Annotated in this window: 56 protein-coding genes, 1 other RNA gene, 1 pseudogene and 1 riboswitch (2 of these 59 running past the window's edge); of the genes and pseudogenes, 38 read left to right on the top strand and 20 right to left on the bottom strand. The window is 66.7% G+C overall.

The window, feature by feature from the left end; translation table 11 throughout:
* The 14 genes from prfB to G6N31_RS12800 form a co-directional block, all read left to right on the top strand.
* A protein-coding gene (gene prfB / locus G6N31_RS12855) for a peptide chain release factor 2 (protein WP_098002901.1) crosses the window boundary here: on the top strand, window positions 1-952 show its 3' portion. Its footprint begins 164 nt before the window's first position; 952 of the gene's 1,116 nt are visible here — the last part of the coding sequence; its start codon lies off the left edge, out of view; its stop codon occupies window positions 950-952.
* Window positions 942-1,913: a mechanosensitive ion channel family protein gene (locus G6N31_RS12850; RefSeq protein ID WP_098002900.1), complete on the top strand. Its 972-nt coding sequence runs from the start codon at window positions 942-944 to the stop codon at window positions 1,911-1,913. The genes prfB and G6N31_RS12850 overlap by 11 nt, the downstream gene beginning before the upstream one ends.
* A gap of 3 nt (window positions 1,914-1,916) precedes the next feature.
* A complete protein-coding gene (locus G6N31_RS12845; protein WP_098002899.1) occupies window positions 1,917-2,402 on the top strand; it encodes an Rv3103c family proline-rich protein in 486 nt (161 codons plus the stop codon).
* 44 nt (window positions 2,403-2,446) lie between these two features.
* The gene (ftsE, locus tag G6N31_RS12840) at window positions 2,447-3,136 is read left to right on the top strand and encodes a cell division ATP-binding protein FtsE (RefSeq protein ID WP_098002898.1); all 690 of its coding nucleotides are present in this window, start codon (window positions 2,447-2,449) and stop codon (window positions 3,134-3,136) included.
* Window positions 3,137-4,030: a permease-like cell division protein FtsX gene (gene ftsX / locus G6N31_RS12835; RefSeq protein WP_098002897.1), complete on the top strand. Its 894-nt coding sequence runs from the start codon at window positions 3,137-3,139 to the stop codon at window positions 4,028-4,030.
* 3 nt (window positions 4,031-4,033) lie between these two features.
* Window positions 4,034-4,531: an SsrA-binding protein SmpB gene (gene smpB / locus G6N31_RS12830; RefSeq protein WP_098002896.1), complete on the top strand. Its 498-nt coding sequence runs from the start codon at window positions 4,034-4,036 to the stop codon at window positions 4,529-4,531.
* Window positions 4,528-5,373, top strand: coding sequence for an EamA family transporter (locus G6N31_RS12825; protein WP_179964334.1), 846 nt, complete (start codon window positions 4,528-4,530; stop codon window positions 5,371-5,373). Before smpB ends, G6N31_RS12825 begins: the two co-directional genes overlap by 4 nt.
* Before the next feature lie 60 nt (window positions 5,374-5,433).
* Window positions 5,434-7,764, top strand: a complete 2,331-nt coding sequence (locus G6N31_RS12820; protein ID WP_098002895.1) for a putative bifunctional diguanylate cyclase/phosphodiesterase — start codon at window positions 5,434-5,436, stop codon at window positions 7,762-7,764.
* Between the two features lie 95 nt (window positions 7,765-7,859).
* Window positions 7,860-8,228, top strand: a transfer-messenger RNA (tmRNA) gene (gene ssrA / locus G6N31_RS12815).
* A gap of 86 nt (window positions 8,229-8,314) precedes the next feature.
* Complete coding sequence (locus G6N31_RS12810) at window positions 8,315-9,445, top strand: tyrosine-type recombinase/integrase (protein ID WP_098002894.1); 1,131 nt, start codon at window positions 8,315-8,317, stop codon at window positions 9,443-9,445.
* Between the two features lie 841 nt (window positions 9,446-10,286).
* Window positions 10,287-10,688: a hypothetical protein gene (locus G6N31_RS27880; protein ID WP_494337380.1), complete on the top strand. Its 402-nt coding sequence runs from the start codon at window positions 10,287-10,289 to the stop codon at window positions 10,686-10,688.
* On the top strand, window positions 10,685-10,816 hold the full coding sequence (locus G6N31_RS27655; RefSeq protein WP_264033399.1) for a hypothetical protein: 132 nt from the start codon (window positions 10,685-10,687) through the stop codon (window positions 10,814-10,816). The genes G6N31_RS27880 and G6N31_RS27655 overlap by 4 nt, the downstream gene beginning before the upstream one ends.
* Window positions 10,817-11,105: 289 nt before the next feature.
* Complete coding sequence (locus G6N31_RS12805; protein WP_133117675.1) at window positions 11,106-11,783, top strand: protein rep; 678 nt, start codon at window positions 11,106-11,108, stop codon at window positions 11,781-11,783.
* Between the two features lie 334 nt (window positions 11,784-12,117).
* Window positions 12,118-12,513 carry a hypothetical protein gene (locus G6N31_RS12800; protein ID WP_133117674.1) on the top strand — a complete coding sequence of 132 codons (396 nt, stop codon included), beginning with the start codon at window positions 12,118-12,120 and terminating at the stop codon, window positions 12,511-12,513.
* Between the two features lie 264 nt (window positions 12,514-12,777).
* On the opposite strand, the gene G6N31_RS12795 is transcribed toward G6N31_RS12800, so the two are convergent.
* Window positions 12,778-13,551, bottom strand: a complete 774-nt coding sequence (locus G6N31_RS12795; RefSeq protein WP_179964304.1) for a hypothetical protein — start codon at window positions 13,549-13,551, stop codon at window positions 12,778-12,780.
* Between the two features lie 125 nt (window positions 13,552-13,676).
* Window positions 13,677-13,958, bottom strand: a complete 282-nt coding sequence (locus G6N31_RS12790; RefSeq protein ID WP_098002890.1) for a hypothetical protein — start codon at window positions 13,956-13,958, stop codon at window positions 13,677-13,679.
* A gap of 339 nt (window positions 13,959-14,297) precedes the next feature.
* On the opposite strand from G6N31_RS12790, the gene G6N31_RS12785 reads away from it, so the two are divergent.
* From G6N31_RS12785 to istB (G6N31_RS12735), 11 genes and pseudogenes are all read left to right on the top strand, one after another.
* Window positions 14,298-14,642 (top strand): DUF732 domain-containing protein, encoded by a 345-nt coding sequence (locus G6N31_RS12785; protein WP_098002889.1) that lies wholly within the window; start codon window positions 14,298-14,300, stop codon window positions 14,640-14,642.
* Between the two features lie 56 nt (window positions 14,643-14,698).
* Window positions 14,699-14,980: a hypothetical protein gene (locus G6N31_RS12780; RefSeq protein WP_133117673.1), complete on the top strand. Its 282-nt coding sequence runs from the start codon at window positions 14,699-14,701 to the stop codon at window positions 14,978-14,980.
* A gap of 380 nt (window positions 14,981-15,360) precedes the next feature.
* Complete coding sequence (locus G6N31_RS12775; RefSeq protein WP_163722159.1) at window positions 15,361-16,473, top strand: LpqN/LpqT family lipoprotein; 1,113 nt, start codon at window positions 15,361-15,363, stop codon at window positions 16,471-16,473.
* Between the two features lie 318 nt (window positions 16,474-16,791).
* Complete coding sequence (locus G6N31_RS12770) at window positions 16,792-17,391, top strand: recombinase family protein (protein WP_098002970.1); 600 nt, start codon at window positions 16,792-16,794, stop codon at window positions 17,389-17,391.
* A 44-nt stretch (window positions 17,392-17,435) separates the two neighbouring features.
* Window positions 17,436-17,768, top strand: coding sequence for a hypothetical protein (locus G6N31_RS12765; protein ID WP_098002886.1), 333 nt, complete (start codon window positions 17,436-17,438; stop codon window positions 17,766-17,768).
* 44 nt (window positions 17,769-17,812) lie between these two features.
* Window positions 17,813-17,926: riboswitch (SAM riboswitch) on the top strand.
* 33 nt (window positions 17,927-17,959) lie between these two features.
* A pseudogene (locus G6N31_RS12760) lies at window positions 17,960-19,441 on the top strand (ADP-ribosylglycohydrolase family protein).
* A 444-nt stretch (window positions 19,442-19,885) separates the two neighbouring features.
* On the top strand, window positions 19,886-21,103 hold the full coding sequence (gene istA, locus G6N31_RS12755) for an IS21 family transposase (protein WP_098002885.1): 1,218 nt from the start codon (window positions 19,886-19,888) through the stop codon (window positions 21,101-21,103).
* Window positions 21,103-21,921, top strand: a complete 819-nt coding sequence (gene istB, locus G6N31_RS12750; protein ID WP_098002884.1) for an IS21-like element helper ATPase IstB — start codon at window positions 21,103-21,105, stop codon at window positions 21,919-21,921. Before istA (G6N31_RS12755) ends, istB (G6N31_RS12750) begins: the two co-directional genes overlap by 1 nt.
* 137 nt (window positions 21,922-22,058) lie before the next feature.
* Complete coding sequence (locus tag G6N31_RS12745; RefSeq protein ID WP_098002883.1) at window positions 22,059-23,465, top strand: Mu transposase domain-containing protein; 1,407 nt, start codon at window positions 22,059-22,061, stop codon at window positions 23,463-23,465.
* Between the two features lie 73 nt (window positions 23,466-23,538).
* Window positions 23,539-25,257, top strand: coding sequence for an IS21 family transposase (gene istA, locus G6N31_RS12740; RefSeq protein ID WP_008720624.1), 1,719 nt, complete (start codon window positions 23,539-23,541; stop codon window positions 25,255-25,257).
* A complete protein-coding gene (istB, locus tag G6N31_RS12735) occupies window positions 25,254-26,063 on the top strand; it encodes an IS21-like element helper ATPase IstB (RefSeq protein WP_006246577.1) in 810 nt (269 codons plus the stop codon). Before istA (G6N31_RS12740) ends, istB (G6N31_RS12735) begins: the two co-directional genes overlap by 4 nt.
* A gap of 48 nt (window positions 26,064-26,111) precedes the next feature.
* Here the strand turns inward: istB (G6N31_RS12735) and G6N31_RS12730 are convergent, their stop codons facing one another.
* From G6N31_RS12730 to merA, 5 genes are read right to left on the bottom strand one after another with little or no spacing between them, the layout of a single operon-like run.
* Window positions 26,112-26,990 carry a cytochrome c biogenesis CcdA family protein gene (locus tag G6N31_RS12730; RefSeq protein ID WP_048472691.1) on the bottom strand — a complete coding sequence of 293 codons (879 nt, stop codon included), beginning with the start codon at window positions 26,988-26,990 and terminating at the stop codon, window positions 26,112-26,114.
* A 3-nt stretch (window positions 26,991-26,993) separates the two neighbouring features.
* Complete coding sequence (locus G6N31_RS12725) at window positions 26,994-27,518, bottom strand: TlpA family protein disulfide reductase (RefSeq protein ID WP_006246580.1); 525 nt, start codon at window positions 27,516-27,518, stop codon at window positions 26,994-26,996.
* Window positions 27,515-27,808 carry a mercuric ion transporter MerT gene (gene merT / locus G6N31_RS12720; RefSeq protein ID WP_006246581.1) on the bottom strand — a complete coding sequence of 98 codons (294 nt, stop codon included), beginning with the start codon at window positions 27,806-27,808 and terminating at the stop codon, window positions 27,515-27,517. The genes G6N31_RS12725 and merT overlap by 4 nt, the downstream gene beginning before the upstream one ends.
* 31 nt (window positions 27,809-27,839) lie before the next feature.
* Window positions 27,840-28,499 carry an organomercurial lyase MerB gene (merB, locus tag G6N31_RS12715; RefSeq protein WP_006246582.1) on the bottom strand — a complete coding sequence of 220 codons (660 nt, stop codon included), beginning with the start codon at window positions 28,497-28,499 and terminating at the stop codon, window positions 27,840-27,842.
* Between the two features lie 37 nt (window positions 28,500-28,536).
* Window positions 28,537-29,961: a mercury(II) reductase gene (merA, locus tag G6N31_RS12710; protein ID WP_006246583.1), complete on the bottom strand. Its 1,425-nt coding sequence runs from the start codon at window positions 29,959-29,961 to the stop codon at window positions 28,537-28,539.
* 105 nt (window positions 29,962-30,066) lie between these two features.
* Between merA and G6N31_RS12705 the strand changes: the two genes are divergently transcribed.
* Both G6N31_RS12705 and istB (G6N31_RS12700) read left to right on the top strand, forming a co-directional pair.
* Window positions 30,067-30,456 (top strand): heavy metal-responsive transcriptional regulator, encoded by a 390-nt coding sequence (locus G6N31_RS12705; protein ID WP_006246584.1) that lies wholly within the window; start codon window positions 30,067-30,069, stop codon window positions 30,454-30,456.
* 150 nt (window positions 30,457-30,606) lie between these two features.
* Entirely contained in the window at window positions 30,607-31,452 is an 846-nt protein-coding gene (gene istB / locus G6N31_RS12700) for an IS21-like element helper ATPase IstB (RefSeq protein WP_098002882.1), read from the top strand.
* Window positions 31,453-32,034: 582 nt separating this feature from the next.
* Here istB (G6N31_RS12700) and G6N31_RS12695 read toward each other — a convergent pair.
* A complete protein-coding gene (locus tag G6N31_RS12695; protein WP_098002881.1) occupies window positions 32,035-32,511 on the bottom strand; it encodes a hypothetical protein in 477 nt (158 codons plus the stop codon).
* The gene (locus G6N31_RS12690; RefSeq protein WP_098002880.1) at window positions 32,511-33,818 is read right to left on the bottom strand and encodes an AAA family ATPase; all 1,308 of its coding nucleotides are present in this window, start codon (window positions 33,816-33,818) and stop codon (window positions 32,511-32,513) included. The genes G6N31_RS12695 and G6N31_RS12690 overlap by 1 nt, the downstream gene beginning before the upstream one ends.
* Window positions 33,819-34,054: 236 nt before the next feature.
* Between G6N31_RS12690 and G6N31_RS12685 the strand changes: the two genes are divergently transcribed.
* Window positions 34,055-34,636 (top strand): recombinase family protein, encoded by a 582-nt coding sequence (locus tag G6N31_RS12685; protein ID WP_098002879.1) that lies wholly within the window; start codon window positions 34,055-34,057, stop codon window positions 34,634-34,636.
* Window positions 34,637-34,904: 268 nt separating this feature from the next.
* Here G6N31_RS12685 and G6N31_RS12680 read toward each other — a convergent pair whose 3' ends face one another.
* The 3 genes from G6N31_RS12680 to G6N31_RS12670 form a co-directional block, all read right to left on the bottom strand.
* Window positions 34,905-35,123 carry a hypothetical protein gene (locus tag G6N31_RS12680; protein WP_098002878.1) on the bottom strand — a complete coding sequence of 73 codons (219 nt, stop codon included), beginning with the start codon at window positions 35,121-35,123 and terminating at the stop codon, window positions 34,905-34,907.
* Window position 35,124: 1 nt separating this feature from the next.
* Entirely contained in the window at window positions 35,125-35,997 is an 873-nt protein-coding gene (locus tag G6N31_RS12675; RefSeq protein WP_098002877.1) for a RelA/SpoT-related domain-containing protein, read from the bottom strand.
* 695 nt (window positions 35,998-36,692) lie between these two features.
* A complete protein-coding gene (locus G6N31_RS12670) occupies window positions 36,693-37,586 on the bottom strand; it encodes an NYN domain-containing protein (protein ID WP_098002876.1) in 894 nt (297 codons plus the stop codon).
* Window positions 37,587-37,695: 109 nt separating this feature from the next.
* On the opposite strand from G6N31_RS12670, the gene G6N31_RS12665 reads away from it, so the two are divergent.
* Both G6N31_RS12665 and treS read left to right on the top strand, forming a co-directional pair.
* On the top strand, window positions 37,696-38,391 hold the full coding sequence (locus tag G6N31_RS12665) for an Ntn hydrolase family protein (RefSeq protein ID WP_098002875.1): 696 nt from the start codon (window positions 37,696-37,698) through the stop codon (window positions 38,389-38,391).
* A gap of 120 nt (window positions 38,392-38,511) precedes the next feature.
* Window positions 38,512-40,740 (top strand): maltose alpha-D-glucosyltransferase, encoded by a 2,229-nt coding sequence (gene treS, locus G6N31_RS12660; protein WP_098002874.1) that lies wholly within the window; start codon window positions 38,512-38,514, stop codon window positions 40,738-40,740.
* Window positions 40,741-40,743: 3 nt separating this feature from the next.
* On the opposite strand, the gene G6N31_RS12655 is transcribed toward treS, so the two are convergent.
* A complete protein-coding gene (locus G6N31_RS12655) occupies window positions 40,744-41,901 on the bottom strand; it encodes an LLM class flavin-dependent oxidoreductase (RefSeq protein WP_098002873.1) in 1,158 nt (385 codons plus the stop codon).
* A gap of 171 nt (window positions 41,902-42,072) precedes the next feature.
* On the opposite strand from G6N31_RS12655, the gene G6N31_RS12650 reads away from it, so the two are divergent.
* The 5 genes from G6N31_RS12650 (at window position 42,073) to G6N31_RS12630 (ending at window position 49,101) form a co-directional block, all read left to right on the top strand.
* Window positions 42,073-43,419, top strand: a complete 1,347-nt coding sequence (locus G6N31_RS12650) for an APC family permease (protein ID WP_098002872.1) — start codon at window positions 42,073-42,075, stop codon at window positions 43,417-43,419.
* Window positions 43,420-43,492: 73 nt separating this feature from the next.
* On the top strand, window positions 43,493-44,173 hold the full coding sequence (locus G6N31_RS12645) for a PAS and ANTAR domain-containing protein (protein ID WP_098002871.1): 681 nt from the start codon (window positions 43,493-43,495) through the stop codon (window positions 44,171-44,173).
* Window positions 44,174-44,215: 42 nt separating this feature from the next.
* The gene (locus tag G6N31_RS12640; RefSeq protein ID WP_098002870.1) at window positions 44,216-44,581 is read left to right on the top strand and encodes an STAS domain-containing protein; all 366 of its coding nucleotides are present in this window, start codon (window positions 44,216-44,218) and stop codon (window positions 44,579-44,581) included.
* Between the two features lie 36 nt (window positions 44,582-44,617).
* Window positions 44,618-48,790: a SpoIIE family protein phosphatase gene (locus G6N31_RS12635; protein ID WP_179964303.1), complete on the top strand. Its 4,173-nt coding sequence runs from the start codon at window positions 44,618-44,620 to the stop codon at window positions 48,788-48,790.
* Window positions 48,790-49,101: an STAS domain-containing protein gene (locus G6N31_RS12630; protein WP_098002868.1), complete on the top strand. Its 312-nt coding sequence runs from the start codon at window positions 48,790-48,792 to the stop codon at window positions 49,099-49,101. Before G6N31_RS12635 ends, G6N31_RS12630 begins: the two co-directional genes overlap by 1 nt.
* Here G6N31_RS12630 and G6N31_RS12625 read toward each other — a convergent pair.
* A complete protein-coding gene (locus G6N31_RS12625; protein ID WP_098002867.1) occupies window positions 49,098-50,054 on the bottom strand; it encodes a DNA polymerase domain-containing protein in 957 nt (318 codons plus the stop codon). The two genes, G6N31_RS12630 and G6N31_RS12625, sit on opposite strands and share 4 nt — an antisense overlap.
* 37 nt (window positions 50,055-50,091) lie before the next feature.
* Window positions 50,092-50,784 carry an HAD family hydrolase gene (locus tag G6N31_RS12620; RefSeq protein ID WP_098002866.1) on the bottom strand — a complete coding sequence of 231 codons (693 nt, stop codon included), beginning with the start codon at window positions 50,782-50,784 and terminating at the stop codon, window positions 50,092-50,094.
* Between the two features lie 188 nt (window positions 50,785-50,972).
* Between G6N31_RS12620 and G6N31_RS12615 the strand changes: the two genes are divergently transcribed.
* A complete protein-coding gene (locus G6N31_RS12615; RefSeq protein ID WP_098002969.1) occupies window positions 50,973-51,914 on the top strand; it encodes a DUF808 domain-containing protein in 942 nt (313 codons plus the stop codon).
* A gap of 12 nt (window positions 51,915-51,926) precedes the next feature.
* On the opposite strand, the gene G6N31_RS12610 is transcribed toward G6N31_RS12615, so the two are convergent.
* Window positions 51,927-53,774 (bottom strand): hypothetical protein, encoded by a 1,848-nt coding sequence (locus tag G6N31_RS12610; protein ID WP_420090443.1) that lies wholly within the window; start codon window positions 53,772-53,774, stop codon window positions 51,927-51,929.
* A gap of 86 nt (window positions 53,775-53,860) precedes the next feature.
* Window positions 53,861-54,055: a hypothetical protein gene (locus G6N31_RS12605; RefSeq protein WP_098002865.1), complete on the bottom strand. Its 195-nt coding sequence runs from the start codon at window positions 54,053-54,055 to the stop codon at window positions 53,861-53,863.
* A 30-nt stretch (window positions 54,056-54,085) separates the two neighbouring features.
* Here G6N31_RS12605 and G6N31_RS12600 point away from each other — a divergent pair, with 30 nt between their 5' ends.
* Together G6N31_RS12600 and G6N31_RS12595 are read left to right on the top strand one after the other, a co-directional pair.
* Entirely contained in the window at window positions 54,086-54,511 is a 426-nt protein-coding gene (locus tag G6N31_RS12600) for a hypothetical protein (protein ID WP_098002864.1), read from the top strand.
* A 48-nt stretch (window positions 54,512-54,559) separates the two neighbouring features.
* Entirely contained in the window at window positions 54,560-55,159 is a 600-nt protein-coding gene (locus tag G6N31_RS12595; RefSeq protein WP_098002863.1) for a GNAT family N-acetyltransferase, read from the top strand.
* 29 nt (window positions 55,160-55,188) lie between these two features.
* Here G6N31_RS12595 and G6N31_RS12590 read toward each other — a convergent pair whose 3' ends face one another.
* The 3 genes in view from G6N31_RS12590 to crcB (G6N31_RS12580) are tightly spaced (each overlapping or abutting the next) and all read right to left on the bottom strand, a layout consistent with a single transcriptional unit that may run on beyond the window.
* Window positions 55,189-56,217, bottom strand: a complete 1,029-nt coding sequence (locus G6N31_RS12590) for a DUF190 domain-containing protein (protein WP_098002862.1) — start codon at window positions 56,215-56,217, stop codon at window positions 55,189-55,191.
* On the bottom strand, window positions 56,214-56,582 hold the full coding sequence (gene crcB / locus G6N31_RS12585) for a fluoride efflux transporter CrcB (protein WP_098002861.1): 369 nt from the start codon (window positions 56,580-56,582) through the stop codon (window positions 56,214-56,216). Before crcB (G6N31_RS12585) ends, G6N31_RS12590 begins: the two co-directional genes overlap by 4 nt.
* Window positions 56,579-56,626, bottom strand: partial view of a fluoride efflux transporter CrcB gene (gene crcB, locus G6N31_RS12580; protein WP_163722156.1) — the end only. It continues 348 nt past the right edge of the window; the window shows 48 of its 396 coding nt (coding positions 349-396); the start codon falls outside the window, past its right edge; the stop codon is at window positions 56,579-56,581. Before crcB (G6N31_RS12580) ends, crcB (G6N31_RS12585) begins: the two co-directional genes overlap by 4 nt.

The following is a 56,626-nucleotide window of genomic DNA, read 5'->3' as shown; positions in this document are numbered from 1 at the left end:
CAGCGAGCTCTCGCACGCTCAGGGGGAGTTGCGCCGGGTCGAGGAGCTGCGCCGGCGGCTCGACGACCTGCCGGTGCTCTACGAGCTTGCCGCCGAAGAGGGCGGCGCCGGCGGCGACGAGGCCCTTGCCGAGGCCGACACCGAACTCACCCAGCTGCGCGCCGACATCGAGGCGATGGAAGTGCGGACCCTGCTCTCCGGTGAGTACGACGAACGTGAGGCGCTGGTCAACATCCGCTCCGGCGCCGGCGGCGTGGACGCCGCCGACTGGGCGGAGATGCTGATGCGGATGTACATCCGCTGGGCCGAGCAGCACGACTACCCGGTCGAGGTCTACGACACCTCCTACGCCGAAGAGGCCGGCATCAAGAGCGCGACCTTCGCGGTGCACACCCCGTTCGCGTACGGCACGCTGTCGGTCGAGCAGGGCACCCACCGCCTGGTGCGAATCAGCCCGTTCGACAACCAGGGCCGCCGGCAGACGTCCTTCGCCGAGGTCGAGGTGCTGCCGGTGACCGAGACCACCGACCACATCGACATCCCCGAAGCCGATGTGCGCGTCGACGTCTACCGTTCCAGCGGCCCCGGCGGGCAGTCGGTCAACACGACCGACTCGGCGGTCCGACTCACCCACATCCCGACCGGCATCGTCGTCACCTGCCAGAACGAGAAGTCGCAGCTGCAGAACAAGGTGTCGGCGATGCGCGTGCTGCAGGCGAAGCTGCTGGAACGCAAGCGTCTGGAGGAGCGCGCCGAACTCGACGCTCTCAAGAGCGACGCCGGCAGCTCCTGGGGCAACCAGATGCGCTCCTATGTCCTGCACCCCTACCAGATGGTCAAGGATCTGCGCACCGAGCACGAGGTGGGCAACCCCGCGGCCGTGCTCGACGGCGACATCGACGGTTTCCTCGAGGCCGGCATCCGCTGGCGTAACAGACGTGATGACGAGTAGCGGATACCTCGCGTTCTCGCCGGCCCAGGCATGGCACAACTTCTGGCACGGCGAGATCGGCGCATGGTTCCTGACCCAGGGCGTGGAGATCGCGCTGCTGGTGATCGGCGCGCTGCTGGCCGCCCGCTGCATCAGCTGGGGCTCGCGCCGGGTGACCCGGCGTCTCGAGGAGGGCTTCCAGACCGGCGACAACCTGGTCCGCTCGGAAGCCTCCAAGCACCGTCAGGCCGTCGCGTCGGTGATCTCCTGGGTGGCGATCGTGCTGCTGTTCGTGGTGGTCGCCGTCCAGGTCACCAACGTGCTCAACGTGCCGATCGGGTCGCTGGTCGCGCCGGCGGCCGTGCTGGGCGCCGCGCTGGGTTTCGGCGCCCAGAAGCTGGTGCAGGACCTGTTGGCCGGCTTCTTCATCATCACCGAGCGCCAATACGGTTTCGGCGACCTCGTGCAGCTGAACATGCTCGGTGCGCCGGAGGCCTCGGAGGGAACCGTGGAAGAGGTCACGTTGCGGGTGACCAAGCTGCGTACCGCCGAGGGGGAGGTGTACACCGTCCCCAACGGCAACATCGTCCGGTCGCTGAACATGTCCAAGGACTGGGCGCGCGCGGTCGTCGACATCCCGGTGCCCGTCACCGCCGACCTCAACCGGGTCAACGAGGTGCTGCACGAGGTCGGGGAGACCTCGGTGGACGACCACCTGCTCAAAGACCTGTTGCTGGACCGTCCGTCGCTGATGGGAGTGGAGAGCATCGGACTGGACAACGTGAACCTCCGGATGGTGGCGCGGACGTTGCCCGGTAAGCAGTTCGAGGCCGGCCGGCGGCTGCGCGCCCTGGTGGTGCGGGCGCTGGGCCGTGAAGGCGTGGTCACCGCGGCGGGCGCGGCGCCGGTGGTCGACACGCTGCCGCCGGCCGCGGCCAAACCCGCGTCCGAGACCAAGCCCGGCGCGGGCGGTGAGCGGTAGCCGATGCCCAGACCGACCTTCCACGTACCGTCGCACCTGTTCCGCGGCCGCATCCGGACCTCCACGGTGGCCCTGCTCGTGGTGTTCGTCGCGCTGTTCACCGTGCAGCAGAACTACGACCCGCCGGCCAAGCCGCCGCCGGCGCCGCAGGTCGTCCCGCCGGGCTTCGTGCCCGACCCGGATTACACCTGGGTGCCGCGCACCAACGTGCAGACCCGGGCCCCAGAGACCACGACACCGACCACGACGACCACGACGACCACCGCGCCGGCGTCGCCGACCACGCCGACATCCCCGACCACGCCGACGGTGACGTCGCCCGAGACCACTACCCCGACCGGCCCCGGCGCTCTGTCCCCGGAGGTGACCACGACGGTGATCGATCCCGACGGTTCCGGCCCGCTGGGGCCGCAGACGTTCACCCAGGCGCCGCCACCGGCCGCGCCCGGGGAGACCGCGCCCGGCACCGTCGAGGCGCCCGCGCCTTAGCTGCCGGGCCGCCGACCCAGTCCCCGCTACACTGGCGTGCCGTGATGATCACCCTCGAGAATGTGTCCAAGCAGTACAAGTCGTCGGGTCGTCCGGCGCTCGACAACATCTCGCTGAAGATCGACAAGGGTGAGTTCGTCTTCCTGATCGGCCCGTCCGGATCGGGAAAGTCCACGTTCATGCGTCTGCTGCTGGCCGAGGAGCACCCGTCCTCCGGCGACATCCGGGTGTCGAAGTTCCACGTCAACAAGCTGTCCGGGCGTCACATCCCGGCCCTGCGCCAGGTGATGGGGTGCGTGTTTCAGGACTTCCGGCTGCTGCAACAGAAGACGGTGTTCGAGAACGTGGCGTTCGCGCTGGAGGTCATCGGCAAGCGTGCCGACACCATCAACCGGGTGGTCCCCGATGTGCTCGAGATGGTCGGATTGTCGGGGAAGGCCAACAGATTGCCGGCCGAACTGTCAGGCGGCGAGCAGCAGCGGGTCGCGATCGCCCGCGCCTTCGTCAACCGGCCGCTGGTGCTGCTGGCCGACGAACCGACCGGCAACCTCGACCCGGAGACCAGTAAGGACATCATGGATCTGCTCGAGCGGATCAACCGCACCGGAACCACGGTGTTGATGGCCACCCACGACCACCACATCGTCGACTCCATGCGCCAGCGGGTCGTCGAACTCGAACTCGGCCGGCTGATTCGTGACGAACAGCGCGGCGTCTACGGAATGGATCGCTAAGTGCGCTTCGGCTTTCTCGTCAACGAGGTCCTGACCGGGCTTCGTCGCAACGTCACCATGACGGTCGCGATGATCCTCACCACCGCGATCTCGATCGGCCTGTTCGGCGGCGGTCTGCTGGTCGTCCGGCTCGCCGACCAGTCCCGGGCGATCTACCTGGACCGGGTGGAGAGCCAGGTGTTTCTCACCAACGACGTGTCGGCCAACGACCCCACGTGTGACGCCGACCCGTGCAAGGCCTTGCGCCAGACGATCGAGGATCGCGACGACGTGCGCTCGGTCCGCTTCCTCAACCAGCAGGAGGCCTACGACGACGCGATCCAGAAGTTCCCGCAGTACAAGGATGTCGCGGGCAAGGATGCGTTCCCGGCGTCGTTCGTGGTGCGACTCGAGGACCCCGAGCAACATCAGGATTTCGATGACGCGATGGTCGGTCAGCCGGGGGTGCTCAACGTCCTCAACCAGAAGGATCTGATCGACCGGTTGTTCGCGGTGCTCGACGGCTTGTCCAATGCGGCGTTCGCCGTCGCTCTCGTGCAGGCCATCGGGGCGGTGTTGCTGATCGCGAACATGGTCCAGGTCGCCGCCTACACCCGGCGGACCGAGATCGGCATCATGCGGCTGGTCGGCGCCAGCCGGTGGTACACCCAACTGCCGTTCCTGGTCGAGGCCATGCTGGCCGCCCTCATCGGGGTGCTGATATCCATCGGGGGGCTGATCGCGGTGCGCGCGCTGTTCCTGGAGAAGGCGCTCGACCAGTTCTACCAAGCGAATCTGATCGCGCGGATCGACTACGCGGACATCCTGTACATCTCGCCGATCCTGTTACTCGTCGGCGTCGCGATGGCCGGGATCACCGCCTACGTCACGCTGCGCCTCTATGTGCGGCGGTAACCGGTGGCCAAGAAAGCCAAGGCGCCCAAGGACAGCAACAACCAGGTAGTCGCGACCAACCGCAAGGCGCGGCACAACTACGCGATCCTGGACACCTACGAGGCGGGCATCGCACTGGTGGGCACGGAGGTCAAGAGCCTGCGGGAGGGGCAGGCGTCGCTGGCCGATGCGTTCGCCACCGTCGACGACGGCGAGATCTGGCTGCGCAACCTGCACATCCCGGAGTATCACCACGGCAGCTGGACCAACCATGCGCCGCGCCGCAACCGCAAGCTGCTGTTGCACCGTCGGCAGATCGACACGCTGGTCGGCAAGATCCGCGACGGCAATCTGACGCTGGTGCCGCTGTCGCTGTACTTCACCGGCGGAAAGGTGAAGGTGGAGCTGGCGTTGGCCCGCGGCAAGCAGGCCCACGACAAGCGCCAGGACCTGGCGCGGCGCGACGCCCAACGCGAGGTGATCAGGGAGTTGGGCCGCCGGGTCAAGGGCAAGACGACCTGATCGGGCTGATCACGGCGCTGACCGCGGCGCTGGGGTACGGCATCAGCGACTTCGTCGGCGGCATCGCGTCCCGGCGCGTCGCCGCGCTGCGGGTGGTGCTGATCTCCTATCCGGCGGCCCTGGTCTTGCTGGTCGGGCTGGCGGTGATGTTCGGCGGCCGACTCAGCGCGGCCGCGGTGCTGTGGGGAGTGCTGGCGGGGGTCAGCCAGGCGTTCGGAGTCTGGTGGTTCTATGCGGCCCTGGGGTCCGGGCCGATCTCGGTGGTGTCGCCGCTGACCTCGGTGTTGGTGGCGGCGATTCCGGTGGCGACCGGCCTGGCGCTCGGCGAGCGGACCGGCGTGATGGCCGGGGTGGGTGTGGTGCTCGCGCTCCTCGCGGTGGTGTTGGTCAGCCGCGAGGCCACGGACGAGGATGCCCGGCCGCACCGCTTCACCGCCACGGTGGCGTGGCTGACGGTCGGCTCGGGTGTCGCGTTCGGTCTGAACTTCGTCCTGCTGGATCAGGTGCCCGCCGAGGCGAAGCTGTGGCCGTTGGTGTTCGGGCGGATCGCGGCGACCGCGATCGTGGTGGTGGCCGCGGTCGTCACGGCCAACCTGGTGCTCGAACGCGGGGTTCCGCTGCGCCTGGCGCTGCTGGCCGCGGTGCTGGACACGGTGGCCAACGTCGCGACGCTGTTGGCTCTGCAGTCGTCGATGCTGTCGCTGGCCGGGGTGCTGATCGCGCTCTATCCGGCAGCCACCGTGGTGCTGGCGATCGCGGTGCTGCGGGAGCGGGTGACGCGCTGGCAGACATTGGGAATGGTGCTGGCTCTCGTATCCGTAGGACTGATCGCGGCCGGTTAGCTACCTTCAACCTGGGCGCATCCCACGTTTCGGTCCGTCCGGCCCGCGGGAAGGAGGCGGATGGCACCTTTCATCCGACGACCACGCCTCGCCCTCACCGCCGGAGTCGCCCTGCTGGCGGTCATCAACGCGCTGGCGCTGGCGGGCACCGAGATCGCCCGGCGCGGCGAGGTGGTCCTGCAGGTGGCGACCGGGCTCGGTGCTGCGGTATGCGGTGTGGTGGTCGCCGCGCGCATGCGCGGTGCGGCCCGGTGGTGGCGGCTGCTCTACGTCGGCGCGCTGCTCATCTGGGCGGTCGCGGAGATGCTGTGGGGGGCCGGGGGTGCCCGGCCCGCGCCGTGGTTGGCCGGTGTCGTTTATCTCGCCCTACCGGCGTTCGCACTCGCGTCGCTGGCGGTGCTGCTCAAATCCAGCGGCGGGGTCGCCTCGCCCGAGGGCGGTCCGCGGCGACAGCCGATGAGCACCAACGTCATGGACGGCATCGTCGCCGGTCTGTCGTTCCTCACTCTGGCGATGCTGGGCGATTTCGGTACCACATCGCTGGCGTCGCTGCCCCGGTCCTCGGCCCCGACGCTCAGCGTGGTGTTCGCCGTCGCCGAGCTGATCGTGGTCGTCGCGGTGGTGATGGTCGTGATGCTCTACGAACCGGACCGGCCGTACCGGACCAACTTCCTGCTGTTGGCGGCGGGTTTGTTGACGATGGCGGCCGCCGACCGACTGGTGGCTTACTTCCACACGGTGGACGTTCCCACCGGAGCGCGGTGGGCCGGCATCGGGTTGATCCTCGGGCCGCTGCTCATCGCGTTCGCGATGCTCGAACATCCACAACCGCGCCCGACCACCGTGAACGACGCCAGCCGGGGTCTCGACTGGACCCAGCTGATCCTGCCGTACGTCGGATTCGTCGGCATTGCGAACCTGGTGGCCTTCCACGTGTGGATCGGCCGGCCGATCACCCCGCTGGTTTCCGCCATGATCATCGCGATGGTCACGCTGATCGCGGTCCGTCAGGTGCTGGCCACCCGCGCGCAGAATCAGTTGACCCGCCGGCTGTACTGGGCGCAGCGCGGGCTGGCCTATCAGGTACATCACGACGCGCTGACCGGTCTGCCGAACCGGTTGTTGTTCGCGCAGCGCCTGGACTCGGCGATGCGCGATGGACCCTTCGTGCTGATCTTCGTCGACCTTGACGATTTCAAGGAGGTCAACGACCGGTTCGGGCACGCGGCCGGAGACGAACTGTTGTGCGCGGTCGGGGAGCGGCTGAAGCGGTATGTCAACGAGGGTGACACGTTGGCGCGGATCGGGGGCGACGAGTACGCGATCCTGATCAGCGGGGACGGTGAGGACCCCGACGTCGTGGCCGACCGGCTGCGGGTGGCCCTGCGCGAACCGTTCGCGGTGCAGGGATCGTCGGTCCGGGTCAAAGCCAGCATGGGCCTGGTTCACTCGGACGCGGGCGGGCCGTCACAGACATCTGACGATCTGCTCCGGCAGGCCGACATCTCGATGTATGCGGGCAAGCGGATGGGGAAGAACTCCGCGATCGTCTACGAGCCGTCAGCGCCCATGCAGTCGGACTTTCCGACGGCGTTGCGCGCCGCCGCCGGCGCCGTTCCCGACGGGTTTCGGCTGGTCTACCAGCCGGTGGTCGATCTCACCGACGGATCCCTGGTGGCGGTCGAGGCCCTGGCGCGGTGGACCGCGCCCAACGGGATGGAGATCCCGCCCGAGACGTTCGTCGCGGTTGCCGAGGCCGCCGGTCTCGGCGCGCGACTCGACGAACTGGTCCTGGAGCTGGCCTGCAGTGAGGTGATGGCTGCCGGTCTGGACGTCGACATCCACGTCAACGTCGGTGCGGCGCGGCTGGGCAGTTCGGGCTTCGAACACGGTGTGCGCCGCGTGCTGCAACGCCACCAGCTGCCGCCGCGGCGCCTGGTGCTCGAGATCACCGAGACGCTGCCGATTCTCGACCTCGCCGACGCCGCCGAGCAGATCGAACGCTTCCGCGCGGTGGGCGTGAAGGTCGCGCTCGACGACTTCGGCGCCGGCTACAACTCCCTGACCTATCTGCACGCGCTGCCGGTGCACATCGTCAAGCTGGACCGCAGCCTGGCCGTCGGCGCCGAACCCGAGCGGGATCTGACCGTGTACCGGTCGGTGATCCGGCTGTGCACCGAGCTCGGACTCGACGTCATCGCCGAGGGGATCGAGACCACGGTGCAGGCCGGGACCATTCTGGCCGCCGGTTGCCGACTGGCGCAGGGGCACCTGTTCGGTCGGCCCAGCGCCCTCGCCGATGTCCAGCGGGAATGGCAGAACACCGCGTATGCGGTCGACCAGGGCGAACACCTGAGCGACCCGACGTCCTACGCCAACGGAGCGCCGTGACGCGGACGGAATGAAATGCCGTTGGGCGCCGTTGAGCAAGTCGGTAGTATGGAAGCTTCCCGACAGCCCGTCGGGAGCATGTGACACACCTCAAGGGGGCTGAACGGTTTCGACTTCGAGCATCGAATCAAGGGAAGCGTGCCGGTGCAGGCAAGAGACCACCGTAAGCGTCGTTGCAACCAATTAAGCGCCGATTCCAATCAGCGCGACTACGCTCTCGCTGCCTAAGCGACAGCTAGTCCGTCAGACCGGGTAATCCCTCGACCCGGATCCTGGCGTCATCTAGAGGGATCCACCGGGAAGTTCGGTCGCGGGACTTCTCGGGACACCCCACAGCGACTGGGATCGTCATCCTGACTTGTTCGCGTGATCAGGAGATCCGAGTAGAGGCATAGCGAACTGCGCACGGAGAAGCCTCGAGGGAATGCCGTAGGACCCGGGTTCAATTCCCGGCAGCTCCACGAATAGAAGCAGGTCAGGGATGCAACCCCTGACCTGCTTTCTTTTCTCATCAACACCCCATCAACATTCGAGGTCTATAGTCGCCGTCATGGCGTCGCTGAGATCGGTCACGCGCAAGAACGGCAGCACGTACGTCCAGGTCCTCTACCGGCTCGATGGCAAGCAGACCTCGACTTCATTTGAGGACCTTGCGACCGCGACCAAGTTCAAGGGTCTGGTCGAGAAGTTCGGAGCTGCCCAGGCGCTGACGACACTGGGCTCCGACCCGGATATGACGACGATGACGGTGCGCGAGTGGATCGAGCACCACATCGCCCACCTGACCGGTCTACGGAAATCGACGCTCTGGGACTACCAAAGCTATCTGCGCAGGGACATTGGACCCGGACTAGGTGACCTCCCGCTGACCGGACTGACTCGCGAACACATCGCGAAGTGGACTCAGGACCTCGCAGACAGGGGAACTTCAGGTAAGACCATCTCGAACAAGCATGGCTTCCTCTCCTCGGCCTTGAACGCTGCAGTCCGGGCGGGGCGCATCACCACTAACCCGGCTTTGGGTCAGCGCCTGCCGACCTCCGAGCGACCGGACATGATCTGTCTATCCCGCGAGGACTTCGCCCGACTCCTGGAGAACGTCACCGACTACTGGAAGCCGCTCGTGGAGTTCCTCGTGGCATCGGGTTGCCGGTGGGGCGAGGCGACCGCGCTCAAGCCTTCTGACATTGACCTGACAACCAGCACTGTCAGGATCTCCCGCGCCTGGAAGCGGACATACGACCGTGGCGGATACGAGATCGGCCCGCCGAAGACGAAGCGGTCGATCAGGACGATTAACGTGCCGAAGGCGACCCTGGACAAGTTGGACCTGACGGGGGAGTGGGTCTTCCGCAACAAGGCAGGCACCTTCGTTAAGGGCAACGGCTTCCACGATCGAGTCTGGTCTGCTGCCGTCGAGCGGACCTGGCCGACGAAGGATCTCGACGGCAACCCGCTGAACAGCACGCCGGAGGCTCCGATCCTCAAACCCCGGATTCACGACCTACGGCATACCTGTGCAAGCTGGCTCGTCCTGGCCGGTGTCCCGCTGCCTGTCGTTCAGGCTCACCTAGGCCACGAGTCAGTGAACACAACGATCTCGATGTACACACACCTGGACCGCAGCTCGATGCAGGCGGCGGCCGACGCGATAGGGGTTGCGTTGAGTGGGGCTGGCTAGGCCACTTCTAGGTCAGTCCTTGCATATCGCTAGGCGAACTCCATACGAGTGCTTTATCAAAGACATTGGAGGGCAACGCAATTCAGAATCAGGTGATTGACGTAGTTTGATGTGCGCGATAGGCTGCTGCGCAGGGAACCACGTGTTGTTCCGTCCGTTGAGGTAGTGCAACGGGGCGGTCGGAGACATGTTCCGACGGGACGTCAGGGTCGGAAAACAACAAACCCAAGACCGGCACACTTCGTCCCTTTGTCGAGCGATCTTTCGGAGTTTCCGTGCCTCTTACTCATGAACTTCGCGTCTGTGTCGAAAAGCTCGGCGCTCCATCCGAACGTTGGTTGATCGAGCAACTTCGCTCTGGGCGGCTTCCTGGCCGGAAGGTGGGTCGTCACTGGCGCATGACTGACCAAGACATAGCTGATGCGCTGGATGCCCTGTCGAACAACCCCTTAAGGAAGCCAGCGGCCGACTCTGTAGCGACGCCGTCTGGACTTACACCGACCTCGCGGAAGCGGGTGATGGTGCGGTGAATCGGCGGGAACGAAAGGGGGAAGTAGAAGCGAGTGCTTTAGACCGGATCCTGCATCTCCCCGCATTCCTAGGACTGGATCCTGCTGCGCGCGAACAGCTCAGCGACCGCCTAGATAGACATCGTGTATTCACGGGCCTGTCCCGGGACGATGCCGAAGTCGTCTTCACCGCGGTCGTCGCGGGTGTAGGTGCGTCGTCTGGCTCGACGAGAGCGTCGTCTGGCTCGACGAGAGCGCTGCGCCGACGCGCACAAGACGTAGCGCTTGACCAGGTCCCTGCCGACGACCGGGACGCTGTCGACCGGTCGTTGATGCTGGCGGTCGACATCGTGGAGAACAAGTGTCTTGATACAGAAGAACCATTACCCGCCGGAAATCCTGCCGGGCGGGTGACGTCGGCTGTGTGCCCCGGGGATCGCGTTCTGGTTAGACGAGACGAGTCGAAGCACCCGTCCCGGGGGACCTGGCCGCAATTCCGGGGGTTCGTCGGGACGATCGTCGACATTAACTCTGATCGTAAGCGTCCGGAGCGCACCGAGTTTGGCGTCGTCTTCGGAAGCGCTCCTCCGCGGCGGGACCGCCCGACCCGTTACACATATGCGAGCAACGCGGTGGTTTGGTTCAGGGCGTACGAGTTGACCCTCTGCACGGCTCCTGAGCGCCACGCTGGCCGACGATCTGCCGTCGCCGGTAGTCCTGGGAGGGGGAGATGAGAGCGCCCCGCCCCAACGTCGATCAGGCGGCACGAGATGCCCTTGAGGATGTTGGGCTGCCTGAGGAGATCTACGTCGCCCCCGACGAACTGGCCGCGGCTCACGTCGACGAATCGACAGCGTCGTGAAGGTCGGGGTCCGGTTGCCGGAATCTTCCCGGCAAGGACGTCAGTCGGCGCTCGGCCCACCTCGCCTATGGCCGACAGAAAGGCTCCGGCGGCCGCGAGTGTCGGCGACGTGCTGGGCATCGTTGTCTCCTCGACAGTCCGTTCGTGGCGGGTGAGTACGGCATCTGCGAATGCTCGGTGGAGCGCACTTCGGAAGCTGCGCGCCTTCGGGCAATCACTCTCGGAGGACGATCGCCTCAAGAGTTGTGGCGGTGTCATTTCCAGAGGAAGGAGGGGCTCATCTGAGGAGGTGCTCGATCGATTCAAGTCTTGCCATTTTTGCTGGATCTGCCCGGTGTGTGGTGTGCGTGAGGCTGAGAAGCAAGCGGACAAACTCGCTGGGCGGCTGGAAGGGTGGGTCCGGCGGGGCGGCCGCGCAGGGTTTCTGACCCTGACCCAGCGGCACAGCTACTACGACGACCTCCTGCAACTCTGGAATTGGCTTGAATTTGCTTCAGGCCGCGCGCTGCGGGCGTCGTCCGTGAGGGATGCAGGCGTGTGTGCGCTCTTCAGGTCGGCTGAGATAGTGCACCACCCTGATAGCGGGTGGAACGTCCATACCCACAGCATCCTCTTCCTCGGACACGCCATGTCCGCCAGCGAGCTGGCTCAACTCAAGTCAGTAATCGCCGATCGCTTCGTCCAAGCCATCCACCGTCAAGGAGGCAGCGCAGATCGACAAGGGCAGGACCTGAGAATGGTCGAGGTCAATACCGAGCGCACGATTGCCGCCTACTGCTTGAAGGGGACGACCATCTACAGATCCGATGACGGATCTCGTACTCCAATGCAAGTACTGGCCGACATCGAAAGCACGGACACCGAAGACGACCACCGCCGGTGGAGCGAAGTATCGTCGTTCGCACTACATAGGCCCGGAAAGCGCTTCAAGTACACGCCTGGAATCGACAGGCTGTGCCTCCCCTAGGACCGGTCATCCCACGATGCAGCCAGCTTTGTCCACTGTTTACCACCAGCGACCTCTCTTGATCTATAAGGGAAATAACTCGACACCAGCGCTCCCTGAGCGCCGCTGAACTTGTTGAAGTGCAATGAATTTAGGAACATTCGACTATCTTTATGCCCCTAATGGTGGGCGTGGATGTCCGGCGGAGAGGTCTGTGACCAGCAAATTCCCTTTATTGGGGAACAGCATTCGAACAGGGCGCCTCTAGGGTAAAGCAAGTCGAAGTTCAAACTAGGTACGAAATGTTCTGCCCGGTAGCTTGTTTCGGCTGTCATCGTGTTCGATGATCGAGTGCATGACCAGGCATGGCACTTTCGTGGCAGCGCCCGCCGAGCACCACGGTCGGGCCTTGCAGCTGCGGGTGTCTGAGCCCCGCTGCCGCATCTGCCGCGACCCGGAGACCCGTCGCACGGTTAACCATCTTCTTGATCGCCGCCAGGCTCTGCTCACGGTGCGCGACGTGTGCGAAGTGGTGGGGCAGGAGGTTTCGGCGCCAGGTCTTACCTACCGCGCCATCCTCGGACACCTGGAGCCGCTGAACGCGCTGAGGCCCGAGCGGGATCAGATCACTTATGACAGCCTCTGGGTCCACGCGCAGCGGCACCACGATTGGCGCGGTGTCGTCGCGTACTGGTGCGCCCGGCTCGACCGGGAGCTTGGTGAGCGTCTACGTCGGATGCGCCAGACCTAGCACTCTTCGCGGACACATTGCTCCGAGCTCCCGCGTAGCCCCGAGACGTAAACCTTCTGCACAGGCTCTGAACGACCGTCTGGGCCACGATCCGGGCTCCTTGGTGGAAGCCGGAAGGGCAAGCGCGAACACCGCGCCCCTGCGGCTCCTGAGAAGGCGGTCTATTGGTCGCTTCAACGGAGTTCGCTTGCGGGATGGGCAGCCGGTCCTGCGTGGCGAGCACGCTACACCAACGTCATCGCCGCGAACTCTGCAAAGATCAGCTCAGCTGAGTCTGCGTATATCCGGCGGTGCGGGCCGCCTCATGGCTGCGCTGGGCCTCTGAGGGCGAGTCCCTGGCTGCTCGACGACTTCGGCCGCCGGGTTCACTGATGCGGCAGCGATACCGACCACCACCTCATAGCCAAAGGTCGGATCAACTGCGACGTGCATCCCAAGCTCGGTGATCCTGCCGTCACGCGGATGCCACGCGCGGTTCGAGTAGGTGCGTCCCAGGATCGGGTCAAGAGAGTCGATCGTCTGCTTCCAGAGGTTGAGCCAGTTTCTGCGAGGACCCACCGTGAAGGAGAGTTCGAGTCTGACCGCGCCTTCGGGCAGTTGTTGGGCGCCTGCGACAGCGGCGTGGATCTGCTGCTTATATGCGACGCTCGACGACGAAGCGGTTGTCCTCGCCACGAGAACGTCCGCCGGAGCAGCGGTTTCGCTTGCCGCCTCGATGCGCACGAACGACCGCTCGCTGTGCTGCTTCGTGCACCACACCGAAACAAGATCGGGACGGTCCCTCAAGTGCCACGCGAGCAGATAGGCATAGTTATCGAGGTCCGCCATGTCGAGCAGGTCACGTCCAGCCGGAAGGTCGACGTCGAGTCGTAGCGCCCATGGCCCCTCGGTATACGGGCCCGCAAGCAGTGACTTGGTGTCGTCGAGATATTCGCGCAACCGAACTTGGTCAGGATGGTCTGCCTTGTCCCACGATGCCAGCCGAGGCGCGACTCGGAGCTGATGGGCGGTGTTTTCCGGACGGATGAACCAGCGCACCCTCGCACGGTAGCGACGCAGGCCGACAAATTTTCACAGTCGGGAGATTGCGCAGCCAATCTTTGCGAGAGGCCCAGCCGCAAGGCTCGCGATGCGGATCACTTCACTCCAGCAAGGCTCGGTGATCAGAAGGAGTAGACGTTGTCGACGCTGACGAACATGCCGCGGCCGCTGGCGGTGTGGGTGAACCGGGTGCCGTTGAAACTTGGGTTGATGGTCCAGCCGTTCACGCGGTAAGTCTTCCCGTATTCGAGGACGATGTCACTGGCGAGCGCCTCTGCTGAGCCGCCGATGTTGCCGATGTCCCAGTTGAAGGCGCCGGAACCTCTTACGACCGCCAGGTTCCAATGGATCCCCGAGGAGCCTGCCGGTGCCTGTGGGAAGCCCGGGTTGTATTCGCACACCACCAGAGGTCCTCCCCCGTGGGACACGTCGTTCGCGGTGACGAGACACCGGACCTTGCCGGATTGCGTCCGAACCGATCGGGTGTCATCAGCGGATGCAATGGGTGTCAGGCCCAGTGTGCACACTGCGACGAAGACTGAAATTGCTGACCACCCGCACCTCAACGACATTGTCGCCCCTCCCCAATTCTGCTCTTCGCGGTGACCCATGCCGCTGCGTCCGGCAGGCTAGCAGCTTCTTCAATCCAGCAGACCTGGTTTCGCGGGCAGCTCGAAAGTTTGCCGAATCCGCTTACGCAGGTCGGGGAACGTGGAGAATGTTGATGTAGGGGAGGCATTCTTATGGAATTTCGATCACTGGCAGGTGCTGCAGGCTGCGCGGCCGCCTTCGGTGTGGCCGTGTTGGTAGCGCCAGGCGCACAAGCTGATCCTCAATTCAATGCCGCTGAAAAGCAGTACCTAGGTGAGCTCTACCTTTACGTCCATCCCAGCGTGACCCCGCCCCGGCTTGTCGAATTGGGCCATCTCGCCTGCGCGGCCCGCCGCGATGGCGCCACGTCAGACCAAGCCAGGGAGGTGGTCTGGCGGAACCTAGACGCCGCCGGGGTGGTCTCCTCGAACGCCGAAATGGGCACCCTGGTACACGTCGCCGTGGACAACCTCTGCCCTGAAGTCGGATATCCGTGAACCATCATCTTCGAATGTCCCCGCGCCTTCTCCCACTCCTCGCAACGGCGCTCTTCATGACCGTGATGGCGGCGCCAATGGCTACAGCGAGCCCAGAGTTCTTTCTAGAAGAAGTTCGCGAAAAAGTTCAGACCCCGATAACTGACGGTCAGGCGTTGCGACTCGGCGATGTCGCGTGCCGCGCGCTGCGGGCAGGAGTCGAGAAGGGTCTGACGTTCGGCCAGGCCCGCAACGAAGCTGACAACGCGGTCGGAAGCGCTTCTCAGCAGCTCGGACTGGGCCTCACCCTGGCGGACGGGATGTTTCTTGTGGAAGCCGCCGAGCATCAGTTGTGCTGATAAGAAGTTCCTGTTGAGACCCGGGGTGGGGTGGGGGCTAGAACTACCTAAAGTTCCTGAGCGCCGCCAAGTCGGATCGGGGGTTTCGATATCCGGAGTAAGAGCCGACAACCGCGAGGGGGGACTGGGAATCTGATGCCGAAGTGCAAGTTCAGATGAACGGTGTCTTGCGAGGTTTCCGGAGATAGCCTAGGTCCTGCGAGCCGCACCCAGGGGGGAGTATGTCTACCCAAGCCTTACCGCCGAATCAAAACCAGCCTGCTACGTGGCCGCCAGACGCCGCGCCGTATTACCGACCCACTCTGTTCTTAGCCGTCGCGGCGTGCGCGGGGGTCGTTGTCGGCAGCATCGCGCCGTGGGTAGAGGTGTTGGTGTTCAGTGTGAATGGCTTCGATATCGAGTATTGGGGGGTATCTACAGCGATTCTGGGGTTCGTTTCCGGCGTCGCGCTGTTCACACTGTTGTTCTTCACGAGCACGCTCCTTGACGTGAAATGGGCGGCCCCACTCAGCCTGGGTGTATTCGTGGCTGGGGTTGCGTGCTTGACCGCCGCGGTGCTCACCATCGTCAGGGTGGTGTCCATCCCCGAGGAGGACCTCCTAGGTGTTTTACTTGGCGCGCGCGTCGGGTGGGGGTTATGGCTCTTAGTCTTTTCGTCAGCGGTCCTATGCGTGACGACGTTCGTGGCGAACCGGCAGGTCATTAAGGGCGTCGAGCGCTCTGAAACCGGGAATTGGGCTAGCTATTGGGAGACCGCCGCCTACTCCGCGGCGGTACTTATCGTGATATCTGGCGTGGTCGTCGCCCAGTCGGATGGCCTGACGTCCGAGGATCTCGCCAGTGATCGCGAATCGTTGACGCCTTCGAGAATATTGGGCGACTCGCTGGACGATCCGACGACTTCCCGAACGATCAAACCGACTCGATCAAGTACCGTTCCGCGTCCGACCGCGACACGCAGTCCTACCGTCACCCTCGACGATTACATCGCTGAGAACGATCTGGTGCGCACGCCCGTATTGCCGGGAGACCCGGGTGCACCGACCATCGATTTACCGACGCCACAAGGGTGGGTCGACATGGGTACCGACGCCCCAGCGGACGCGTACCGCGCGCTGACAACACGCAGGCAGGGTGAAGCGACGTCGGCCGCGGACCCCGCGATGATTGTCGCGCGGGTCTTCAAACTCACTGGAGGCGCGGATCCGGCCCGGGTCTTGCGGGTCGCCCCCAATGAGCTGCGAGCCCTCCCCAACTTCGAGGGGCCAGAGGTGGGCCAGAGCGGTGAGCTCAGCGGCTTCGAGGCGGTGACCATCGGTGGCATATATGTCCGCGGAGGCGATCGCCGCATGGTCGCGCAGAAGACCGTTGCCATCCCCGGGACCAGTGGACTGTTCGTGCTGCAGATAGACGCCGAGGGTATTGAAGAGCACGCGGACGCCCTGATGGACGGCACGCAGGCGATCGATGACGAAACCCGCATTTTCCCATGACGCGGTGATCAGCCGACCGACTCGGATGCCATGCTTGACGTCCGTTCCTTGCGCCGGTCGCGTGCACGTGATGCAACGGTCGCCGAGAATGGGTGACCGACGAAGGTCTGACTTTCGGTGACTGGGAGGCGCGGGGGCATCGAGTAGCAGGAGAAGTTCGTCTCAAATCTTTAATTTCGAGACGTCGTTGGCGAGCCGCTGTGCGGGAATGAAACTCCCAGGAGTTTCGTCTCAATAGTTGTCGCGTATCATAAGGGTTTCGATCTGATTAGTGAGACGGGCGGTCGTTCGGCATCGGGAACGGGGGTACCGGTGTCGATGACAACTACAGATTCCCTCACCGCGTCCGGGCAGCTGCTCGGCTACGCCCGCGTGTCCACGGGTCATCAGTCACTCGATGCGCAGATCGACGCCCTGACGGCCGCGGGGGTCGACCCGGAGCGGATCTACCGTGACAAGCTCACGGGCACCTCTACCCGCGAACAGCGGCCCGGCCTGGCCACGCTGCTCGATTACGCCCGCCCGGGTGACACCATCGTGGTCGCTGGTGTCGACCGCCTGGGCCGCAGCGCCACCGAGGTCATGATCACTATCCGCGACCTTGGCGAGCGCAGCATCGTGTTGAGGTCGCTGCGGGAGGGCGTCGACACCAGCACGTCGGTGGGCCGCATGATCGCCGGAGTGATGGCGTCGCTGGCTGAGCTGGAGCTCGAACTCCAGCGAGAACGCCGAGCGGCAGCGAAATCGGCCCGGAAGGCGCGTGGGCTGGGGATCGGCCGCCCGCGGCGACTGAGCGACGCCCAGATTCGGCAGGCCGCTCAGCTTCGGGCCAGCGGCGAGCCGGTGCCCGCGATCGCTCAGATCCTCGGGGTCAGTCGGGCGACGCTGTACCGCGCCCTGACCGCACCCGACGACTGACGACCAGGCGGGACGGCTCCGGTCCGCAGACAAGGAGGTTCAACATGCTCGGATGGTCAGTGACGGTGCACCGCGACTCGTGGGGCCCGTCGATGTCGAAAGACAGGATCCTCGCGCGCTGGAACGCTGGCATCAGCGGGGTGGACTGGGTTCTCGCACTCATCAAGAACCGCAAGGGCGTCCAGCTGGCAGTGGGCGGCTACCCCTCCACCTTCAGCGTGTACGCCGACGACGTGCTGCCACTGATCGGCGAACCGGTACCGCCGGACAGCCCGTTGAACGAGCGCGGCGTCTGGAATGTGTATCTCAACCGCGAGGCGATCGCTCGATGCGGCAGCCGTGAGCGGCTGCTGGTCGAGGTATGGGATCAGAGCTAGCTGCAGCGTTCGAAGTTTCGCATTCGCAGCTACAATTAAGGGCGCTTCACGAGTTGCCGTCGGCAAGCTCCGACTGGAACGGCACGCCAACCCCACGCTCGTGGGTGGCTCGGATGACGAAGCGGTCGGCGCCCATTCGGCGTTGACAAGAGCGCCTCCTCATTGAGGCCCCGGAACAGCCGGGAGCAAATGTGTCGAATACGAAGCTGACAAGCGCGCAGCGAGACCGCGGCGTCGGTATCCTCGTCGGCGCGGCCGCGGGCGACGCGCTCGGCGCCGGACACGAGTTCAATCCACCGATGAAGGCCGATCTTCAGATCGGGATGATCGGCGGCGGTCTTGGTCCGTTCGCGCCGGGCGAGTGGACCGACGACACGTCGATGGCCATCGCCATTGCCGAGATCGCCGCCACCGGCGCTGACCTTAGGGCCGAAAAGTCACTGGACTACATCGTCGAGCGCTGGCACTGGTGGGCACGCACGGCCAAGGGCATCGGCAACCAAACCGCAACCGTGTTGTCGGCCGCCGGGAAACAAGGCGTTTCGGCGGTGACTGCCCGCGAAGAGTCAGAAGCTCTGCACCGTCGCACGGGCCGCAGCGCAGGCAACGGCTCGCTGATGCGCACCGCACCCGTCGCGCTGGCCTACCTTCACGATGAGGCAGCACTGGCGCAGGCGGCCCGCACTATCAGCGAGTTGACGCACTTCGATCCGGATGCGGGAGACGCGTGCGTCCTATGGTGCACCGCAATCCGCCACGCCGTGCTCACCGGTGAGCTCGATGTCCGGATCGGGTTAACGCACATCGATGCCGACCGTCGGGGCCTCTGGCGGGCGCGTCTGGCCGAGGCACAGGAGCGCCCACCCTCGGCGTTCACTGCTGCCAACGGGTGGGTGGTCGCAGCGCTACAGGCCGCCTGGTCGGCGATCGCCACAACGCCAGTGCCCGCCGAGGAACCAGCCGCTGGGGCCTTTCGCGTCGGCCACCTGAGTCGGGCCCTGGAAGCGGCTGTCCGCAGTGGGGGCGACACCGACACGGTGGCCGCGATCGCCGGGGGGGCTACTCGGTGCGGTCTACGGAGCCTCGGGTGTGCCATGGCAGTGGCGGCTCGCTCTCAAGGGCTGGCCGGGCCTTGATACCCGCGGGCTGATGCACCTGGCCGACCTGATCATCGACGGCGGCGAACCGATGCGACTCAACCGCGCCTACCCATTGACAAGGGGTTATCCGATCCCGGGATCGCACCCCTATGACGACGGCCTGGTGATCGGTGTAGCCCACTCGCTGCGCAAGCTACCCGCCACGGTCGACGCCGTGGTGTCGCTATGCCGAGTCGCCGATGGGCACATACCAGCTCACGCTCTTCATCTCGACGTTCGCTTGATCGACCAGATCGGCGAGAACCTCAACCTCGACTTCGTCCTCGCCGACACCGTGTGGGCGATCGAAGCGCTGCGTGAACAAGGCCGCACGGTGTTCGTCCACTGTGTGGGAGCGATCAGTCGCACACCAACGATCGCTGCGCTGTACGGCGCTCGACTCAAGGGTGTCACCACGACCGGGCCCTCGCGGACGTCTGCGACGTGTTGCCCCAAGCCGATCCCAATCCCGATTTCCGCGCGGCACTGCGACGGCTCCACGCAGTGGAGTCGACCAACTCAGGAGCTACGTGATGGGTACCGAGCTGCACCGGGGTTTGCGGCCGTCCAGGATCCACTCCCGCGGGTACGCTGACACCTGGGGACCGTACTGGGACGTGCTCTTCCGGCCCCGACTCGTCACCGAGTGGATTGACTGGAAGCGCGCATCGACCGGAGTCAGCATCGCGCGCCGGTTATGGGCACAACGCGAATATCTCCGCCGCATCTATGAATCCGTTCATGGGACAGACCCGGTGCTATGGCCGTCGCGGCACCCGGGCGTCGTTCTCGATGCTGTATCCGCCACCGGCCACGCCGCTTGCCTGAGCTGCCAGTGGTGACCGCGCTCGCTGAAATTCCCCACTGACGCTCATCGAAATTCCCCACCCGTGTGGCTTGTCAGCTCCGGTCGAAAAGTGAGCAGGTAGTTCCGGTCGAAAAGTGAGCACTTCACCTTTCGATTGGAGAGTGATTACTGTGGAGGATTGGGCGGAGATTCGCCGGCTGTATCGGTCGGAGAAGCTGTCGCAGGCTGCGATCGCGCGGCGGTTGTCCTTATCGCGAAACACCGTGGCCAAGGCACTGGCGGCCGATGCGCCACCTCGATATGAGCGGGTACCGGTCACAACCTCGGCGTGGGCGCAGGTTGAACCGCTGGTGCGGGCGCTGCTGACCGATCACCCGACGATGGCCGCGACGGTGCTCGCCGAGCGGGTGCGCTGGGAGGGCGGGCATTCCTGGTTCGCTGAGTGCGTGGCCCGCATCCGCCCGGAGTACGTGCCGGTCGATCCGTGCGACCGACTGGTGCATCTGCCCGGCGAGCAGGTGCAGTGCGATCTGTGGCTGCCCGGCCACCTGGTGCCCGATCACCGCGGGGTGTTGCGGTCGTTTCCGGTGCTGGTGATGGTCGCGGCCTGCTCACGGTTCATCGCGGCGATGATGATCCCCTCGAAGGTGACCGGGGATCTGCTGGCCGGGATGTGGCTGCTGCTCTCCGAATGCATCGGAGGTGTGCCACGGACCTTGTTGTGGGACAACGAGTCCGGAATCGGGCAACGCGGGCGCCTGGCACAGGGCGTGACCGGGTTCTGCGGCGTGCTGGGCACACGGTTGGTCCAGGCCCGACCCTACGATCCAGAAACCAAGGGCGTCGTGGAGAGGGCCAACCAGTATCTGGACACCTCGTTTCTGCCCGGGCGCACCTTCGCTTCGGCAGCGGACTTCAACATCCAGCTGATGCACTGGCTGACCGTCAAAGCCAACCAACGTCGCCATGCCGGCACCCACGACGTGCCCGCCCAAGCGCTGGTGGCGGATAGGGCCGCGATGGCCGACCTGCCGCCGGTAGCCCCAGCGGTCGGCACGACAGTGACCACACGGTTGGGTCGCGATTACTACGTGAACTCCGGCGGCAACGCCTACTCGGTGCATCCGGAGGTGATCGGCCGGATGGTCACCGTGCACACCGGCCTGGACCGGATCACGGTGCGCTGCGGCGACCGTGTGGCGGCCGATCATGAACGGCTCTGGGGCACAGCCGGATTAGTCGCCGATCCAACCCATGTGGCGGCTGCCGCGGAGTTGCGGGAGCAGTACCGCACCCGGCCCACTGGCGGCCGCCATCTCGAGGTGGATGTCGAGGTGGCCGACCTGAGCGCCTACGACGCGGTGTTCGGGACTGGGGAGGTCGCCTGATGCCCACCACAAAACGCACCGTTTCGGCTCCGGGTGAGGCTGACAAACTCATCGCTCATCAAGCCCGGCTGTTGAAGGCGCCGCGGATCGCTGCGCACTATCACCGCCTGGCCGAGCAGGGTCGGGCAGCGAACTGGTCGCTGGAGGACTATCTCGGGGCGGTCCTGGCCGTGGAGTCCAATGCCCGCGCAGAATCCGGTGCCCGCCAACGCATCCGGTATGCCGGATTCCCCGCGGTCAAGACGATCGCCGATTTCGACTTCACCGCCCAACCCGCAGTGGACCGGGCTCAGATCGCCCGCTTAGAGGCCGGGGGTTGGCTGGCCGAGGCCCGCAACATCGTGCTGCTCGGGCCACCCGGTACCGGCAAGACTCATCTGGCCACTGCGTTGGCGATCGCGGCCGCCCACGCCGGGCACCGGGTCGCGTTCGCCCCGGCCACCGGCTGGATCACCCGCCTGGCCGAAGCCCACCGCACCAACCGCCTCGACGCCGAACTGCGCAAGATCTCGCGCTACGGGCTCATCGTGATCGACGAAGTCGGCTACATCCCGTTCGACACCGAAGCGGCCAACCTGTTCTTCCAGCTGGTCTCCACCCGATACGAGAAATCATCGATAATCTTGACCTCCAACCTGCCGTTCTCCCGCTGGGGACAGGTCTTCGGTGAAGCCACCATCGCCTCCGCGATGATCGACCGGATCGTCCACCACGCCGACGTCATCGCCCTCAAAGGGGCCAGCTACCGCATCAAACACACCGCGATCGACACACTGCCCTCCGTCGAAGCCGACCGTGAGGCAGACTCAACCCCGTAAACCTGCTCACTTTTCAACCGGAGCAGGCTGCTCAGGATTCAACCGGAGCTGACATGGCTCCGCCGAGAAGGGCGGGCCTCCCTCGAAGCTGCTGGTGTCTGACGCCAGTTGCTCCATCGAAGGAGGCCCGCTTTCTCATGCTCACATGGGAGGACGACTTGGAAGTACATGCCCTACGCAAACGTGGTTTGACGATCTCAGCGATCGCCCGCCACACCGGGTTCGACCGCAAGACGATCCGCAAGTATCTGGCCGGTGACGGCGAACCGGGGGTCCGGGCCCGCAGTGGCCCGGATCCGTTCGAGCCGTTCGTCGACTACGTCACCGCCCGACTGATCGAGGACCCGCACCTGTGGGCCCGCACTCTGTTCGACGAGCTCGAGGAGTTGGGGTTCGGTCTGTCGTATCAGAGCCTGACCCGCAACATCCGTGCTCGGGATCTGCGTCCGGTCTGCCAGGCGTGCCGCACGGCCACCCAGCGTCCGAACTCGGTGATCCCACACGCCCCGGGTGAGGAAACCCAATGGGACTGGCTGGAATTGCCCGATCCGCCCGCGTCCTGGGGATGGGGCAAGACCGCACACTTACTCGTCGGCTCGTTGGCCCACTCCGGCAAGTGGCGAGCCGCGCTGGCCCCGGCCGAGGATCAGCCGCACTTGGTCGCCGGCCTCGACCGCGTGACCCGCGGGTTGGGCGGGTGCACGCGGGTGTGGCGCTTCGATCGGATGGCCACAGTCTGCGACCCCGGCAGCGGCCGGGTGACCACGTCGTTCGCCGGGGTGGCTAAGCACTACGGGGTCTCGGTGGCCATCTGCCCGCCTCGGCGCGGCAACCGCAAAGGTGTGGTGGAAAAGGTCAACCACACCGCCGCGCAACGCTGGTGGCGCACCCTGGCCGACGACATCACCGTCGAGGCGGCTCAGGCCAGCGTGGACCGCTTCGCCCTGGTGCGCGGCGACACCCGGCTACGGGCCACCGCCGAGGGCCGGTCCTCGGTCGCCGTAGTGGCCAAGGCTGAACCCCTGACCCCGCCGCCGGCGCTGCCGTATCCGGTGATCGTCTCCGAGACCCGCACCGCCTCACGCCAGGCATTGGTGTCCTACCGCGGCAACCGCTACTCAGTGCCCCCAGAACTGGCCGCCGCCCAAGTCGCGGTGTCCCATCCGGTCGGCGCTGAATTCCTCGACATCGCCACCACCAGCGGCATCGTGATCGCCCGGCATCGGATGGCCGCTGACGGTCTCGGGCTGATGGTGCGTGACAGCGGCCATGTCATCGCCTTGGACAGCGCCGCGATGGCCACTGCCACCACCGGGCGCCCACACCGCCGCAAGGAACGCATCCCACCCGGTCCGGCCGCTAAAGCCGCCGCCGCACAACTACTCCAGCAGCACAACACCGCTTCAAGTATCGACCAATCCCACACTCCATCAACCGATTCCACCGTGATCGATCTGTCTGGCGGTGACAGTCTGATTCGGGACCAGTGTGACGGTCTGATTCGGGACCCACCCGGGCTTCGGCGTGGCGTCGTGACGGCTTGATCTGGACCCACTTCCGTGGCGTCAGGAGGACCCGCATCCAGCGGTCCTCGCGGCACCGGAAGTGGGTTTCGGGATGAGGGTGCGTGTGGAACTGTTCGCTGCGATCCGTCGGGACGCCCGGGTCGAGGGCATGTCGATCCGAGCGCTCGCACGCAAGCACCAAGTCGGACGCGGCACCGTTCGCCGGGCCCTCACGTCCGCGGAACCACCGCCGCGGAAGACCCCGGTGCGTTCCTCGCCCCGGTTGGATCCGTTCAAGTCGGCCATCGACGACATGCTCCGCGCCGACCTTGAGGCGCCGCGGAAGCAACGGCACACCGCCCGCCGGATCCACGTCCGCCTCATCGAGGAACACGACGCCATTGAGGTGTCGTACTCGACGGTTCGCGACTACGTCCGCATCCGCCGCACGCAGATCGGCCTCGAAGCTGGCCGCCGGGTCGAAGTCATGATCCCCCAGGAGCACGCGCCAGGCGCAGAAGCAGAAGTCGACTTCGGCGAGCTCTACGTCATCCTGGCCGGGGTGAAGACGAAGGTCTTCCTCTTCACATTCAGGTTGAGTTACTCCGGGAAGGCGGTGCACCGGATCTACGCCACCCAAGGCCAAGAGGCGTTCCTCGAGGGCCACATCGCCGCGTTCAACGAGATCGGCGGCATCCCCGCCCGGCACGTCCGGTACGACAACCTCACCGCCGCAGTCACCCGGGTCGTCAACGCGCGCGGTCGTGAGCGGGTAGAGAACGACCGCTGGGTGCTGTTCCGCTCTCACTTCGGGTTCGACGCGTTCTACTGCCAGCCGGGCATCGCCGGGGCACATGAGAAGGGCGGTGTGGAAGGCGACGTCGGCCGGTTCCGCCGCCAGCACCTCGTGCCCATGCCCGTCGTCGACTCGCTCGACGAGCTGAACGAGAAGGTCCGTGCCTTGGACGCCGCCGACGACCGCCGACGGATCTCGTCGCGGATCCGGACCGTCGGCGAGGACTTCGCGACCGAACGCGAGAACCTCGCGCCGCTCCCGGTCGAGGGGTTCGACCCCGGGCTGATGCTGAACCCGATGGTCGACCGCTCCGCGATGATCACCGTCCGCATGGCCCGGTACTCCGTCCCGGCGCGGTTCATCCACCGCCGCGTCCGCGTCTCCTTGCGCGCATCCGAGGTCGTCGTGTTCGACGGCCGACTCCAGATCGCCCGGCACGCCCGCGTCATCACAAGGGGTGGCCAGTCGGTGAACCTCGACCACTACCTCGAGGTGCTCAAGGGTAAGCCGGGCGCATTGCCAGGCTCCACCGCGTTGGCGCAGGCCCGCGAATCGGGGGCGTTCACGCCTGCGCATGAGGCGTTCTGGGCGAACGCCCGCAGGCGGCTCGGGGATGCGGTCGGCACCCGGGAACTGATCGACGTGCTCCTACTGCACCGCGCCATGGCCGCCGACGAAGTCGAAGCCGGGCTGCTCGCCGCAGTGAGCGTCGGTGCAGTCTCAGCTGATGTGGTCGCGGTCGAAGCACGCCTGCACACCACCCTCGCAGCGCCCACCGGGGCCAGTTCAGACCGTCATCCCGTTGCGCAGCCCAGCGATGGCGAACGACGAGATGGCGACGCCAAGCGCAGCCGGAAGGTCGTGTCCCTCACCGAACGCCTGCTGCTCGACCCGGCCGCGGTCATCGCCGGCCTCCCGCCCGACACCCGGCCGCTGCCGTCGATGGAGAAATACCAGCAACTGCTCGGCCGCCGCACCGGCACCGACCACCACCCCGACCCGATGAGTCCCGATGAGAGCGGAGCACCCCGATGAGCACAGTCACCAGCGTGACCACCACCTTGCGCCGCCGCCGCGGCCTGACCGAGGAAGCCGCCGTAGCGGCGGTCGACCAGGCCTGCCGGAGGCTCCGGCTCCCGACCATGCGGGCCCTGCTTGGCGACGCGGTCGCGGCGGCGAACAAGGACCAGTTGACCTACACCGGATTCCTCGCCGAGCTGCTCCTGGCCGAGTGCGACGACCGCGACCGTCGGTCCACCATCCGGCGCGTGAACGGCGCCGGGTTCCCGCGGAGCAAGTTCCTCGCGGACTTCGACTTCGACGCCAACTCGAACATCAACCCCGCCACCATCCACCAGTTGGCGACCGGCGAGTGGGTGCGGAAGGGCCAGCCGCTGTGCCTGATCGGGGATTCCGGCACCGGCAAGTCTCACCTGCTCATCGGCATGGGGACCGCAGCCGCGGAAAAGGGATTCCGGGTAAAGTACACCCTCGCCACGAGGCTGGTGAACGAGCTTGTAGAAGCAGCCGATGAGAAGCAGTTGGCCCGCACGATCGCTCGTTACGGCCGCGTCGACCTGCTCTGCATTGACGAGCTCGGCTACATGGAACTGGACCGCCGCGGCGCCGAACTCCTCTTCCAGGTCCTCACCGAGCGAGAGGAGAAGAACAGCGTGGCAATCGCGTCCAACGAGGGCTTCGCCGGCTGGACCAAGACCTTCACGGACCCGCGCCTGTGCGCGGCCATCGTCGACCGCCTCACCTTCGGCGGCAACATCATCGAAACTGGTACCGACTCCTACCGGCTGGCGTCGACCCGGTCAGGGAACGCGTCGCGGTGACGCAATCAACCGAGCCTGTTTCGTGCGCACGCCGCACCCGGTGGGCTGTCACTGCGTGCTGTCCCGCGTGGTCATCGGGCGCCCCCGAAGGATCCGGCGGCGTCGCTGGAGAACCCCGAGCGCCAGCACTACCAGCGCAGACGCGGCAGCGAGCGCGCCGATGAGTGTCGCCCGTGTCTGGATCCAGCTGGAGACCACCGCGGAGACGTCAGTGAGTCCGCCACCACGGCCCGCGGCGACCGGGGCGTCGCTGGTGGCCGCCGGGTACCAGTACCAGGCCAGATAGGCGCCGGTGAGCAGCAGGACGACAGCGGTGACCCGTGGGCCATGGCGGGCCAATCGCGCGACGTGGCGGGTGAGTCCGCTGCCTGCCGCGGCGGTGGCCAGGGCGAGCAGCAGCAGGACGGTCGCCGAGCCAGCAGCGTAGACACCGAAGACGAGCAGGAGCCCGGCATAGCTGTAGGTGGCCTGCGCCTGCGCGATGACCGCGAGGATCACCCCGAACGTGCACGACAGCGAAGCCAGCGCGTAGCCGACCCCAAACGCAGCCATCCGGGCAGTGGGTGGGAGTCCCGCGGCTGCCCGGCCGGGGATCCGAGGCACCCGCACCGAGACCGAGCGTCCGGCTAGCATCCACAGGCCGAGAACCACCAGCAGGATGCCGACGGCCAGGCCAAGCGACGGCGCGGCGCGAATCAGCCCTCGGGCGCCGGCGCTGACTACCAGGCCAGCTGCCGCGAGGGTGCCGGCGAACCCCACCGCCAACACGAGACCGGCCCGCAGCGCCCGCAGCAGCCGCACCGGGACCGTTGAGGCATCGGTGTCGCCGAGGGTGTGGGTGATCCAGGCCGGGAGTAGCGCGAACCCGCACGGGTTCACGGGCGCGACCATGCCGGCCGCGAAGGCGAGGGTGAGCAGTCCGCCCATGGGTCAGGCTCCGGCCTTTGCCAGTTCGGCGGTGATCGTCGCGGCGTCGGGGTCGGTGGCGCGGAAGGTCACCGTGCCGTCGGCGTCGACGACGATCAGGGTGGACAGAGCGGCCACCTCGAATCGCCGGGAGAGTGCCGCGCCATCGTCGATTGCGGCCGGTACGTGTTCGGCGTCGACGGACTCCATGAAGTCGCCGATCAGGGCCTTGGATTCGCCGGGGTCCATGTCGACGGCGAGGAAGCTTGCCACGGTGCCGGCGTTCTCGGCGGTGGTGGCGGCCTCGCCGAGGGACCGGACGCCGTTGACGCATTCGCCGCACCCGACGGAGAAGAAGAACACCGCGGTGGGCTTCCCGTTGGCGGGCAGGCTGATCTGCTGGCCATCGACGCTGGTCACGGTGGCGGGTGAACCGGAACCGGCGGTCGCGGGGTCGGCACTGTTGCCGCAGGCGGTCAGGGTCAGCGATCCGGCGGCGAGTACGGCGGCGATCGAGAGCGCGGCGTGGTGGCGGCGGGTGATTCTCATCGGTTCTGCTCGTCCTTCGGGTCGACGTTTTCGTTGGTGGGCATGGGCGGGCAGCAGCCGTGGCCGGCGGTGCCGCCGCCGCGGCGGGAGATGGCAATCAGCGCGAGGATCGCCAGGGCGATCCCGGCGCCGATGACCCACGGGTTGCGGAGGAACGCGCCGATACCGGCGATCGCGCCACCGGCGATGAGGATGGGGAGCAGGGCGCAACAGGCGACCATGAGCAGCGCGGCGCCGGCTCCGAGGAGCAGGCCGCTGCCTCCCGGGCGATCGTCGTGGTTGGACATCATCGGTGTTCTCATTCCCTTCAGTGGGTATGGGTCAGCAGCAGCTGTGGCTGTCGTCGGCCGCGGCGGGCGCCTGGAGGCGGTTGAGCAGGCCGGTGGCGAGGGCGGCCCCGATCCGGCACGCCTCGGCCACCGGGACCACCTCCGCGCCGGGGTGCTCGGCCAGCCAGCCCGCGGCGTCCTCGGGGGAGGTGAAGTAGTGCACCTGGTTGCAGAAGGAGGAACGGATCGAGGTGATCTGCTCCGGGTTCACCAGCGACACCACCGCGGTGGGCGGATCGACGCTGGTTGCACCTTCTGTGGGGTCGACGTTGACCCGAACCGGCTCGCCGCTGACCGGGGAGGCCGACTCCACCTTTGCCGGGCGGTCCAGCAGGGCGGGGAAGATCAGCGTGTCCAGCGCACACCAGGTGTAGAGCTCCTCACCGGCCACGGTGAACCGGTGCGGGGTGGGGCGCAGGGTGAGGCCCTGGCCGATGATCCGGCCCTGATCGTCGTACTCGGTGTCCGGCACCGCCGCGAGACCGCGCCGTACGTCATCGAGGGTGCGGCTCGCAGCCGCGGCGAGTTGCTCGACGGTGACGGGGTCGCCGTCGACGAGCAGCCGCAGCAGCGGGATCAGCAGGCCGGCGTCAAGGCCGGTCTCCTCGGGTCGGGTGAGTCGTTGGGGCAGTTGGGTGCTGAGGTCCGACATCGCGGATGCCTCCTTCGTTGAGTGGGGTGGGTGCGGGTCAGGCGCAGCAGGAGAGCTTGGAGACGTCGGTGGTGAAGGCCTTCGCGACGATCCGGATGCCCTCGGTCATGGTCAGGTAAGGCGCCCAGGCGTCGGCGACCTCGGCGATGGTCTTGCCGATGATGTGGACGCCCGCGGCGGCCAGTTCGCCGGCGTCCTTGGCGACCGCGGTCAGGCCGAGGATCTCGCCGGTGTCGGCGTTGGCGACCATCTTGATGAAGCCGCGGGTGTCCCGGTTGACCAGCGTTCGCGGCACGTATTCCAGCGGGAGCACCCGGCAGTCGCAGCGGATCCCGGCCGCGAGGACTTGGGCCTCAGTCATCCCGACTGCGCCGATCGCGGGACTGGTGAACGTGACCCGGGGCAGCCGCATGTAGTCCACCGACCGCTCGGCGTCGGTGAAGGCGTTCTCGGCGACCACGGTGCCGTGGTGGGCGGCGACATAGACGAACTCGGGGTGCCCGGTCACGTCACCGGCCGCCCAGATCCGCGGGTTGGAGGACTGCAGCTGGTCGGTGACCACGATCTCGCCGACCTCGCCAGTCTTCACCTCGACCGCGTCGAGGTTGAGCCCGTCGGTCACCGGTCGGCGGCCGAGAGCGACCAGAACCTCGTCGGCGCGGAACTCCTGCGCGCCACCGGAGACGTCCGCGGTCACCACCACCTGGCCGGTGGCGGCGTCGCGGGTCACGCGGGTCGGGACCGCTCGGCGGACCACCCGGATGCCCTCATCGGCGAAGACCTCCTGCAGCGCCTTGGAGACCTCCGACTCCTCCTTCGACGCGAGCCGGGACCGAACCAGCAGGGTCACCGTCGACCCGAGCCGGGCGAACAGCTGCGCCTGCTCCAGGGCCACGTAGCCACCACCGAGCACCAGCAGCGAGTCGGGGACCTCGGTCAACTCCATCGCCGTAGTCGAGGTCAGGTACCCGGCCTCCTCCAACCCTTGGATCGGCGGGGCCCAGGGACGGGACCCGGTGGCCACCAGGTACTGCGCTGCCTCGATGGTCTCGACGCTGCCATCCGCCGCGGCGACCTCGAGCAGGGGCGAATCCGGAGTGCCGGCGAACGCGGCGTTGCCGCGGCGGACCTGCCAACCGTAGGAGTCGGCGACGTCGACGTACTTCTCACCCCGCAGGGCCTCGACGAGATCCTGCTTTCCGCCGATCAGGGCCGGCATGTCCACCGCGCCCGCGACGCTGGCGATGCCCGGGAACCGGGTCGGCGCGTCCGCGGCCACGTGCCGGGCCTCCGCGGCTGCGATCAGTGCCTTCGACGGCACGCAGCCGGTGTTCACACACGTGCCGCCGAACGTGCCACGCTCGACCATCACCACCGACTTGCCCAGAGAGGTCGCACGAATGGCCGCCGCGAACGCACCGCCGCCGGATCCGATGATCGCGAGGTCGTACCTGGTCTGCATCCCGATTCCTCCCAGAACTGTTGGGAAACGCTCCTGATGCAGCGATACTGGACCTTCCAGTAAAGGGGAAGGTCAAGCGAGACCTGCGACACGATGGAGGCCGGGATGCGGATCGGAGAACTCGCCGAGGCGGCAGGCACGACCACCAAGACTCTGCGGTTCTACGAAGAGCAAGGGCTGCTGCCCCCGGCCGAACGCACACCGGCCGGCTACCGCGACTACACCCCCGACGCGGTCAGCCGGATCGACTTCGTCCACCGCGGCCAAGCGGCCGGGCTCACCCTCGCCCAGATCAAGCAGATCCTCGACATCCGCGACCACGGCCAAGCTCCCTGCGGCCACGTACGTGACCTGCTGGACGCGCGCCTTGCCGACATCGACGCGCAGATCGCCGACCTCACAACACTTCGCGACAACGTGGCTGCGCTCCGCGACGATGCAGCCCTCCCAGAGCCCGAAACCTGTAGCCCCGATCAGGTCTGCAGATACCTATAGCCCTCGCCACTCGGCAGTGACCACCGAGACCAAGGGCGTGATTAGCCGGTGCCAGGTGGGTCCCAGTCAGGCCGTCATCGTGGTCCCAGATCGGGTTGACACAGCCAATCTGTCCGCCTACGAGCGGGCCGCCCAGAACAGGACCCTCCAATGACTCCCACCCCACGCACCCCGAAGACCACCACCACGACCATCGCCGAGGAGTCAGCCTCAGCAGCGGCCAGCCGGTATCAGCAGCTACGTTCGCACCTGGCCGAGCTCAAACTAATCGCGGCCGCTGAAGCCCTTCCGGCGGTGCTCGACCAAGCCAGCGCCGAAGGACTCTCACTCACCGCTGCCCTGGAAAGACTGCTGGCCGTCGAAGTCGAAGCCTCCACCGCCCGCCGCCTGGCCGGCCGGTTGCGGTTCGCCTGCCTGCCCACCCCGGCCACCCTCGATGACTTCAACGTCGACGCCGCCGCCGGTATCGACCGCAAGCTCATCGACGAGCTGGGCACCTGCCGCTACCTCGAGTCCGCCACGAATATCCTGCTCATCGGCCCACCAGGCACCGGGAAAACCCACCTCAGCGTCGGCTTGGCCAGAGCCGCCGCATACGCCGGCTACCGCACGTACTTCACCACCGCCGCCGACCTGGCCGCCCGCTGCCATCGCGCCGCGATCGAGGGCCGCTGGGCGACCACCATGCGCTTCTACGCCGGGCCGACCCTGCTAGTGATCGACGAACTGGGCTACCTACCACTACCGGCCGAAGCCGCCTCGGCACTGTTTCAAGTTGTCTCCCAACGCTATCTGAAGACCAGCATTGTCATCACCACCAACCGTGGCGTAGGCGCCTGGGGCGAGATCCTCGGCGACACCACCGTCGCAGCCGCCATGCTCGACCGCCTGCTACACCGCTCCGTGGTCATCAATCTCGACGGCGAGTCCTACCGCCTCCGTGACCACCAGGCCGCCGCCCAAACCCTGCGCCGCGCCACCACCGGCACTCGCTAACAACTACACTGACCGCTGCTCACAGGTGAGGAATTTCAGAGAGCACACCTGGGGAAATTCGTTGAGCGTGATCAGTGGATGGGTGTGCGCACACGATCTCCACTCTTTGCTGCTCGACGGCACGAATACTCCGACGGGTCACGAAGTAGTGGGTGAGCTCGAAGAGGCACATCCGCCGTTCGGAACCGACCTTGGGCAACTGCCTACGACCGCAGCATGCTGTCGTCGTCGACGATCGCCGCGAAAAAGACTGGAATGCTGGTAGACGCCCAGAATCTCGTTAAGGTCTACGCCCTCAACCGCTCAGTAAGTCAGATTGCCTGGTCGGCGGGCATCGCGTTGCCTTCACCGTGTTGAGATCTCGACGATGTTGTCGACATCGTCTTCGGTGAACATCGCCTCCGGCCCGGTGACCGCGAAGTCGCTGTACGGAGACTCGTATAATCCGAGCTGGACCGTGAATGAACGTTGCGGGTGGACGACCCCCACACTTCCATGTAGCCCTGCGTCCCTAATGTGGTGAGCTGGAGTCAGCCACGAGCACCCTGGCCGCCACTCAGCGACATGGGTCAACCCGGTGCATCACGCACGGCGGTATGAATCGAGCTTCTCGTCAATGGTCCATATCTCCACGGACCCCACGGCGCGACTGGCGGCGAACAGGTCCCGCTCGATAAGGATGGATAGGTCACCTGCGCCGAGGAGCTTATTCGTGAAGTGGTGCACAAGTGTCGATCCGGTGGAGTCACCTGCGATCAGCGCGGTGATGAACTCCTCATCCCAGTTCATCCTGTGTATGACCCAGGGTGGACTTGATTCGGCGGCGGCCTCAAGCGCCATCCGGAAGCGGTTGGCAGCAGCGTAGCGATCACCGGTGCACTGTTGGATGAAGTTGCCCGTCTCGATGATGCTGGTGATGGGAAGAACGAAGTTCACGTTGTTGTTCACGTGCTCGTAGAACAGTTCCTGCATTTCCTCGGCCCGCTCACAGCGACCGGGCACTCTAAGCAAGTTGCACAGGACGCTGGTGTCGATGAATAGGACGTCTACGCCCGGCATTAGGTGCCGAAGATCGTGCTGAGGGTGCTGAACATTCTGTCGCGATCGACAGGTTGCGGACGCACTCGGTCATGGACGGCGCTGTCTCCTAGAGATGTCTGACCGACGACTTCGAAATAACCGGGGAGGTCTGTGAGGCGATCGACACGGCTCCAACCTTCGGCGTCACGGGTGGACACCATAACGGAGCGATGGTCGTCGCCGGTGAGCGCATCCAGGATGGCCGGACTATGAGTGGTGGCGACCGTTCGCGTCTGGCGGTCGACGGCAGTCTGCTTCAGTCGATCGAGTAGCAGCGCGGCCTGCGAAGGATGGAGCCCATTTTCGAGTTCCTCCGCAACCAGCACTCTTCCGCTGCTGATTTCGCTGGACGAGCGCGCCGGGCTATCCAACAAGGCTGCAACGATGGCCAAAAATCGCAACGTGCCATCGCTCATAAGGCGAGCAGACACCGGCTGGGTGGTGCCGCCGATCTTCTCCTCGATTGTCACCATCACGTCTCCGAGTTCGCTCGAAACCGAGGCAAGGTTGGAGACCTGCGCCTCTGAAAGCTGGCGGGTCATCTCCAGAAGTGAGTGTCTTACTTTCGACTCGGAGGAGAGCCGCCTCAGCACGGCAGACAGGTTGTCCGCATTCCGACGCAGGACGTTGTCACGTTCGGGGACGTACTCCCGCATTTGATGCGGCACCGGATCGAGGATGAAGATGCCCGAGATGGCGGCAAGCATCGCCGCAGCCACTTCGTGGACTTTGCGTCCGGCTTGGGTGGTCGCTGGAACGCGAGTGGCTGCCTGCGACGTCAGCAATTGGTTGGCGCGCATCGTGATGGCCGGGTTGACGCCGCGCTTCTCGTTATGCCATCGGACTGAAATGTCTGCCGAGTGTGGGTCTGGCGGATCCGACTTGAGGTAGTCGATCGGCTCGCCCTTCTTGATCCCTGATGGTCGCGTAGCCCACAGCCGTTCAGACCTGACCTGGACCATAGGGGTTACTTGAACGTCGAGGTCAAGGAAGTACTCCCTCCCTTCATACGCAACGGTGCATCCGATCTGGAACGATGATTCGCCAAGGGGCGCGCAGCCTTCGGAGCCGCCTCTGACGACGGGTCCGCCGCGTCCGCCATCGAGAGCGTCGCGAAGATCGCCCCCTGCGGCCAAGGCAGATAGCACGGTCAGGCCATCAAGGACGTTGGACTTGCCGGACCCGTTTCGACCAACGATGAGAGTCAGCGAGTTAATCGGGATGGTTGCTTTCCGCACGCTCTTGAAGGCGTACAGCCGCAGCTCCGTCAACTCGGCCTGGGCCATGCTTATGCCCTCCTCCGTTTCCTGAGCGACGTCTCGCGAGCTTATCGGAGCAGAGACGTGCCAGTTCCGCCTGCAGGCGTCGCGTCTCGTAAACGATGGGTTGATGAGACTGCGGCGGTTCGCTTGCGGGGTCGAAGCAGACGGGGCGAACGCTGCGGTCGGCTGTCTTGAAAACCCGTCTCATAACCAGTATTCTCATAACCTAGAACAGTACGGAATTGTGAGACAGGGACGCGATGGCAATCATTGGATACGCAAGGGTCAGCACCACCGACCAGAACCCCCAGCTTCAACTCGATGCGCTCCGCGATGCCGGGGCAGCTCGCGTCTTTACCGACCACGGCGTGAGTGGCTCGACGTCAAGTCGGGCGCAGCTTGACGCATGCCTGGACCACCTCCGCGAAGGGGATGTCCTCACGGTCTGGAAGCTCGACCGCCTGGGGCGCAACACCCAGCACGTGCTCGCCGTGGTCGAGGAGTTGACCGCTCGCGGCGTTGGCTTCCGCAGCTTGACGGAGGGCCTTCACACCGACGGCCCGATGGGCAAGGCGATGCTGACGATCATGGCCGCCTTCGCTCAGCTAGAGCGCGACACCATGATCGAGCGCACCCGGGCCGGACTCGCTGCCGCAGCCGCCAACGGACGCAGGGGTGGCCGTCCGCGCAAGGTTGACGACGCCGATGCCGCGAAGGCTCGTAGCCTACGAGAGAAGGGCATCGCGGTCACCGACATCGCGAAGATGCTCGGGGTTTCGCGGGCCACCGTGTATCGGTATCTGGCCGACGATGCTCATGACATCCCGGTCCATCTTGGCTGAAGAGTCAGCCCTGACGAGTCGGGTTGTTAGCCGGTACGTGTACTTGCCCGGGCCGGGCGAGATGAGTTGTGCCGCAACCTGCCGCTACGGAGGCGCGGCGGCGAAGAGCCCCATCGCCGGGCACACTCTTGAGTCGGGTGAGTTCCGCGGATTTCGCACTCGGCGGTGTGCAACCAGGCGCGCACCTCGACGCTCAGTGTCTGCACGGCGTCGTGGATCGCCATGGCGCAGCGATCACTCGCTGAGGGTCGTCGAGTATCGCGAGGAACTAGCGGCTCGCAGGGAGTTCCTGGCCGGTGAAATAGCGCGAATGCGTGCGCCGGACAGTCTCAAGTGACTCGCTGATCAGGGCCACGATCTCGATGTCCTCGTCGACCCGCTCAGCGTCCATCTGCAGCCTGTACTCCATCGCCTCGTGAGGGGTGGCGAACTCGGTGACACGGCGGTTGCCTGTGCGGCGATTGAATTGGATCACGAAGCCTCGCATCTCAGACCTCTTCCTCTTCTTGTAAGTCACGGCGCAGTTCGCGGAGAATCTGAACGAAAAGCTCTATCTGGCTCCTCACTTTGAGAAGTGTTTCTGAGAGTTCCGCGAGCTGCGCACGCCCTAGCCCAACTACCTGGGCAGTGTTCAAGCCGTTCTCATTGACAAGGCTGTCCATCGGGTCCAACGCCGCTTCAGCAGCCAACTCTTCGATGGCGCGCTCTGCTTCCCACGCTGCGTCGATAACCTTTTCACGCAGCGCAATGATCTCGGAAACCCTGTGCATCTTATCGACAACCAAGCGGACGTCAGCGTTCTCGTGTCTTTCGCCGTAGCGGATGCCGCGGCCCAACAGCTCGGCGAAGTCCTCGTAGGCGTTCGCCCACTCACTTTGAGCGAGGGTCCTGATCTGCACCTCGACACGACCAGCGGGTAGGGCGAGCCAAACATGAACTGCTCTGTATCCGCTGTGTGGAGTCTCGCGCATATCTTTGATTCTTGATCGGGCGGCGCCGAAGTGTTCGGCGATATGTTCCGCGAGTTCCGTTTGATGTGTGAGGACCATGTCGGCGTCGACGCGCACACCGGCGAGGTCTTGCACCTGACCGAGTTTTAAGGTCGTCTGACGCTGCAACTTTTGCACGAGCGTGTCGACCGTCTTTGCCCGCGCAGTTATCGACAGCTGGTTCGGCGGCGTCGCGGCCCACAGCTCGGTCGCGATTCTTATCGCGGCCTCAGTCGCGAGTTCGTTGTGCCAGAGCATCACCTCGCCATATGAGGGGCAGTCGTCCGGGGTCGCGGCTCTGTCGATGACTAGGGCTTCCCCGAGGCGGCGCAGATCACCCTTCGACCAACTGGGTCTTTGTTCAAGATCCATAGCGGCAGCCTATGCCTGAGCCCAGCCGAGCGCTTCCAATGGAGATCGCAACTACGCCTGCATCCGGCGTCACGACGCAGCCCGCCGACACGGTGGTCACAGTGCTCGCGGCACACCGCTCTGGCGCGTGGATCCACGCCGCCGCGAAGGAGTCGGATCGATTACCGGACAGCGCAGCGGATCGTGAAGGCTGCCGCTCGTCAGCATCAGGGACTACCTACGGTCGGCTGGAGCCCCCAGCTTTTGGGCAACTGCTCAGTCGTCTTGGAGCCTTCCTCTAGACAGACAAGGTAGTGGTCTCGGTGGTAGCGAATACGTTCTAGATTGATCTTGTGGGTCGGTGCGGTTCTGAGCTGGCCGATCGACACGTGGGTTGCCGCATGGCGCACCACACCGTCGTCGCTGACCTCATCGAAGTGCTCCCCGCTGGCGCGGGGTGATCCCAACAAGACCGGGGCTAGTCGCGGAAAAGCTACGTGCTACCCGCTTGGCGGCGCGGGGGTGTGATGGCGTTGATGGCATCAACAACTCTCGCTGTTGCCGCAGGTCGCGGGGCGTCGTTTCCGCGTGTTTCAGGTGTTCAGTAGCGGGATACTTGCAGCTCAGTGCGAAAATTGCACCGGTTTCAATTCCCGGCAGCTCCACCGGAGAAGAGCAGGGCAGAGACGAGAGTCTCTGCCCTGCTTTGTGTCCCGTCACGCCTTGTCCTTCAGCCGCACCATCCGGGTGGTCGAGCTTTCGTCGAGGTCGACCACCTCGGCGCGGGACCGCAGGAACTCGCTGAACGATTTGAATCCCAGGGATTTCTCGCTGAACGACGGATCCATCCGCTTCATCTGCGCCTTCACCGCAGAGTTGTGCAGCCAGTCGGCATCGTCTTTCTCCATGCCGATGCGCAGCGCGCGGGTCAGCAGCCCGGTGGCCGCGACCTGCGGATCGGGTTCGTCATCGGCTGCCTCGGACGGCTCGACAGACTTCTTCCGCCCGCTGCGCCGCTTCGGGCCGGGTTCGTCGTCGGCGGGCGGCGGGGGCTCGAACACCGGGATCCCTGGCAGTGCGTCGTAGGTGACGAACTCGTCGCAGGCCGCCGCCAACATGCGGCTCGACGACCCGGCCACACCGATGCCGACGACGTAACGTCCCAGCCGTTTGCATCGCTGCGCCAGCGCGATGTAGTCGGAGTCCCCGCCGACGATCACCACGTGCGTCAGGTCCGGCAACCGGAACATGTCCTCGACCGCGTCGACGGCCAGCCGGATGTCGGCGCCGTTCTTGCCGTACGCCGCTGCCGGGAACAGCTGGACCAGGTCCACGGCGCGACCGACGAGTTGCCCGCGGTAGGCGGCATTGATCTCGGCTGACCAATCGGCGTAGGCCCGGGTCAGCACCAAGGTGCCGAACGACGACGCGAAGTCGATGATGGCCCCGACGTCGACCGTGGCGCGGGTCAGGCGGTCCGGGTATTCCTCCAGGCCCTTGGCCTTGTCGCGCTGAAACGAGTTACGGCCGTTGACCTGGTCGTACCGCGAGATCACGATGTTGTCGAAGTCGAGGTACACCGCTACGCGGGCCGCGCCGAGTTCCGTCATGGCACTCAGTGTGGTCGATCAGGCTCCTCCGGTCCCCGGTTGGCTCCACCCAGGTGCCGTTCCGGCCGTGAGACCATCGATTCATGCCCGTGCCGAAAAGAGTTGCAGCGTGACCGTCGTTCTGGCCATCCGGTGTGCGAACGGCATTGTGCTGGCCTCGGATTCGCAGATCACCGATCCCGGTCGCGGGCTGACCTACCCGGCCCAGAAGTTGCACTCGCTGGGCCGATACGCGGCGTGGGGCGGCAGCGGCTCGCGGGCAGTGCTCTACGACGTCGAACAGGTCTTCCACGACGAAGCCGACGCGATCGTCGAATCCAAGAACATCGGGCACGCGCTGCAGGCCAGGGTGCTGCCCATACTGAAGCACCACTACGACGCATTCATCCCGCAAGTGCCCGGTCAGGAGACCGCCGGCACCCCGGCCACCTACGTGCTGGCCGCCGGCTACTCCGGTGACGAACCGTTCATCGTCGACCTCGACCCGAACGGGCTCATCGGGCACCACGAGGAGACCGGCTTCCAGGCCGTCGGCAGTGGCGCGCCGCAGGCCCAACAGGCCCACGCGCTGCTCACCCACTTCCGGATGAGCGAGCGTGACCTCGACTACGGCGTGGTCGCCGCGCTGCGGGTGCTCGACGCCCTGGACGCGTCATCACCCAGTGTCGGCGGGCCGATGGACATCTGCCGGCTGACTCCGGACGGGGCTCACCATATGGACCCCGACGAGGTCGACGGGGTACGGCGCCGGGTCAGACGGTGGATCGAACTCGAGCGCGACGCGTTGGACCGCTTGTTCGACTGACCGCGACAGGCCCTCGAGCAGCAATCGGTTTCCGCCGGCGGCGCGGGGGCAATAATCCCTCACATCGCGGTGTGCCCGCTCCGAGGGGAAACTCAGTAGGTGGAAGTCAGGAGGACGGTTATGTCGGAGTTGGCCGACAGCGATGACGCGCCCGAGCCGGTCGAGCCAACCTATGCCGAACATCTGCACCCCGCGCGGCCCCGCACGCTGCGCTTCCGACCTCGGGTCAAGACCCCGTTCGCGCGGCGGTCCATCGCCCAGGACGGCCCGGCCAACGGCAACAACCCGGCGTATGTGGAGTGGCTGCGCGCACAGTCGATGCTCGCCGACGCCAACGAGATCAGTTCACAGTTCTCCGGTCAGGGCTCGATGTGGCAGAACCCCTACGCCACCCCCAACCCGCGTGCAGCCGTCGACACCGCGTCGGTGTGGTTCACCGCATACCCGCTGTCCCTGATCACCCGCCCGGACGAGTCGTTTCTCAAAGCGATGGCCAGCGAAGACATGTGGAAGGCGTTCGCCGAGATCGGAATCGAAGCCGTCCACACCGGCCCGGTCAAACGCGCGGGCGGCATCTCGGGCTGGCGGTACACGCCGAGCGTGGACGGCCACTTCGACCGGATCGGCACCCAGATCGATCCGGCCTTCGGCACCGAAGACGAGTTCCGCCAGATGTGCGCCACCGCAGCGTGGTACGGGGGCACCATCATCGACGACATCGTGCCCGGCCATACCGGCAAGGGCGCGGACTTCCGGCTCGCCGAGATGAAGTACGCCGACTATCCGGGCATCTATCACATGGTCGACATCGACCCCCGCGACTGGCACAAGCTGCCCGACGTCCCGGCCGGGGCGGACTCGGTCAACATCGACGCCGAGACCGAGGAATGGCTGGACAAGGCCGGCTACATCATCGGCCGCCTGCAGCGGGTCATCTTCTACGCCGAGGGCATCAAGGAGACCAACTGGAGTGTGACCCGGCCGGTCACCGGCGTCGACGGCGTCGAGCGGCGGTGGGTGTATCTGCACTACTTCAAGGACGGCCAACCGTCGATCAACTGGCTGGACCCGTCCTTCGCCGGGATGCGGCTGGTCATCGGCGACGCACTGCACTCGCTGGCCGACCTCGGCACCGGCGCGCTGCGGTTGGACGCCAACGGCTTCCTGGGCGTGGAGAAGGCGGCCAGTGAAGGCAACTCGGCGTGGTCGGAGGGCCATCCGTTGTCGGAGGCCGCCAACCACCTGATCGCGAGCATGGTGCGCAAGGTCGGTGGTTTCACCTTCCAGGAACTCAACCTGACCATCGACGACATCCGCCAGATCGGCGAGGCCGGCGCGGACCTGTCCTACGACTTCGTCAACCGGCCCGCCTATCACCACGCGCTGGCCACCGGCGACACCGAGTTCCTGCGCCTGACGTTGCGCACCACCCTCGATCTCGGCGTCGACCCGGCCTCACTGGTGCACGCGCTGCAGAACCACGACGAGCTGACCTACGAACTGCTGCACTGGGAGCACGGTCACCGCGACGACGTCTACTACTTCAAGGGCGACGAGATGACCGGAGAACAGATCGCCGCCAGTGTTCGTGGTGACCTGATCGAGCATCTGACCGGGCCGGACGCGCCGTACAACCGAACGTTCACGACGAACGGAATCGCCTGCACCACGGCCAGTGTGGTGTGTGCGGCTCTGGGCATCGTCGATCTCGACCAGATCACCGAGATCGACGACATCCGCCGCGCCCACCTGCTGCTGGCGATGTTCAACGCGCTGCAACCCGGGGTCTTCGCGCTGTCGGGCTGGGATTTGTGCGGGATGCTCACCCTGCCGGTCGGCGAGGTCGCCGAACTGGTGGCCGGCGGTGACACACGCTGGATCAACCGGGGCGCGCACGACCTGATGGGGGCCAACCCGCGTGCCACGCAGTCGACGGCCGGGATGCCGGCCGGGCGCTGCCTGTACGGGTCGATCCCCGATCAGCTCGCCGATGACACCAGCTTCGTCCGGCAGCTGCAGGCGATCCTGAAGGTGCGTTCGCACTACGGGATCGCCATCAGCCGGCAGGTCGACATCCCCGAGGTGTCGCATCGCGGAATGCTGGTGATGGTCCACGAACTCGACGGCGGGGGACAGCTGGGGCTGACCGTGCTGAACTTCGCCAACGAACACATCGCCGGCAGCGTGCGCTCGGAGTTCCTGCCGCCTGGCGCTCAGGTGTCGGACATGTTCAGTGGCCACGACCTGACCACCGTCGACGACCTGCACAGCTTCGCCGTGGAGATCGCCCCGCTGCACGGTCTGGCGCTGCTGGTCCAGCCGGCTGAGGCGGCGGACGAGGACGGCTGAGACCTACCGCACCTGCTTGGCCGCCTGTTCGGCCGCATGGTCTTCGATCGCCTTGCCGATGGCGTGCGCGGCCCGGTCCACGAAGGTCGTACCGCTGCCGGTGACCCAGTCTTGCGACGCCTTCGGCGCGGCGAGTTGCCCGGTGAAGTGCGGAATCACGTACTGCGCGAACAGTTCATAGCTGTGCAGCTTCGCCGCCGGCGGTGCCCAGTCGTGGTCGAACAGCAGGAAGGCCCCGAATCCGCCGTCGCTCGCCTCGACCAGGTCCTCGATCTTGGCGATCGCGTCGTCGGGGGTGCCGATCACCGCGAATCCCGACGTCCGATTGTTCTCGACGATCTCGGCGACGGTGTCACCCTGTACCGGTCCGGCCGGCAGCAGGTGTGCGAAGTAGCGGGAGAAGTCGGCGATGCCGTACTCGACGTCACGCTCGGCCTGCTCGCGGGTCTCGGCGAGATGCATCGGCCCCACCAGGCGCCACTTCGAGCGGTCGGCGACATGACCGTGCTCCGCGGCGACCTCCTGCCAGGTGTTCCAGTGCTGGGCCAGCAGATCCATGCCCTGCTTGGCAGTCGCCGCGATCGAGAGCATGCCGATACCGTGCCTGCCCGCGCCGCGCGGCCCGGTCGGCGAGAACGTCGCCGCGACGGCGATGTCGAAGCACGGGTCGCTGTAGGGCCGCAGTTGCAGACGGGCATCGGCCAAGGTGAAGCCGTCGGTGTCCATGGTCACCGTCTCGCCGCGCAGCAGCCGCACGATCGCGTCCAGGCATTCCTCCATCCGGGGGCGCTGCGCGTCGGCGGGGATACCGAGCATGTGCGCGTCGGAGGTCAGTTGGCCCGGGCCGCATCCGAGCATGACCCTGCCCCGGGTGAGGTGATCGAGCAGCACCATGCGATCGGCGAGCATCAGCGGATGGTGGTACGGCAGTGAACTGACCCCGGTGCCGAGCTTGATGTGTTTGGTTCGTTCGGCCGCCACCCCGATGAACACCTCCGGAGAGGCGATGATCTCGAACCCCGCCGAGTGGTGCTCGCCGACCCATGCCTCGTGGAAGCCCAGCCGGTCCATCGCGACGATCAGCTCGAGATCGCGTTCCAGCGCCAGCGTCGGGTTCTGACCGACGGGGTGGAACGGTGCCATGAAGTTGCCGAAACGCATCTGCTGATTCTGGCCGCTGCGGCCGCGGGCGTGATCGCAACGCCGAAAAAACGGGTACCGAGCTGGTTCTGGCGTCCCGGCGGACTGCTTTCGATCGCGCGGCGGGGGGTATGCCTCGACACGGCGCGCGGCCCTGGCGCGTCGATCGTCCGATCCGACGGGAGACCGACCATGTCGTCTGACACCGACGCCGCCGCGAAGACCGAGGCCGAACCCACGCGGCTGGCCCGCAAGATCACCGGGCCGCTGTTGTTCCTGTTCATCCTCGGCGACGTGCTCGGTGCCGGCGTGTACGCGTTGATGGGTGTGCTCTCCGAGGAGGTCGGCGGGGTGCTGTGGGCGCCGATGGTGCTGGCACTGCTGCTCGCGCTGCTCACCGCGGGCTCCTATGCGGAACTGGTGACGAAGTATCCGCGGGCGGGAGGCGCCGCGGTCTTCGCCGAACGGGCGTTCAAGAAACCGCTGATCTCGTTTCTGGTCGGCTTCAGCATGCTCGCCGCCGGGGTGACCAGCGCCGCCGGCCTGTCGCTGGCGTTCGCCGGGGACTACCTGGCCACCTTCGTCGACGTCCCGGTCATTCCGGCCGCGCTGGTGTTCCTGGCGCTGGTGGCGGCGCTGAATGCACGCGGTATCAGCGAGTCGCTGAAGTCCAACGTGGTGATGACGATGATCGAGCTGACCGGCCTGCTGATCGTGATCGCGGTCGTCGCGATCATGATCGGCCGCGGTGGCGGCGACGTGTCGCGGGTCGGGCAGTTCCCCGAAGACACCACACCGGCGCTGGCGATCCTCGGCGGCGCCATCATCGCGTACTACTCGTTCGTCGGGTTCGAGACGTCAGCCAACGTCGTCGAAGAGATCCGCAACCCGACCCGGGTCTACCCGCGAGCCCTGTTCGGCTCGTTGATCACCGCCGGAGTCATCTATGCGCTGGTCGGACTGGCCAGTGCGATCGCGCTGCCCTCCGAGGACCTGGCGCAGTCGTCGGGCCCGTTGCTGGAGGTCGTATCGGCCACCGGCGTGGGGGTTCCGGAATGGCTGTTCAGCCTCATCGCGCTGATCGCCGTGGCCAACGGGGCGTTGCTGACCATGATCATGGCCAGCCGGCTGACCTACGGCATGGCGGTGCAGGGGCTGCTTCCCGGGGGACTGGCGACCGTGCTGCCCAACCGGCGCACCCCGTGGGTGGCCATCGTCGCGACCACCGTGGTGGCGATGCTGCTGACGTTGACCGGCGATCTGTCCACCCTCGCCGAGACCGTGGTGCTGCTGCTGCTTTTCGTGTTCACCTCGACCAACGTCGCGGTGTTGGTGCTTCGCCGTGACCCCGTCGACCACGATCACTTCCGGGTCTGGACGGCCGTGCCCGTGCTCGCCGTCGGATCCTGCGTGCTGCTGCTGACCCAGCAGAGCGCCACGGTGTGGCTGTTCGGCGCGATCCTGTTGGCGGTGGGCGCGGTGCTCTACGCGGCGGCGCGGCGGCTGGCCGACCAGCCACTGTTGCGCAGATCGCGATAATCCGCAGGTGAGCTGCGGCGGCGGAGCTCAGCTAACTCACCTCCCAATCCGGAGAAGATGGAATAATGCGCTGATGGCAGATCCTGCACGAACCGCGCCGCCCGGTCGGGGCACCGGCGTGACGCGCGATCTGCGCGCGGGGGAGTTCCGCTTCTGGTTCGTGGGCCAGCGGTGGGAGTGGTCCGACGAGGTGGCCCTGATGCACGGCTACCAGCCGGGAACGGTCACCCCGACCACCGAGTTGTTGCTGGCCCACAAGCACCCCGACGATCGGCAGCACGTGCAGGAGCTACTCGATCGGGCGCTGCACGCCGGCGGCTCGTTCTCCAGCCGGCACCGCTTCATCGACACCGAGGGCCGCGAGCATTCGGTGCTGGTGCTCGCCGACCGGATGTACGACAACCGCGGCGCGGTGATCGGGACCGAGGGTTATTACATCGATCTCACCGACACCCTGGCTCAGGCCCGGCGCGCAGCGCTCGACGAGTCACTGCCGGATCTGTTCGAGGCCCGGGCCGCGATCGAGCAGGCGAAGGGCGCGTTGATGCTGGTGTACCGCGTCGATGCCGAACAGGCGTTCAAGATCCTGCAGTGGCGTTCGCAGGAGACCAACATCAAGTTGCGTACGCTGGCGACGCAACTGGTCGCCGACCTCGGCGCCGTGGAGGTCAACACGGGGGCGCTGCGCCACGAGTTCGACCATATTCTGCTGACCGTCCATCAACGGGTCGGTACGGCCGCGGGCAGTAACTAGAGAAAGTGGACGTCAGATGGCGAGGGGTGGATACGGAGGCCGGTGGGTCCGTTAGATGTGCGGTCCGAGGACGCCGGCGGGGCGATCCTGGTGTCGGTCAAGGGGGAGATCGACTCGGGCACAATCGAAGTTCTGCATCCGGTGCTCGACGACGGGATCGGTCGGGCGCTCGAGGCTGCGGCGCGGGTGGTCGTGATCGATCTCGGCGACGTCACCTACTTCGGCAGCGCTGGGCTCAACGCGGTGCTGGGTTGTTTCGAACGGGGTGTCGAGGCGGGCGTGGCAGTGCGCGTGGTCGCCACAAACACCGAGGTCACCCGGCCGCTCGAGATCACCAAGCTGGATCGCGTGTTGCGGCCGTACCGATCGGTGGCGGCCGCGCTGTCCGACGATCGCGCCCCGGAGTGACCGCTGAGACGAAGCTCGACACGCCGAATGCGCACCATGGCTGAAAGTCGTTCTGAAACAACGATTTTCGACGCCGGGGGTGCTATCGGCCTGGACTACGCGAAGGTGGACTGGACGGCCACCCCGCTGGGGCAACCGCAGACGTGGCCGCAGAGTCTGCAGACCGCCGTCAGCATCTTGCTGTCATCGCGGTTCCCGATGTGGATGGGGTGGGGGCCGGAACTCACCTTCTTCTGCAACGACGCGTACCGTCGCGATTCGCTCGGGCGCAAGTATCCGTGGGCGCTGGGCCGGCCGGCCTCTGAGGTGTGGGCCGAGATCTGGGCCGACGTCGTCCCCCGCGTCGAACAGGTTCTGTCCAGCGAAGAGTCCACCTGGGACACCGAGTTGCTGCTGTTCGTCGAGCGGTCCGGCTACACCGAGGAGTCCTACCACACGTTCAGCTACAGTCCGCTGCACGACGATTCCGGTGATGTGGTGGGGTTGCTGTGCGTGGTCAGCGAGGACACCGTGCAGGTGATCGGTGAGCGCCGGATGGCCACCCTGCGCGATCTGGGTTCGGACCCGAGTGTGGTGCGCACCGAGAACGAGATCATGGCGTTCGCCGACCGGCAGCTGTCGCAGAATCTGCGCGACCTGCCGTTCACGCTGACCTACCTCTACGCCGAGGATGGTTCCGCCCGGCTGGCCGGGCGCAGCGGGGTGCCCGACGGTCATCCGATCGCAGTCGCCGAACTGGCCCGCGACGGCGACAACCTGTGGCCGACCGCCGGGGCCGCGGCGGGCGAGTCGGTTCTCGTCGAGCTCACCGCCGACCGGTACCCGGATCTGCCGACCGGCGACTGGCGCAAACCGCCCAGCCGGGCGCTGGTGGTACCGCTTCTGCAACAGGGTGATTCGCCCGTCGGTTTTCTGGTTGCCGGCTTGAACCGCTACCGGCTGCTTGACGATGCCTACCGCGGCTTCGTCACCCTGGTCGCCGGTCACATCGCGGCCGGCATCGGGTTGGCCCGCAGTTACCGCAGCCAGCAGCGCCGGGCCGAGGAACTGGCCGAGCTGGACCGGGCCAAGACCACGTTCTTCTCCAACATCAGCCACGAGTTCCGCACCCCGCTGACGTTGATTCTCGATCCGGTCGCTGAACTGCGTCGAGCCCAGGATCTCGACCAGGGTGTGCGGCAGGAACTCGATGTCGTGTGGCGCAACGGATTACGCTTGACCAAACTGGTCAACACGCTGCTGGACTTCTCGCGCATCGAAGCCGGCCGCACCCAAGCCAACTACGCGCCGGTCGACCTCGCCACCATGACCGCCGAACTGGCCGGTGTGTTCCGCTCCGCGGTGGAACGTGCCGGCCTGGCCCTCGACGTGGACTGCCCGCCGCTGGGCGAACCGGTGTACGTCGACCGCGACATGTGGGAGAAGGTCGTCTTCAACCTGCTGTCGAACGCGTTGAAGTTCACCTTCGACGGCTCGATCAGTGTGCGTGTCCGCCGCGCGGGCGACGCGGCCGTGGTCGTGGTGTCCGACACCGGTACCGGCGTGCCCGCCGCCGAGATGCCCCGGCTGTTCGAGCGTTTCCACCGGATCGAGAACGCGCAGGCCCGCTCGCACGAGGGCAGCGGGATCGGCCTGGCCCTGGTCAAGGAACTGGTGGAACTGCACGGCGGCACCATAGTCGCCCACAGCGCTGAATCCGCCGGCACCACCTTCACCATCCGTATTCCGTTCGGCACCGCCCATCTTCCCGACAATGCGATCGCGGCCGCAGTCGGGCGGCGGGGCGCCGGTGTCGGCGCGGACGCCTACGTCGAGGAGGCGCTGCGGTGGCTGCCCTCCGGAGTCGGCCCACCCGACCCCGCCACCGAGGTGCCGGCGCCGGAGGACACCGCCGTCGGGTCGGCGGCAAACAACAATGACGATGGCCAACCGACGCGGATTCTGATCGCCGACGACAACGCCGACATGCGCGGCTACCTGACGCGGCTGTTGCGTTCGGACGGCTACCAGGTCGACGCCGTCCTCGACGGTCAACAGGCGCTCGACGCCGTGCGCACGAACGCGCCTGATCTGGTGATCAGCGACGTGATGATGCCGCGGGTGGACGGCCTGGCGTTGGTGGCCGCGTTGCGCGCGGACCGGCGCACCGCCGCGGTGCCGATCCTGCTGCTCTCCGCACGCGCCGGGCAGGAGGCCTCGATCAGCGGCTTGGAGGCCGGGGCCGACGACTACGTGGTCAAACCCTTCGCGGCGGCCGAACTGCTGGCGCGGGTGCGGGCCAACGTCGATCTGGCCCGGTTGCGTGATCACCACGCGCGCTGGCGCACGGCGCTGGTGGATTCGCTGCAGGAGGCGTTCTTCGTCGTGGACACCGACGGCGCGGTCATCGAGATCAACAATGCGTTCGGCCACATCCTGGGTTATGACGCATCGGGGCTGCCGTACCGTCCGGAATACCCGTGGTGGCCGTCGATCGACACTGACCCCGAGGCGCACCAACGGGTCGCCGAGACGCTGCGCAGTATGCAGGAGTTGCCGCACGGCACGGTCTCGGCGGTACCGGTCAACCACCGCGACGGCCACCGACTCTGGGTCGCCACGACTTTCACTCGGGCGCACGATCCCAACACCGGTCGCACGGTGGTGGTGGGAACCATGCGCGACGTCACCGCCGAGCACTACCTGGTGCAGCGCGAGACGGCGCTCTCATCACTGAATCAGGCCCTGGCTCAGGCGGATACGCTCGACGAAGCCGTCCGTGCCGCTGCCCGGGAACTGCAGCAGGTATGGCAGGCGCGCCGGGTCCTCGCCATCACGCTGCCCGCCGCCGGCAGCCGAGAGGACGATGACTCGGCTCCTCCCCTGATCTGCGTCGGGGCGCCAGCGCAATGGGACGGGTTGTCCGAGCAGACCCGGCAGACCGTCATCGCGCTGCGCGACGGCGAACTGCTTGCCCCCGAGATCGCTCACGCCGGATCAGCCGGTGTGGCGCTGCAGCATCCTCGAGGTGTCCTCGTGCTCTACGTCGAGTTGGCAGAGCAGCGGCGGTTCACCGACGAGGACCACACGTTGCTGACGGTGCTTGCCGGTCGGCTCGGCCAGGGCCTGCACCGGGTGCACCAGATCGACCAGCAGCGCGAGACGGCGCTGGCGCTCCAGCACGCGATCCTCGGGCCGGCAGTGTCGAGCGGCTTTGCGGTGCGCTATCAGCCGGCCACCCGGCCGCTCGAGGTCGGAGGCGACTGGTATGACGTCGTTCCTCTCGACGACGGCCGGATCGCCGTGGTCGTCGGAGACTGTGTCGGACACGGGCTGGACGCGGCGACGGTGATGGGCCAGCTGCGCAGCGCCTGTCGCGCACTGCTTCTCGAGCATCCCAGCCCGGCGCGAGCGCTGGCGGGGCTGGACCGCTTCGCGGCCCGACTGCCCGGGGCACGGTGCACCACGGCGTTCGCCGGGGTGCTCGACCCCTCGACCGGTGACCTGGTCTACTCCTGTGCCGGGCACCCTCCGCCGATCCTGGTCGGTGCCGACCGGTCCACCAGCCTGCTCGACCAGGCCCGTGCGACGCCGTTGGGATTGACGTACGCGCCCGAGCGGCCAGAGGCGCGCACCACGATGCCGGCGCGGTCGACGCTGCTGCTCTACACCGACGGACTGGTCGAGCGTCGGCGCGAATCGATCGACGCCGGTATCGCGCGCGCCACCGACGTGGTGCAGGCCCATCGGTCCACCGCGCTCAACGAGCTGGCCGACATCATCATGGCGCGGTTGGCGTCGCAGGACGGCTACCGCGACGACGTCGCGCTCCTGCTCTACCGCCAGCCCGGACCGCTGGAGCTGGACATACCGGCGCACGTTGCGGAGCTGGCGTCCAGCCGGGCCGCGTTGCGGGAGTGGCTGGACCGCGCCGGCGTCGGGACCGAGCAGTCGCTGGATGTCCTGATCGCGGTGGGGGAGGCGGTGGCCAACGCCATCGAGCACGGTCATCGCGACTCGCCGGGCGGCGCCGTGCGGCTGCGAGCGGTCGCACTGGCCGACCAGTTGCATCTGACCGTCGCCGACACCGGCCGCTGGAAGGTGCCCGCGGCGGTGCCGTCGGCACATCGCGGCCGGGGCATCTCGTTGATGCGTGCGCTGATGCAGGAGGTCACCATCGACGCCCAGTCCGCGGGGACCACGGTCCAGATGCACACGAGGATTCGGTGATGGCGACGCCTCTCGACGTCGGCACCGAGCGTCGCGCCGACGGCACCACCGTCCTGACGGCCGTCGGTGAGCTCGACATGAGCAACGTCGCCGTCTTCGGTGATGCGATCGCGGCCGCGCGGGCGGCCAGCGACGGCGCCATCCTGCTCGTCGACCTCAGCGGTGTCGACTACCTCGACAGCGGCGCGATCAACATTTTGTTCGAGCACGCTGACGCGATCGAACTCGTCGTCAACCCGATTCTGCTGCCTGTGCTGACCGTCAGCGGTCTCACCGGCGTCGCGACCGTGCGGCCCGCCCCGGAAACCTAGGTGCCGGCACGGCGGGCGCGGGCGCGGCGTTTGCCCTCGTGCATCGCGGCCACCCGGGCCACCGGAATGGTTCTGCCGTGTTCGATCAGCGCGTCGGGCAGGCGCTGCGGGGCGGGCATGGTCTCGGTCCACGGGTCGCGCCCGGCCAGCGCGTCGACGGCGGTGCGGACGGTGAGGTCTGCGGGGGTCACCTGCTCCAGATCCGACCAGGACAGCGGAAACGACACCGGGGTTCCCGGGCGCAGCCGCGGGCTGTAGGCCGATGCGACGGTGGCCCCGCCGGCTCGGGTGGCGTCGACGAACACCTTGCCCTGCCGATCCTCGACGATGAACGCCGTCGTGGCGGCCGACGGATCCAACGCTTCGGTGCGCGCCGCGAGGGCACGGGTCGCCGCGGCGACGTCGTCGACCGGGGCGCTGTCGTCGATGGGTACGAAGATGTGCACACCACGCGAACCGCTGGTCTTCACCGCACCGGATAACCCACTGTCGGCCAACGCTTGTCGAACCAGGTGAGCGACCCGCACGACGCTGCGGAAGTCGGCGCCGCCGGGCGGGTCGAGATCGAGTACCAGGTGCGTGGGCCGGTAGAGGTCCTCGGCCAGGCCGAGCGCCGGATGGAACTCGATGGCACGCTGATTGGCCAGCCACAGCAGGGTACGGCGATCGTCACAGACGGCGTACCGGATCTCCCGGTGCGACGACTCGGCCCAGATCGTCACCGTGCGAACCCATTCCGGGGTGTACTTCGGAACGTTCTTCTGCATGAACGGCGCCCGTCCCCGCAAGGCGCGCAGCACCGTCAATGGTCGCCCCGCCAGCACGGGCACCATGCGGTCGGCGACTGCGTCGAGGTAGTCGACCAGGTCGCGTTTGGTGGCACCGGATTCGGCGGCCAGTTCCTGGTCGAGGTTGGTCAGGTCGACCCCGGCGCGCTGTTCCCCGGTACCCATCGCGCCAGTCTAGGGCGGTGCCTGCGGCGCAGCGCCGTCATCGGCTCCCGGAGCCCCGGGCCGCCAGCTCGCCGATTCTTGTGGAGTCGAGCTTGGCCAAGAGATCGGCGGCGTCTTCGAACACGTCCATCGCACCGGCGTCGTACAGTTCGGCACGCGACACTCCGCCGCTGAGGACCGCGATGGACGCGACACCGGCACGAGCGGCGGCCTCGCAGTCCCACACCGCGTCCCCGATGAAGACCGCATCCTGGGCCCCCACCCCGGCGCGATCCAACGCCACCTGAACGATGTCGGGCCTGGGCTTGGCGATGTCGACATCCTGCGACGACGTCACCTCCGCGACCACCTCGTCGCAGTCGAGAACCTCGCGCAGCATCTGCAACTCGTCCTCGGGGGCCGACGTGGCCAGCACCACCTGCAGGCCCCGCTCGGCGACCCGGCGCAGCAGGTCGCGGGCCCCGGGCAACGGCGACAGCACGGAGGCGGCTTGCCGGTAGTACTCACTGTGCCGGTCCTTCAGACGATCGAGCACCTCGGACTGCGCGCCGTCGCTCAGCGTTTCGACCAGCGTCGTACCGTCCATGCCGATACAGCGGTGAATACGCCAGCCGGCCACGGGTATCCCCTCGTCGTGAAAGGCCCGCAGCCACGCGCCGACGTGCAGGTAGTTGGAGTCCACCAACGTGCCGTCCACGTCGAACAGCACGGCCGGACGCTTCGTCGTCATCGAGAACCTCGTCACCGTCAGCAGGCGGCCGCAGACAACGGACAACGCCGCAGGCCACCTGACTCGATGTCCCGGCAGATACCCGGGTGCCGGACCACCGAAACGCACCCCCGCCGCAGGACGAGACCGCGGTTCTGGCCGCGGGTATCGTTGCCAGCCATGTCCGGCACACAGACCGAGAGGGTCCGATGAGCGCAGGATTGTTCGCGCTCCTCGACGACGTCGCGATGCTCGCCCGGCTGGCCGCGGCCTCGGTCGACGACATCGGGGCGGCCGCCGGACGCGCCACGGCCAAGGCCGCCGGCGTGGTGATCGACGACACCGCCGTGACGCCGCAGTACGTGCACGGCATCGCCGCCGAGCGAGAACTGCCGATCATCAAGCGCATCGCGATCGGATCGCTGCGCAACAAGCTGGTGTTCATCCTGCCCGCGGCGCTGCTGCTCAGTCAGTTCCTGCCCTGGCTGCTGACACCGATCCTGATGCTGGGCGCGACGTATCTGTGTTACGAGGGCGCGGAAAAGGTCTGGGGCCGGATCACCGGCCATGACGCGCATGCGGCTCCGGTCGCGATGGTGGGCCCGGACGCCGAACGGCAGATGACCTCCGGCGCCATCCGCACCGACTTCATCCTGTCCGCCGAGATCATGGTGATCGCGCTGGACGAGGTGGCCGATCAGTCTTTCTTCCCGCGGCTGATCATTCTCGTCGTGGTGGCGTTCGTGATCACCGCGGTGGTGTACGGCGTCGTCGCCGGCATCGTGAAGATGGACGACATCGGGCTGAGCCTCGCCCAACGGTCCTCGACGTTCGTCCAGAAGGTCGGGCGGGGACTGGTCAAGGGCATGCCCAAACTGCTCAGCGCGCTCGCGGTGATCGGCACGGTGGCAATGCTGTGGGTCGGCGGCCACATCCTGCTGGTGGGCACCGACGAACTGGGCTGGCACTGGCCCTACAGCATGGTCCACCACGCCGAAGATGCCGTGCACCACGTCGCCGCTGTCGGCGGGGTGCTCGGCTGGCTGGTCAATACCGCAGCGTCGGCGGTCATCGGGTTGATCGTCGGGGCGATCGTGGTGGCGGTGATGCATGTGCTGCCGTTCGGCCGCAAGGAATCCGGCCACGCTTAAAGGTCACTGCCGTCACTGCGGGAACGGCGCGAACCGCACGTCGAAGCCGGCCCGCCGCAGGGCAAGCTGTTCGCTTCGCTGCGCGCGCGTCAGATAGCGGGTGTCGGCCGGTAGGACGGTGGGCAACCGGCGCCGGTCGACCACCACGGCGCGCACCGTGGGCACCGCGTCCGATTCCGGGTCCAGATCCTGGAAGCGGATCGAGATGGTGCCCTGGTTCAGACCGCCGGTCGACACCCAGTTGTGCACGCCGGGGTCGCGCGAGGAGATCACGAAGGTGTAGGTGCCGTCGTCGTTGGGCTCGGCCTGCGCGTTGTTGAGGCTGGTCTGCTGATCCCAGTAGTTGTCGGTGATCGTCCACAGATTGGTCACCGGCACGGTGAAGTACCCGGCGTTGCCGGGAGCGACGGTGAGCACCAGCGCCTGCCGGTCGGTCAGCGCGAAATAGCCGGCGCTCTGCAGCTGGGTGGCCAGGAATTCGGCATTACGCGACGGGTCGCGGAACTCGTTGGGCGCCAAGCGCTGTCCGGTGGCGGGGTCGGTGGTGGCGACCTTGATGTACTTGGCTTCCATCGACAAACCCAGCGCCATCACCGCCGCGGTGACCGTGCCCCGCAGCAGGGTCGGCTGCACCGGCAGCGGCGGGATCAGTGAGACCAGAGTCGTGAGCAGCCGACTGCTGCTGACCGTAGGACCGATCAACGGAATCGCGAAGCCGCCGAGCTGACTGAACAAGCTGTTCGGCGGGCCGCTGACCCGCTCGATCGCCAGCTCCATGGGCACCTGCGCCTCCCACTGCGACAGGGTGTCGCGCACCGCGATCAGCGTGGTGTCGTTGGTCAGCTGGAGGTGGTTGGTCTGTCCGGGCGCCGCCGGGGCTCCGCTGACGGTGACCGTGAAGGAACCGTCGGGCTCCAGCTGCAGCTGCCGGCCGGTGAGGATGTCGGCAGTGACACCCGAAAGTCCCGTCAGCACACTGAAAGTGAGGTCGGCGGCGGGAGCGCCGGTGACCCTGCCGGTGATGACGTAGGTCGACGTTTTGTTGACGCCCATGAAGCGGTAGATCGTGTCCGGGTTGTCGTAGAGGATGCGCGAGCCCGGCACCGACATGCCGTACCACGAGTGCGGCGGGGCGACCTGGGCCACCACGGTCGGTCGCATGGGGTTGAGCAACTGCTGTTGGAAGGCCGCGGCCATGGCGTACTCATCGACCGCGCGCCCGAGCTGATCGAGGTTGGTGCGGTCGATCCCGCCGAGTGCCCGGTACTCCCGCCGCGCGGTCGCCAGCCAGCCGGTGCGCAGCACCGCCTTCATCAGCTGCACCGGCAGCGTGTGCACGATCCGGGTGGCGATGCGCTCGGCCTCGAGTTGTTGCTCGGTACCCAACGGACTCACCGACGGCGCCGTGTCGGTGACCGCGTCGCGGCGCGCGGTTCCCGCGAGTGTCCACAGTGCGGTGGATGCCGGGTCGGCGGGCACCTCGGGTTCGTCTCCGGGCGGCTCGGCCGGGGCCGGGTCGGCGTCGCCGTCGGGTTCGACCGCCGGCTCGTCGTCGAGAGTGACGGTGGTGCGCCGATGCGTCCGTCGGACCGGGGCGTCCTCGGCGGTGGCGTCCTCGTCGGGGGCGAGGTGCCGCCTGTTCCGGGACTGCCCCGAAGTGTCCGAACGCTCCGAAGCGGCTGCTCGATCGCCGGACCCGGCGGAGCGTGACGATTCCGACGTGCGCTGGCGTGACGGCGTGTCATCGGCGACCGCGACGGCCGGGCTGTGCGCCAGCGCGAATCCCACTCCGGCCATCACGGCCAATGCGCCGAAGCGTCCGACCAGCCGCTCGTGTGGTGTCAGAGACGTCGCAGCCACGCGGGATCCTTCCGCCACCCCCCGGCAGTACCGTAACCAGGGCCGAGGGCGCGGCACGGCGAATCGGTGGAATCAGCGAGCGGGCGTCACGGGTCGCTGCGCGTGCGCCCCCCGACGAAGGCGAGCAGCCGCGGATCGCCGCTGGTGAACCGCCCGACCTCCTCGCCGCCGTCGCAGCGCAGCAAGGCGACCGTGACCTCGTCGGCGCGCCGGCTGACGACCTCCCAGACGGCGCCGGCGTCTTCCCAGCGCTGCAACTCCGTGACGCGGTCGACGTCCATGGCTCCACGATGTCACCTACGCTGTCAGGCGTGCACGCTGCGTCCGCGGTCGCCGTGGCGGCGACGTTCGTCTGGCTGGGAATGGTGCTGGCGATCTCCTTTCTCGAGGCACCACTGAAGTTCCGCGCGCCCGGGGTGACGCTGCAGGTCGGGCTCGGTATCGGGCGGTTGGTGTTCCGCGCGCTCAACAGTTGTGAGCTGGTGCTGGCTGCCACCGTACTGATCGCGTTGGTGGTCGGGGGTCCATCGACCGCTGCGCTGGTCGCCGTGGTCGTCGCAACGGTGATGCTGGCCGGTCAGTTGTTGTTCGTGCGCCCGGCGCTGACCCGCCGCTCCGATCAGGTGCTCGCCGGAGCCGAAGGTCCACGCTCGCGTGCCCACTACGGCTACGTGATCCTCGAGGTGGTCAAGGTCGTCGCACTGATCAGCTCGGGTGTGCTGCTGCTGTCGGCCTGAAGGTAGGACAACCTACCCTTACCACCTCCGGTAGGCTCTGCGGTCACGATGACTGACGTATTGCCCGTGCTGCCTCGGGAGCTCACCGAGCTCAGCGACGATGTCCGCGCTGTCCCGGCGCCACCGATCCCGCGGCTGGCCGAGCCGTACGCGACGCGGGTGGTCGATGCCGAGGCCGACGCCGAGATGATCGCGGAGTGGATGAACCGTCCGCACCTGGCCGAGGCGTGGGAGTACGACCGGCCGGCGGCGTGGTGGCGCGGATATCTGCGCGCGCAGCTGGCGGGCGACTACTCACGTCCGGTGCTCGTCAGCCTGCACGGCGAAGACCGCGGCTACGTCGAGGTCTATCGGGCCGCCAAGGACTCCATCGCGACCCGGTATGCGGCCGACCCGTATGACCTCGGTCTGCATGCCGCCATCGCCGATCTCGACCTGGTCAACCGCGGGTTCGGCCCGCTGCTGCTGCCGCAGGTGGCTGCCGGCCTGTTCGCACTCGAACCCCGCTGCCGGCGCATGATGTTCGACCCCGACCATCGCAACAGGACGGCGCGCCGGTTGTGTGAGTCCGCCAACTGCGAGTTCCTCGGCGTCCACGAGATGTCCAACCGCACGATGGCCCTCTACGCGCTGCATCGGCCGGCCTGAGGACGCCGCTGAGGCGGACGCCGGCCTATTCACCCCGCCGGTCCGAGGCGCCCACGGCTGCGACCGTCGTCGCGGGACACCGCGGCGTCGACCGGTTCGCACGTGACCAGGCCGCCACTGCCCGTGAGCTCCTCGACGATCGGGAAACTGCGCGCGATGCTCTCGGCGGTGTCGACGATGCTCGTCACCACGGGCACATGCCGGGTCAGGCTCAGGAAGCGGTCGCCGTGCGGGGCCTCACCGTTCAGGTAGCCCCAGATGCCCCGCACCGACGTTGCCCCGCCGACGTGGCCGGCGGCCATCAACCGGGTGATCAGACCGCGGTGGATCGGTCGACCGTCATAGAGGGTGTCCTCGGCGGTACGCACGATCAGCTTCAGGTACCCCGACTCATTGGGCTCCGGGATCGGGGCCAGGGCGTTACCCGCGGAGCGGCACACCACCACCGGATCCACGGTGATCGGCGCAGCAGGCAGCTGCGCGAGCAGTTCGGCGCGGGCCGCGTCGAGTTGTGGCACCGTGCCGACCGCCGAGATCCGCAGCGGGACATCGGCGTTGCGACCGATGAAGTGGGCGCGTCGACGTCGGCCACCGATCGTGCCGTCCACCCCGAGCAGCACCTCGGCAGCGGTGAAACCCAGCCGGTGCAGTGCTGCGCACACCGCGACGTGTCCCGGGTTGCCGGCCACGCGGTGCCGTCGCCCGAGGTACAGCGACACGCGGACCACCGCATCGGCGGGAAGGTCGGGGCGCGGGCGGTCCCGCTGCAGCGTGACCACGCCGCGGCGGATCATCATCGCCACCTCGTCGGCCAGACCGCGCATGACGTCCTCGCTGTCCAGGGCGATGAGCACGGCCGGGGGGTCCTCCGACAGCGTCAGCGCTCGGTCGCTGCGGGCGACGTGGGTCGGGCCGAAGCCCCCGATGCCGCGCAGCGCGATGCTGGTGGCGACACCGAGCTGCTCGCACATGGCAAGCATCTCCTCGATGAGGAATCGCCCGTTGCGGCGGTCCCGTTCGGCGAACCGCGCGGTCAGCGTCATCAACTCGCCGGTCATAGCCGGACCCCCAGTTGCTGACCCGCCCACGCCGCCGCCAGCCCGACGAGCACGCTGGCCGCGATGTTGGCGAAGGCCGGCCAGAGCTGGCGCTCCTCAGCCAGCCGCTGGGTCTCGAACATCCAGGTGGAGAACGTGGTGTAGGCGCCGACGAAGGCGGTGCCGGCCAACAGCGCGACGTGCGGTGAGAACGCCAGCCCGGCGAAGAACCCCAACAGGAAGGCGCCGCTGACGTTGACCACGAACGTCCCGAGCGGAAACGCCCATGACGAGCGTCGGGACACCGCGCGGTCGACGAGGAACCGCAGGAGCGCCCCGCATCCGCCGAGGACACCGACGCCGAGCCAGACCGCAACCGCGGTCACCGGATCACCCGGGCCCTGCGCGCGAGGGCGGTCGCCAGCGCCAC

It is taken from the genome of Mycolicibacterium duvalii (assembly GCF_010726645.1).
GTDB classification, from domain to species: Bacteria; Actinomycetota; Actinomycetes; order Mycobacteriales; family Mycobacteriaceae; genus Mycobacterium; species Mycobacterium duvalii.
Note: the sequence above shows the minus strand (reverse complement) of the source record. Positions and strands in the feature narration are given on the sequence as shown.

Coding starts and splice junctions, on each gene's coding strand:
- G6N31_RS12850 (WP_098002900.1), top strand. CDS start 942: ATGACGAGTAGCGGATACCTCGCGTTCTCGCCGGCCCAGGCATGGCAC.
- G6N31_RS12845 (WP_098002899.1), top strand. CDS start 1,917: ATGCCCAGACCGACCTTCCACGTACCGTCGCACCTGTTCCGCGGCCGC.
- ftsE (WP_098002898.1), top strand. CDS start 2,447: ATGATCACCCTCGAGAATGTGTCCAAGCAGTACAAGTCGTCGGGTCGT.
- G6N31_RS12820 (WP_098002895.1), top strand. CDS start 5,434: ATGGCACCTTTCATCCGACGACCACGCCTCGCCCTCACCGCCGGAGTC.
- G6N31_RS12810 (WP_098002894.1), top strand. CDS start 8,315: ATGGCGTCGCTGAGATCGGTCACGCGCAAGAACGGCAGCACGTACGTC.
- G6N31_RS27880 (WP_494337380.1), top strand. CDS start 10,287: ATGCTGGCGGTCGACATCGTGGAGAACAAGTGTCTTGATACAGAAGAA.
- G6N31_RS27655 (WP_264033399.1), top strand. CDS start 10,685: ATGAGAGCGCCCCGCCCCAACGTCGATCAGGCGGCACGAGATGCCCTT.
- G6N31_RS12800 (WP_133117674.1), top strand. CDS start 12,118: ATGACCAGGCATGGCACTTTCGTGGCAGCGCCCGCCGAGCACCACGGT.
- G6N31_RS12785 (WP_098002889.1), top strand. CDS start 14,298: ATGGAATTTCGATCACTGGCAGGTGCTGCAGGCTGCGCGGCCGCCTTC.
- G6N31_RS12780 (WP_133117673.1), top strand. CDS start 14,699: ATGACCGTGATGGCGGCGCCAATGGCTACAGCGAGCCCAGAGTTCTTT.
- G6N31_RS12770 (WP_098002970.1), top strand. CDS start 16,792: ATGACAACTACAGATTCCCTCACCGCGTCCGGGCAGCTGCTCGGCTAC.
- G6N31_RS12765 (WP_098002886.1), top strand. CDS start 17,436: ATGCTCGGATGGTCAGTGACGGTGCACCGCGACTCGTGGGGCCCGTCG.
- istB (WP_098002884.1), top strand. CDS start 21,103: ATGCCCACCACAAAACGCACCGTTTCGGCTCCGGGTGAGGCTGACAAA.
- G6N31_RS12745 (WP_098002883.1), top strand. CDS start 22,059: ATGCTCACATGGGAGGACGACTTGGAAGTACATGCCCTACGCAAACGT.
- istA (WP_008720624.1), top strand. CDS start 23,539: ATGAGGGTGCGTGTGGAACTGTTCGCTGCGATCCGTCGGGACGCCCGG.
- istB (WP_006246577.1), top strand. CDS start 25,254: ATGAGCACAGTCACCAGCGTGACCACCACCTTGCGCCGCCGCCGCGGC.
- G6N31_RS12730 (WP_048472691.1), bottom strand. CDS start 26,990: ATGGGCGGACTGCTCACCCTCGCCTTCGCGGCCGGCATGGTCGCGCCC.
- G6N31_RS12725 (WP_006246580.1), bottom strand. CDS start 27,518: ATGAGAATCACCCGCCGCCACCACGCCGCGCTCTCGATCGCCGCCGTA.
- merT (WP_006246581.1), bottom strand. CDS start 27,808: ATGATGTCCAACCACGACGATCGCCCGGGAGGCAGCGGCCTGCTCCTC.
- merB (WP_006246582.1), bottom strand. CDS start 28,499: ATGTCGGACCTCAGCACCCAACTGCCCCAACGACTCACCCGACCCGAG.
- merA (WP_006246583.1), bottom strand. CDS start 29,961: ATGCAGACCAGGTACGACCTCGCGATCATCGGATCCGGCGGCGGTGCG.
- G6N31_RS12705 (WP_006246584.1), top strand. CDS start 30,067: ATGCGGATCGGAGAACTCGCCGAGGCGGCAGGCACGACCACCAAGACT.
- istB (WP_098002882.1), top strand. CDS start 30,607: ATGACTCCCACCCCACGCACCCCGAAGACCACCACCACGACCATCGCC.
- G6N31_RS12695 (WP_098002881.1), bottom strand. CDS start 32,511: ATGCCGGGCGTAGACGTCCTATTCATCGACACCAGCGTCCTGTGCAAC.
- G6N31_RS12690 (WP_098002880.1), bottom strand. CDS start 33,818: ATGGCCCAGGCCGAGTTGACGGAGCTGCGGCTGTACGCCTTCAAGAGC.
- G6N31_RS12685 (WP_098002879.1), top strand. CDS start 34,055: ATGGCAATCATTGGATACGCAAGGGTCAGCACCACCGACCAGAACCCC.
- G6N31_RS12680 (WP_098002878.1), bottom strand. CDS start 35,123: ATGCGAGGCTTCGTGATCCAATTCAATCGCCGCACAGGCAACCGCCGT.
- G6N31_RS12675 (WP_098002877.1), bottom strand. CDS start 35,997: ATGGATCTTGAACAAAGACCCAGTTGGTCGAAGGGTGATCTGCGCCGC.
- G6N31_RS12670 (WP_098002876.1), bottom strand. CDS start 37,586: ATGACGGAACTCGGCGCGGCCCGCGTAGCGGTGTACCTCGACTTCGAC.
- treS (WP_098002874.1), top strand. CDS start 38,512: ATGTCGGAGTTGGCCGACAGCGATGACGCGCCCGAGCCGGTCGAGCCA.
- G6N31_RS12655 (WP_098002873.1), bottom strand. CDS start 41,901: ATGCGTTTCGGCAACTTCATGGCACCGTTCCACCCCGTCGGTCAGAAC.
- G6N31_RS12650 (WP_098002872.1), top strand. CDS start 42,073: ATGTCGTCTGACACCGACGCCGCCGCGAAGACCGAGGCCGAACCCACG.
- G6N31_RS12645 (WP_098002871.1), top strand. CDS start 43,493: ATGGCAGATCCTGCACGAACCGCGCCGCCCGGTCGGGGCACCGGCGTG.
- G6N31_RS12635 (WP_179964303.1), top strand. CDS start 44,618: ATGGCTGAAAGTCGTTCTGAAACAACGATTTTCGACGCCGGGGGTGCT.
- G6N31_RS12630 (WP_098002868.1), top strand. CDS start 48,790: ATGGCGACGCCTCTCGACGTCGGCACCGAGCGTCGCGCCGACGGCACC.
- G6N31_RS12625 (WP_098002867.1), bottom strand. CDS start 50,054: ATGGGTACCGGGGAACAGCGCGCCGGGGTCGACCTGACCAACCTCGAC.
- G6N31_RS12620 (WP_098002866.1), bottom strand. CDS start 50,784: ATGACGACGAAGCGTCCGGCCGTGCTGTTCGACGTGGACGGCACGTTG.
- G6N31_RS12615 (WP_098002969.1), top strand. CDS start 50,973: ATGAGCGCAGGATTGTTCGCGCTCCTCGACGACGTCGCGATGCTCGCC.
- G6N31_RS12605 (WP_098002865.1), bottom strand. CDS start 54,055: ATGGACGTCGACCGCGTCACGGAGTTGCAGCGCTGGGAAGACGCCGGC.
- G6N31_RS12595 (WP_098002863.1), top strand. CDS start 54,560: ATGACTGACGTATTGCCCGTGCTGCCTCGGGAGCTCACCGAGCTCAGC.
- G6N31_RS12590 (WP_098002862.1), bottom strand. CDS start 56,217: ATGACCGGCGAGTTGATGACGCTGACCGCGCGGTTCGCCGAACGGGAC.